The following is a 55475-nucleotide window of genomic DNA, read 5'->3' as shown; positions in this document are numbered from 1 at the left end:
GCGCCCGCGACCTCGACCATGCGGTGCTGGTGGTCGACATGCTGCGGTTCAGCAGGATCAACGAGTCCATGGGCAGCCTGGCCGGAGACGAGTTGCTGATCACTTTCGCCCGCCGGCTTATCTCGGCGCTGCGCGGCGGCGATGTGCTGGCGCGGACCGGCGGCAACGAGTTCGGAATTTTGGTTGGACTCAAGCGCGGCGTGGCCGACGCGCTGGCCGCGGCCGAACGGATCCAGCAGGTCATGGCAACGCCATTCAAGCTGAGCGAGCTGGAGATCCGGGTCGAATGCGCGATCGGCGTTGCGCTGATGCAGACCGGACAGGACGCCGAGGAGCTGTTCCGCAACGCCCAGTTCGCGGTCAAGCAGGCCAAGGCCGCTGGAAAGCCGCAAGTCTATGAGCCGCGGGAAGCAAGCGCAGCGCGCCGCCGCTTCTCAATCGAGACAGAGCTTCGCCGGGCGCTCGACAAGGATCAGCTCAGGCTATTCTATCAGCCGCTGATCAATTTGAAGTCGGGCGAGGTCGCCGGCTTCGAGGCGCTGGCGCGCTGGACTCATGAGGACCGCGGCGAGATCAGCCCGACGGAGTTCATCCCCGTCGCCGAAGAGAGCGGCCTGATCCTGCAGCTTGGCCGCTGGGCAATGGACAGGGCCGCTCAAACCGTGGCGGAATGGGACAGGCAGGCGGGTGAGCCGCTGCCGGTTTATGTTGGCGTCAACCTGTCCGCCATCCAGGTCGCGCGCGACAATATCGCCGAAGTGGTCGAAAGCGCGCTGAGGTCCACGGGTCTTGCGGGCAATCGGCTTACGCTGGAGCTGACGGAAAGCTCGATCGTCCAGGATCCGGGCCGGGCGATGCGGGTGTTCGAAGCACTAAAGGCGCTCGATGCGACGGTAGCGATGGACGATTTCGGCACCGGCTATTCGAGCCTCGCCTATCTTCAAAGGTTGCCGATCGACGTCCTCAAGATCGACAAGAGCTTTGTCACCGGCATGATGCGCGACCCGGATGCAGTCGCGATTGTGCGTGCCGTGCTCAGCCTGGCCGATGCGCTGGGCATGTCGACCACCGCCGAGGGTGTTGAGACGGTCGAGCTGGCAACGACGCTGGCGACGCTCGGCTGCGCGTCCGGCCAGGGTTACTATTTCGCAAGGCCGCTCGAGGCCGACGCCGCGCTCGAATATTGGAAGGGCCGACGCAAGAAATCAGCGCCAATCGGCCCCGCTATGTCATAATTTTACCGCGCCGATATTTTGACTAGTTAATAGCCTATGTTAACGTAATTCGAGGTTGCGTTTAGCGGGGGCCCTGATGAGAGAGCCAGGACAAATCAAGCGGTCGCCGCGGGTCGACACTCGGTTCAACGCCACGTTGATCGACGGCGATGGCAGCAAATACCATGTGGTCGTCACGGACATCAGCCGCGAAGGATGCAGGCTCGAATCCGAAGAGTTGCTCAAGATCGGCGAAAATGTGCAGATCGAGGTGCCCAAATACGGCTTGTATCCGGCTCAAATCCGGTGGGCGCTAGGCAATGAGGCCGGTGCCGTCTTCCTCGAACCGGTATTCCTGCCCTAGGCCAGCGCTTCGGCGACCAGCAGTTCAAATTCCTTGCCCTTGGGAAAGCCAGCCGCTTCCCATGCGTCCTCGATCCGCCGGAGTGTGCGGGCTACGTCCGGCCCCTCGGCGACCCCGCGGGCAATCAGATCGCCGCCGCCAATCGGCATCCGTGGCGCCTTCCATCCGATCATGGCCGCGGCATCTTCCGCTTGGCCGGCCAGCAACAGCCGATCGATCGCGCCGTCAGTTCCAATTCGATAGGCCAGTGCGCGAGGACCCTTGCCAAGCGAGCGTTCAGCCGCGCTCGCCAAGCGCTTCTTCGCCTTGTTTGAAAGCTTCAGGCGCGCGGCGACATTCTCGGCAACGCCGGGGTCAGGCGGCAGGAGGGCGGCCAGGCGACGCAAGGAATCGGGAGCGATATGGGCCGCCAGCTCGGTCGCGACCAGCGATTCCAACCTCGAAACCTGTTCGATTTCCGGCAAAGCCGGGGTGAAAATTCCGCGATCGTGCATCAGCCGGACTGTCGTCGTCGGATCGTCGAGGGCGAGTAGCTTCAACAGCTCGTCGGCGATGCGCTCACGCGATAGCGCCATCAGGTCGTTGGCTCTGGCGACACAAGATTCGAGCGCATGGGGATCGGGATCGCCATGTCCGTAGCGGGCATGAAAGCGGAAGTAGCGGAGGATGCGCAAATGATCCTCGGCGATGCGCTGCAGCGGCTCGCCAATGAAGCGAACGGTGCGCGACTTTAGATCTTCGAGCCCTCCGAAGAAGTCGAACAGTTCGCCGGAGTATGGATCGGCGTAGAGCGCGTTGATGGTAAAGTCGCGGCGCCCCGCGTCCTTCTGCCAGTCGTCGGTGAAGGCGACCGTCGCCCTGCGGCCGTCGGTTGAAACGTCAGATCGTAACGTCGTCACTTCGACCACGGTACCCGACGAAACGGCGGTAATTGTGCCATGGTCGATGCCGGTCGGTACGGCCTTGATGCCCTTGGATTCGAGGCGGGCGATAACGTCGGCGGGGATCAGGGTCGTCGCGAGGTCCAGATCCTCGTGCGGGACGTCGAGCAGCAAATCACGCACTGCGCCGCCGACGAACCGCGTGGTGCCTTGCTTCGCATCGAGCGCCTTCAACAGCCGCCGGATGCCTTGGCGCTTTAGAAAGACCTCCGGGTCCAGGTTCATGCGATCCGCCGGGCGAGGTTGACCAACATGGCTGCGGTTGCGCCCCAGATCCGGCGATCGTTCCAGTCGATCTGGTAGTAATGGCGGGTGCGGCCACGAAACTCTGCGCTCATTCGCCGCTGGTTGGCGGGATCGAGCACAAATGCAAGCGGCGCCTCGAACCAGCCTGCGACTTCTGCCGGATTGGGCGTGAGGTTAAGGTCGGGAGGAACCAGTCCGACAACCGGCGTCACGCAATAGCCGGTGACCGTTCGGTAAGGATCGGCTTCGCCAAACAGGGTCACCTGGCCAGGTTCGAGCCCAAGCTCCTCGTGTGCCTCGCGGAGTGCTGCCTGGACTGGTGTTTCGCCGGCATCGATGCGGCCGCCAGGAAAGGCGACCTGGCCGGCATGAGTGCGCAAATCGTCACGCCGGGTTGTGAGGATCAATCCCGGTTCCGGCCGGTCGGTGATCGCGACCAGCACGGCGGCCGGATTTGGTTCGTCCTCCTCGCCTTCGATAATGTCGCCGGGCAGCAGGTCGTGCGGCGGGTCCGCGGCAAGCGAACGGGCGATTCGGTCGATCAGCCGGTTGCTCATGACGTTAGCGGGAAGAAAGCGGAATCGGACCAGACGCCAGGCGGATCATTGCCTTCGGCCAGGGCGATCTCCGCCAATTCATAATAAAGCGGACGCGCCAGCTCCGCCTCGAGCCCAAAGCGCACGGCGACGCGCGGCGAGGGACCGTCGGCCGTGGCGACGAGGTTGAGCGGATGGTCGGGTCCGACGATCAATGCATCGCCGCTATCGAGCGTCAGCCCGATCCGCCGCTGATCGCCGGTTCCGGACATTGTCATCTGAGTGGCCCGGAAGGCAGTTGCATCGACATCGATCGCCAGCTTCTCAACCGGCGTCACCAGCACATGGCTTCCGTCGGGCTCGCGCCGAAGCACGGTCGCGAACAGGCGAACCATTGCCGGCCGTTCGATTGGCGAGCCGCGATAATACCAGGTTCCATCGCGGGCGATCCGCATGTCGCTATTGCCGCAATGGGAGGGGTTCCAGAGGTCTACGGGCGGCGGGCCGCCGCGGTCCCCAATGGCTGCCGCAAGATCCTTGAGGCTCATCCCCTGGGCTTCAAGCGGGTCGCGGCGTTCGGGCATATGCCGTCATTGCGAGGAACGGAGTGACGAAGCAATCCATGATGAGAAGCTGGATTGCTTCGCTCCGCCTGCAATGACAGATGCAGGTTCATGTCCAGGATCGAACGAACGGCAATCGTCACGGGCGGGGGCAAGCGGGTCGGCGACGCCATCGTCCGCGCGCTGCTTGCGGACGGCTGGACCGTCATCGCCCATGTCCATCACGACGGAGACCCGGTCGCTGACGGGGCGATCAAGGCAGTTGCCGACCTGGCCGAGTCCGACTGTGCGAGCAAAATATTCGCCGCCGCGAAGGGCGCACCGCCAGTAAGCCTGCTCGTCAACAATGCGGCCCGCTTCGCCTTCGACGGATTCGGATCGCTGAGCACGGCGGAGTTCGACGCCCAAATGGCCGTCAATGCGCGCGCGCCAATGCTGCTGATCGACGAACTGGCTCGGGGGCATGAAGCGGGGGAGGCGCTCGTCGTCAACCTGCTGGACGCCAAACTAGGCGCGCCCAACGCGGATTTCTTGAGTTACACATTATCCAAATATGCGCTGGCTGGCCTGACCGAAGTGGCGGCGCGGGCGCTGGCCGGACGTGGCATCCGGGTCAATGCCATCGCTCCTGCGCTGATGCTTCCCTCGGGAAAGCAGGATGCCGCGAACTTCGCGACGGTCCATAACCTTAACCCGCTGGCCCGCGGGATCGAGGTCGATGATGTCGTTGCCGCCTTGCGCTTCCTGATTGATTCAGGTGGCATGACCGGCCAGACGCTGGTCATCGATGGTGGACAGCGCTTCATGGCGCTTCCGCGCGACGTGCAGTTCCTGGAGAATCGATGACCGACGAAGCAGTCAAACTTCAGGGAATGATCCCGTCCCATCTCAAGATTCGGCAAAGCCGGATCCTGCTCGATTCGCTCGAGGTGATGACCGATATTGGCTTTCACGAGTTCGAGGTCGGAGTGCCGCAGCGCCTTCTGATCACGGTCGAACTATGGCTGGAAGACGTCGAGCCTCCCGCCGATGATGATCACCAATCCGCATGGAATTATGATTATCTGCGGACCGAGGTCATCCGGATTGCCAAGGAGCGGCGCTATAATCTGCAGGAAACGCTGGTGCATGCCATCTTCGACCGCGTCGCTGCCTATCGCGGCGTAAGGGCCCTACGGATCAAGAGCGTCAAGCCGGACATTTACGAGGATGCTCAAGGAGTGGGAGTGGAAATAGCTTCTTTCCCTCAAGAAGCCTCCAATCCGTAGCGGAAAGTCCGCCGGGGCGCCTCGATTTCGCGCGCTCCTTGCCGCAATCGGAACAAAATTCGTTGCACCACCATTATCGCTTCATTAAGGGTGGCCCGTATCTGCCAATGATATGTTAGTACATTGGTAGTTTCACGACAGCTCGGGTAGCGTTCAACACGCAGTCTCCGGGAAGTCGTGAATTCGACTATCGAGGAGATTTGCGGCTTAATGTCCTACGCAAGACGCAACCAGATGAGCTCCAACCGCACCGCGGCGATCATCATCGTGGCGCTCATCCACATTGCCCTTGGCTACGCATTGGTGACTGGCCTGGCCTATAACGTCATCAAGAAAGCGGCTGAGGACCTCAAGACATTTGACGTGGAGGAAGAGCCGCCGCCCCCGCCGGAGGAGCCGCCGCCCCCGCCCGACCAGAATACGCCGCCGCCGCCGCAGATCGTGGCGCCGCCGTCGATCATCAAGATCGACTCGCCGGCCCCCGCGTTGGTCACCACGCCGAACATCAGCCCGGTGGTAATCACTCCGCGGGCCGAAGCGCCGACGACCAAATCGTGCCCGGGCGGCATGACGGTCGCCATCGCACAGGCCTGCCCGCCGGTCATTTCGCAGGCGGCGAAGGCCAAGGGCAACCTGCCTTCGCTATTTTCGACCGATGATTATCCGCAGTCCGCTATCCGTAACGAAGAACAGGGGACGACCGCCGTTCGCCTGAGCATCGGGCCGGACGGACGCGTTGCCGACTGCACGGTGACTTCGTCGTCGGGCTCGTCCTCGCTGGACTCCGCGACCTGCAACATCATCAAGCGGCGGGCGCGTTACTCGCCGGCCAAGGATAGCTCGGGCAATCCGACGACCGGCAGTGATACCACCCGGATTCGCTGGGTGCTACCCGAAGAATAAATTCATCGACTGAACAAAACCCAAGAATTCAACACAGGAAAGTTAAACATATGGCAGCTCCCACTCTCTTGCTCGCTGCGGCTGCGGCCCCCGCCCCCGCCGGTGATAATCCTTACGGCCTGCTGCAGGCCCTGCAGGAAGGCGGCCTGATTTCGTGGACCGTTTTCATCATCCTGGTCGCGATGTCGATTTTCAGCTTCTACATCCTCTTCACCAAGCTGCTTCAGCAGCAGAAGATCATGAGCCAGGCCAACAAGGTCCGCGCCAGCTTCTGGAACTCGTCGAACCTGCGTGAGGCGGCCAATAAGCTTGAGCAGCGGAGCGCCTATCGCGCGATCGTCGAGGACGCCCTCATCGCGCAGGACCAGCACAGCAAGCTGACCGACCCGATCGACCAGCATGACTGGATGGCCAACTCGCTGACCCGCTCGCAGGGTGCGATCACCAATCGCCTCGGTGAAGGCCTCGCCTTCCTCGCCACCGTCGGTTCGACCGCGCCGTTCATCGGCCTGTTCGGTACCGTCATCGGCATCTACCGCGCGCTGATCAAGATCGGTGCGTCGGGCCAGGCATCGATTTCGACCGTCGCCGGCCCGGTCGGCGAAGCGCTGATCATGACCGCTCTCGGCCTGGTCGTCGCGGTTCCCGCGGTGCTCGCCTACAACTGGCTGATCCGCCGCAACAAGTCGATCTCGGAAGACCTTGCCGCCTTCACCAACGACGTCCACGGCTACATCATGTCGAACGGCGCGGTGAAGCCGGTGTTGGCAACCCCGAAGCAGCCCGCCCAGGCCGCGAAGCCGGCCCCGGCTGCGCCGACGGCGCGCTAAGCGGACCGTTTCCCGGGCCGGCGGCGATCGCGGCCGGCCCGGAGTGAGTTGAACGAAAAGGAATCGCGCCACATGGCAATGCAAGTTGGCGAACACGACTCGGGCGAAGACGTCCCCATGTCGGATATCAACACCACGCCGCTCGTCGACGTGATGTTGGTTCTGCTGATCATCTTCCTGATTACGGTTCCGGTGGTGATCCAGTCGGTGCCGATCACTCTGCCCGAAGTTCGCAACGAGCCGACCGAAACCAAGCCGGAGAATGTTTCTCTGACAGTGCGTGGCGGACCTGGCGGATCGTGCGAAGTCTATTGGAACCTGACGCGGGTCACCAATGAGGAGCTGCTGGACCGCGCCGTCAAGGCTCTGGAAGAGCAGATCAAGCGGGTCGGCGGTGTCGAGAACATCAACGAAGAAAACATGCCGGAAGTGCATATCCGCGGCGACATCAATACGCCGTACAAATGCATTGGCGGCACTGTGTTCGCGATGCAGCGCGCCGGCTTCCAGCGCGTCGGTTTCATCTCGCAGCCGCCCCCCGGCGGACATGTCGAGCGACTGTAAGTTAAGGAGCTAGCCAACCATGGCGATGCAAACCACTGGCTCGAACGAATCTGGCGAGCCGATGATGGATATCAACACGACGCCGCTCATCGACGTCATGCTGGTGCTACTCATCATGTTCATCATTACCATCCCGCCGCAGAGCCACGCGGTGAAGCTGGACTTGCCGCAAAACCAGAGCGACCAGCCGCCGCCGCCGATCGACCCGGTCAAGAACAAGGTCGTCGTGACCGCGGCCGGCGCGGTGTTGTGGAACGGTTCTCCGGTGAACCTGACGCAATTGCGCCAGTTCCTGGACGTCACCCAGCAGATGGATCCAATTCCCGAGCTTCACCTCCAGCCCGAGCCGGATGCGCGCTACGAGCTGGTCGACGAGGTGCTGGCGGTGACCAAGCAGGCCAAGGTCAGCAAGATGGGCTTCGTCGGCAACGAAGCCTATATGACGGTCTTCTAGGTCTTAAACGACCTCGAACGAATGAGGGCGGTCCCGCTGGGGCCGCCCTTTTCTTGTCGGGCTCCGAGACTTTCTAAAATTCCTCGTAACCGCTTTTCAACAGGTCGGACCCTAGGCCTTCGCGAATGGACATCATCGCCGCTCACCGCCAGGGACTGATCGAGCAGCTCGACGAAGAAGTAACGGCGCTGGCCGGGCGGCCGGCCGATCACGCGCAACGAGCGATCATGTTGCATCACCTGTTCGATCATTCGCGTGGAAACCACCTCTGGGCGCTGGCCGAGGCACGCCGTGCGTTGCGCATCGCGGCAGGCATCGCCGTTTTGCGACGGCGGCTCGATCGTTGGGGTTGGGCTACTTTTCGCAGGGCCGAAGCCGAGGCCGCAATCGAGCATCTGGCTGATGCAATGGGTGAGGCCGCGAGATTGCGCGCCATCGCCGCCTATCTGGCCTATCGAACGACGGCCACGCAGGCATTGCGCGAAGACGTCGCGACCCGTCTTGATCCGGTCATGGTCGAGCTGCTTGAACGCTGTCATGCCGCTCGCCGGGCCGGGTCAGCGCTGCCTCTCGAAGAGCAACTGGCGTTGGCTGACCAGGCCGAAGAACTGGCGAATGCCGCGGTCGATCATGTCCAGCTCGCGACGGCGTGGGCTGCGATCGGCGCAACCGGCCTCTGTCGCGCGGCCAATCGGCTGCTCGGCGACAAGGCATTGGCCAGGCAGGCGGCGAGGGATCGACGGCGGGGCGCGGCGCCGGTCGAGCGCGATCTCAGGACTGACGCCGCGCTGCCAGCGTCGTTCACGGCAAACCCCGCGCAGCATTTCTACGCGCTGCAACAATATTTGCGCCAGCGCCGCCGCCAGCAATGGCGCGAGGCGTGCGATCGGGAACCGGACGCGTTTGAACTCGCTGCCTGATGGGGATTGCGTTTCCCGAAGGCTATTGCTGATCACCCGAAGGTGAAGGCGTAGGCCTCGGCGCCGGGATCGAGAAATTCGATCGTGAACAGCCGCTCGCGGCTTGGATCCTTCTGACGCACAAGCTGGTAGAGCCGCTGGCCCGCGACCTGCCCATTGCCGGACGCATCGATATCCATGCCATGATCATTGCCCGGAGCCTGGCCGTCGATGGTCACGCGAAAACGAACCGGCTTGCCCGAGCTGCTACCCAGTACAAGGTGCAGGTCGCGAGCCTTGAAGCGGAACGCGATCTGCGCGCCCGGCGCCGCGGCAACCGCACGCTGGCGCTCAACTGTCCAGCGGCCGGCCAGCCCCCAATCGTTGAGCGAGAAATTGCCGGGCAGTCGATAGTCGCTGGTGCCATCGCGCAAGCCGCCGGGGGAGGTGAAGGATTTGGCGCGGGCGCTGCCGACGTAAGTTTCCGGGCTGCGGATCGCGGCAAAATCCGCAGCGGCGGACGCACCGGCCGCACTGGCCTTCGATACATCGCCTAGCCTGGCGCCCTTTTCGGCCAGCAGCGCTCGAATGGCCGCTTCGGTTTCGTCGGTCCGGCCTTCGCCAAAATGGTGGTAGCGAATTCGTCCCTGGGCATCGGCAAGGTAGTGGGCGGGCCAGTAGCGATTGTCGAACGCGCGCCAGATGGCGAGGTTGTTGTCGAGCGCGACCGGATAGCGAATTCTGAAATCGGCGACTGCCCCGCGGACGTTTGCGGGCTCCCGCTCGAACGCGAACTCCGGAGCGTGCACACCGATTACGACCAGGCCCTGGTCCTTGTACCGGTCGTACCAGGCGTTGGTGAAAGGCACCGAGCGGATGCAGTTGATGCAGCTATAGGTCCAGAAGTCGACCAGCACGACCTTGCCCTTGAGCTGCTCGCGGGTCAGCGGCGGCGAATTGAGCCACTGAACGGCGCCGTCGAGCGGGGGCAGGGCGCCCTCGACCGGAAGCATGCCGCCGGTCCGCGTCGTCAGCTCTTCGCCCTCCATCCCAAGCAGCCCTGCGAGACGATGTTCGAAGCCGAAGGTCTGGGCCGTCGAGAGGCGCGAAAGGACGCGCGTATCGAGGCCCAGCGCAATGACCGTAACACCGGCAAGGATCAGGACGCCTAGCGCTTTGCGGACGCCTTCGCCGGCACCGATCGAGCGTTTCATCGCGGCGAACAGCTTGCCGCCAATCAGGAGGGCCCCGGCCAGGCTGGTGGCGGCGCCGAGCGCATAGGCAAGCAGCAGTCCGGCGGTGGTGGCGCTCGCGCCCGAAAGGGCCGCACCGGTAAGAATGATCCCAAGGATTGGACCGGCGCATGGCGCCCAGAGCAGGCCGGTAGCTACGCCAAGCAGCAGCGAGCCGCCGATGCGATCCTCGCTGCCCTTCCTCGACAGCCTGTCGCCAAGCCTGACCAAGGGCTGCATTGCGCGGTCGGAGAGGTGCGGGAAGATCAGCAGCAGGGCGAAGGCGCCAAGCAGGACGACCGCGATCCATCGCCCGGCGCTGTTGGCTGCGACCGCCCAACCGCCGCCGACGGCGGCCAGAGTGGCTACGCCAGCGAAGGTAATCGCCATTCCCGCAAGCAACGGCAGGCCATTGCGCAGGAACGGACGGTCGGCTCGCGCGAACACGAACGGCAGCACCGGCAGGATGCAGGGACTGAGGATGGTCAGGATGCCGCCCAAATAGGCGAGAAGGAAGAGAAGCATCAGGCGGGCTTGAACGTCAGTGACAGGCCATTGATGCAGTGGCGTTTGCCGGTTGGCGGCGGGCCGTCATCGAACACATGGCCGAGATGCCCTCCGCAGCGGCGGCAATGCTCTTCGGTCCGGACCATGCCCAAAGTTGAATCCCGGCGGTAAGCGACGGAGTTCGGCAGCGCTTTCCAGAAGCTCGGCCAGCCAGTGCCGCTGTCGAACTTGGCCGCTGAGCTGAACAATGGCAGCGCGCAGCCGGCGCAGGCGAACAGTCCCTTGCGATGCTCATCCAGCAACGGGCTGGTAAAGGGGCGTTCCGTCCCTTCCTCGCGCAGGATTCCGAAGCGGGCCGGCCCAAGGCGCCGCTGCCAATCGGCGGGGCTGTGCTGCACCTCGAAGCTAGCGGCCTCGGCTGGGGATCCGCTGCCGAATGAATAGGCAAGCGGGCCGGCGACAGCGGTCGTGCCGACTAGGCCGAGAAACAGGCGGCGATCGTTATCCATGTCGCTACCTATATAGATGGGCAGATGAATAGCCGCTGCCAAGTCGGCATGACGTCGATGCCGGGCGGTTATGGCCGCAACGGGTGGAGAGCGGACCTTACCGCCCGATCAATCCATCCAGCAATTTGTCGATGCGCGCATCGAGCATCGACCTGGCGTGGCCATAGTCGTTCAGCATCGACGGCAGGTCACTCCAATCCTTGAATCGGCGTGGATGATATTCACTAGGAAGCTTGTCGAAGGCGACGACAAGATCCGCGGCAGCAATGTCACTTGGTTGAAGCTTCGTCAGCGGCTCAGAAGCCGGATCGATTCCTTCTTGTGCCAGGCGGTGGAGTAATTCTGGCGGCAAATGTTCTTCAGGCGTAATCCCACGCGCACTGACCGCAATCGCTATTCGACGTTCAGCCGCGCGGCGTTTCAATAGTTCACGCGCAATCGGACTTTTGACGGTGCCGAACTGACAAACGAAAAGGATGCGAGGTGAGCGACCGTGCGCGGCACCTTTTGCAATCTGCGGCAAGAGCGCGACAGAAATCGCTCCCACCAACAGAAATCGCCTATCCATCGAGATCATGTCGGGACGGGTTACGCCTGGAGCAGCGACCGTGTCCAGTTGCGGTATCGCCCAAATGGAAAAGTCCGCAATGGGTGGAAAGCGGACGCTTCAGTGATGTGGAGCCGCATAAGTAGCGGGATTGGGAGCAAGGCCCACCTGCTCCCCAAACTGCGAATTGGGAAGGAGGCTGAAGCCTCCCGAGATATTCACGGCAATCGCCCAGGCTAGAAAGAAAAGGTCCAGTCCACGGGAACGGCTGAACGTCAGACCCGCAAGGGCAAGGAGGTAGCTCGGAAAATAATAGTAGAACCACCAGTCGTTCCAAGCAGGATCTGCCAGAGTAAGCATCCCGCCCGTGGCTACCAGGTTCACAAACAGCATCACGGCTGCGACTACCCTCTTTCGTGACCAATAGTGCTCGTCGAGATGGGTCCTCTTGCGATTAGTCCGCGGGAAGACAAGCGAAGCCGCGACGAAGTAGAGCATGGCCAAGAAAACACCGGAGAATACCGATGGCCAGCTGACTGTGAGCACACTCCTTGCCGCCCAGATCCACAACCAGAAGCCTGTAACATCCGTCAGCAAGAGGAGCGCTAGCGCAGGCGTCAGGATTCCAAGCGGCGTTTCATGATTGGAATCGATTGCATCGGCGAATCGAATGGACAGCTCGGCCACGATGAGCCCAAACAGCAGGCCGAACAGCGCGAAAAGAAACTCGAAGTCGGTCATGAAACTCCGGCGAGAGTCAAAATGAGCAAGTGGAAACGCAATCTGCCCAAGCCCGATGGGGAGACCGTAACATAAGAGCTAATGACCGCAATGGGTCGAAACTGGCCATTAGAAAAATCGAATATCAGGCGGCAAGCCCGTCGAATTGCAAGCGCGCCAAGCGGGCATAGAGGCCGCCCTGTGCCGTGAGGCTGGCGTGGTCGCCTTCCTCGACGATCCGGCCATGATCCATGACGATGATGCGATCGGCGGCCCTGACGGTGGCGAGGCGATGGGCGATGACGATGGTGGTGCGGTTGCCCATCAATCGGTCGAGCGCCTCCTGCACCAGCCGCTCGCTTTCGGCGTCGAGCGCGGAAGTGGCTTCATCGAGCAGGAGCAGCGGGGCGTCGCGGCGCAATAACGCGCGGGCGATCGCAATCCGCTGGCGCTGGCCGCCGGACAAGCGCGCGCCCCCTTCACCCATATAGGTGTCGAGCCCTTCGGGAAGTGCGCGGAGAAAGCTTTCGGCATTGGCATCGCGCGCTGCCTGCCAAATCTCGTCCTCGCTTGCGTCCCAATTGCCGTAGCGCAGATTATCGCGAGCGGAGGCGGCGAAGATCACGACTTCCTGCGGGACCATGGCAATCCGCTCCCGGATATCGGCCGGGTCGGCATCCTTGAGATCCACGCCGTCAAGCGACACCCGGCCCTGTTCGGGATCGTAGAAGCGCTGGGCGAGCTGGAAGATGGTGGTCTTGCCCGCGCCCGACGGGCCGACCACCGCCAGCCGCTCGTTGGGGCGAACCTCAAGGTTGAAGCCGGCAAGCGCGGAGGTGTCCTTGCGGGTCGGATAGTGGAAGCTGACGTTATCGAACTTGAGCCGGCCTTCGGCGGGCTTGGGCAGGGCGACCGGATTGGCCGGCGCGCGGATCGTCGTCTCCGCGGTCAGCAATTCATTGAGCCGCTCCGACGCGCCCGCCGCACGCAGCAGGTCGCCATAGACCTCGCTGAGCGCGCCGAACGCTCCGGCAAGAAGCCCGCCGTAGAGCACGAAGGCGGCAATGGTGCCGCCGGTCATTTGACCCGACGCGACGTCGACCGCGCCTTGCCAGATCACCCAGGTGATGGAGGTGAACACCAGCGAGATGATCAGGAAGGTCATCAGCGCGCGCAGGCCGATGCGCTTCCTGGCGGTGGCGAACACGGCTTCGGTAGCGCTGGTGAAGCGCTCGGTCTCGCGGTCCTGCTGGTTGAAGGCCTGGACGATCTTCATCGCGCCGAGCACCTCGCTGGTGACGGTGCCGACATCGGCGATGCGATCCTGGCTGCGCTTGGAGATGGCGCGGACACGCCGGCCAAGGAAGGTCAGCGGCAGGACGATGACGGCAATTCCCACAAGCATCATCGCGGCCAGCTTGGGCGCCAGCACGAACAGGATTACCGTGCAGGCGATGCCCATCACTACATTGCGCAGTGCGACCGAAACGGTCGTCCCGACCACTTGTTCGATGATCGTCGTATCGACCGTGATCCGGCTGGTTATCTCGGCCGGGCGGTTTTCCTCGAAGAAGCCGGGGGCCAGGCGCAACAGGTTGCGATGAACGGCCAGGCGGATATCGGCGACGACGCGCTCGCCGAGCCAGCTGACGAAGTAAAAGCGCACCGCGGTGGCGAGCGCCATGACCAACACCAGCATCAACAGATATTGGAACCAGCGAGCGATATCCCCGCTACCCGAGAAGCCGCGGTCGATGATCAGCTTGAAGGCGAACGGGACACCCGATGTCGCCGCGGCCGCGATCAGCAGGGCGACCGCCGCGCCGGCGATATGTCCCGGATAATGGCTGGCAAAGCGCCAAACCATGTTGAGGTCGGAAACGGACTTGCCCTTGGGGCGGTCGTGGGCGGTAGCCATGGGCAGCGTTGCTAGCAGTGTGTCTGCTTTGCCTCAATTGCCGCATTGCGAGGGTGCGGCGCAGCAATTTGCTTGCCGTAGGGGCAATCCGGCCCCACATTCCGATTTAACGTGTTCCATTTTCCCAGGACATTTTGATGCTCTATGACGCCTATGAGGTGCAGCGCTCGCTACTGACCAGCGCGAGCAAGTTGGCAGGCCTCGGCGCCGGATGGCTCAACAACCCGACAAATCCGTTCGGATATTCCTCGATGGGCCCGCTGGTTGCAGCGGGCCTTGAAGTATTCGCCCATGCCTCGGCGCCCCGCGGCAAGCCGGAATTCGGGATCGCGGAGATCGAGGTCGGCAAGAAACTGGTTCGTGTCGACGAGGATATCGAGCTTCGCAAACCGTTCGGGCAGCTGAAGCATTTCCGCAAGGTCGACCATGATGCCGGAGAGCCGCTGCTGATCGTGGCGCCGATGTCGGGCCACTATGCGACGCTGCTGCGCGGGACGGTCGCGCGGATGCTGCCCAGGCACGATGTGTTTATCACCGACTGGCGCGACGCCAAGCTCGTGCCAGTCAGCGAAGGCATTTTCGATCTCGACGACTACATCGACTATCTGATTGAATTTTCACAGGCGATCTACGACCGGACCGGCAAACGGCCGCATATGCTGGCGGTGTGCCAGCCCTCGGTTCCCGCTTATGCCGCAACCGCGATCATGAATGCCGGCAAGCATCCGGCAAGACCGCAAACCCTGACCATGATGGGCGGGCCGGTCGATACCCGCAAGGCGCCGACCGCGGTCAATACGCTGGCGACCCAGCGGCCGCATGCCTGGTTCCAGCAGAATGTCATTGCCACCGTGCCGATGATCTATCCGGGCCATGGCCGCAAGGTTTATCCGGGCTTCCTGCAGCTGGCCGGGTTCATGACCATGAACCTGGGGTCGCACCTCGTCAGCCATTGGGAGATGTTCAAGCATCTGGTGGTCGGCGACGACGAAAGCGCAGATGCGACGCGGGCGTTCTACGACGAATATCTGTCGGTGTGCGACATGACGTCGGAATTCTACCTGCAGACGGTCGATGTCGTGTTCCAGCGCCACCTGCTGCCCAAGGGCGAGCTCGAGCATCGCGGCAAGAAGGTCGATCCCAAGGCGATCAAGGATACGCCCTTGCTGGCGATCGAGGGCGAACGCGACGATATTTCCGGCATCGGCCAGACCAAGGCGGCGCTTGACCTTGCGTCGTCGCTACCCGCGGCGAAGAAGCAATATCTGCTCGCCAAGGACGTTGGCCATTACGGCATCTTCAACGGCCGCAAATGGCGCGAGCAGATCGCGCCGGTGGTCGAGAAGTTCATCGCCTCGAATAGTTGACTGTCATCCCGGGCCTGACCCGGGATCTGCTTTTTCTTCCCCAACCTAAGGCAGGCAGACCCCGGCTCAAGGCCGGGGTGACGAGTGGCGTCGCCTAAATCCGTTCCATCTTCAGCCATCGCGGATCGCCCATCCATGCGCGGCTGAGTGCGGCGCGGGCCGCGGCCGCCTGCGCCGGTCGCCCTTGCGCACGCTCGGCTAGCGACAGGCCGTAAAGCGCCCAGCCATTGTTCGGATATTTGGCAAGCGCGGCGGTGAATGCCTGCCGGGCCTCGTCATATTTGCCGGCACGGTAAAGCGCGGCACCCAGCGACTGGTTGACCGGATAATACCACCACGGCGGTTCCATGTACGGTATGCGGTTTTCGATCGCGAGCGCTGCCCGGAAATGCTCGACTGCCTGGTTATGGCGACCACGGAAGCCGGCCTGTTTGCCAAGCGCGACATGTTCCGCCAGCGCCAGCAAGTCGGTCGCGGGCATGCCCTGGTCGACCATGGGCTGGAGAAGCCCGGAGCCTTGGATGCGCTTCAGCTCGGTCAATTCGGCGTCGAAGCCTTGGCTGTTGTTCTGCTGGGCGTAGGCAACCGCCCGGACATAATGGCGAATACCCTGGACATAATGAAGCCGGGGATCGGGCTCCGGCAGCGCCAGCACCTCCTTGGGCGAAGCGAATTGCAGCGTCGCGAAATAGGGCGCGGCATTGATCGCCTGGACCCAGGCGAGCTGGGAGGCGGTGCCGGCATCGACGATCGATCCCAGCCGCTTGGCCTCGCTGATGGCGGTCGGCAGGTCGCCGCCCATCTGCGCCGAGGTGACGATGAAATGAACGTTGTGCGGATAATAGCCGTAGCGGACGAATCCCTTGTCGCCCGATTCCTTGATGTAGGCCTCGTCCTTGTGGGCGGCGTCGATGTTGACGCGAATCGAATCCTTCCAGCGCCCGAGCCGGTAATAGATGTGAGCCGGCATGTGGACGAGGTGACCGGCATCCCTGGACAGCAAGGTGAGGCGATCCGCAGCAGCCTCAGCGCGCTTCGGATTCGGGCCGTTCTCCATCAAGTGAATGTAGAGGTGCGGGGCTTGCGGGTGGTCGGGATTGCGGGCCAATACCGTCTCGACCAGGCGGATCGCCTCGCCGAGGCGCGGCTTGGCGCTTTGCTTGTCGGGCTCCCAATAGTCCCACGGCAGCGTATCCATCGCCGCCTCGGCCGCGAGCAGCGAAATATCGTCATGCTGTGGATAATAGCGCGCGACGGTCAGCATCGCGTCAGCATAAGCGCCGTCGAGGTCGGCGCGTTTGGCGTTGGGGTCGGCCGAATAGCGCTTGGCCAGCGCCAGGATCAGCGCCCGTTCGGGCGGCGTGACCTTGGTCGCGCGCGCCTGTGCTTCGGCAATCGACTTCAGGGCCAGTCCGTTGGCGTCCGGCGTCAGCGGAGCATTGATATTCGGGCCATAGGCGAGGGATTCGCCCCACCAGCACATGGCGCAATCGGGATCGAGCCGCTGTGCTTCCTTGAACGAAGCAATCGCGGCGGCGTGGTTGAAGCCATAGGCGAAGGCCATGCCTTGGTCGAAGTAGCGCTGCGCTTCGGGGCTGGTCGTGCTTACCGGGAAATGGACCTTGCCGAGGCCGTCATAGAGTCGGATGGGCGCAGGCGACTGGGCGGCCTGGACCAGCGCGGCCGACATGGCCAGCCGGTCGCGCATCGACGGACCTCTGCCGCCGCCGCAAAGTGCGGCCATATTGGCCGAAGGATCGAGCAGGGCCAGTTGCTGGGCACTGAATTCCAGTGGAGCGCTGACGCCGAGCAATGTCGTGGACGCCAGCGCCAATGACAGTCGCACACCGTGATCCATTGCCGCCCTCCCGCTGAGTCGTAATGGCGCATCGTTTAGCAAATTACGCGGGAGAGACGAACCTAGCAGGGCCGCGCGTCGGAGGGGTTGGGATCATGCCGCATCCATCGGCCAGTCAAACCGAAAAAGGCGGCGATCCCGCCCACAGCGGCGACAATGGCCATGACGACCAGCGCCTTGGAGAACGGCGCCAGCAATGCATCGCCTTGCTGCATCAGCACGGCACCCATCAAAGCGACGACGATCAGCCCGCCAAGCCGCGCCACCGCGCTGTTGAAACCGGAAGCCATGCCGGTCTGGTGCCGGTCGACCGCGGCCAGCACCGTGCTGGTAAGCGGCGCAACCGCAAGGGTCATGCCGATCGACATCACGAGGATCGCCGGGAAGGCATGTGTCCAATAGGCCTGGCTGGAGGCAATTCGGGTGGCAAGCATAAGGCCGGCGCCAACTACGATCGGGCCGACGGTGAGAGGAATGCGCGGCCCGACCCGAACCGACAGCTTGCCCATCAGCGGCGACAGGCCGCCCAGCAGAATCGACAGGGGAAGCAGGGAAAGGCCGGCCTGGACCGGCGAATAGTCGCCGGCCTCGATCAGCACATAGGGGATCAGCAGCATCGCGCCGCCGAACGCACCGTAGAGCAGGAAGGTCATTAGATTGAGCGAGGAGAAGCAGCGATTCTCGAACAGCGACAGCGGCACCATTGCCTTGCCCTTGAGATGCCGCTCCCAAAGCACAAATCCCAGCAGCAGCGTCGCCCCGGCGACAAGCGTGATGGTTGCGACCTGGGTCAGCTTGAACGTCTGGGACCAAAGGGTCAGCCCATAGGTGGCGGCGCCGAGGCCAAGAGTCGCCAATGCGGCGCCGACGAGGTCGAGCCGGGCTTTCTCGGGCTCCTTGACCTCTTCGACCCTGGTCAGCGCAACGGTGATCGCCGCGGCGACGAACGGCAGGTTGATGTAGAAGATGCTCGGCCAGCCCGCATTCTGGACCAGCCATCCGCCGATCAGCGGCGCGATGGCGGCGGAGATCGCTCCGGCCGCCGCCCAGGTGCCGATCGCCCGGCCGCGGTCCTCGCCTTCATAGGCACCGTTAAGCAGGGCGAGGCTATTGGGCAGCAACAGTCCGGCACCAATACCCTGCAGCGCGCGTCCAGCCAGCAAGGGCTCAAGCGCGCCGCTGACCGCGCAAGCCAGCGAGCCAAGCCCAAACAAGGCGGTGCCGATCACCAGCCATCGCCTTCGCCCCTGATGATCGCCGAGCGCGCCTCCGAGCAGGATCAGCGCGGCGAGCGGCAGCGTGTAGATGTTGACGACCCACTGGACTTCGGCGGCGCCTGCTTGTGTCCCGGCGCGGATCGCGGGAAGCGCGACGTTGAGGATCGAACCGTCGATGAAGCTGAGTGAGCTGGCGGCAACCGACATCACCAGGGTCCAGCGCGGGTGTTGCCGCCTACCGGACGCGCGATTCACGCCGCTGGGGTCCGGGGCGGGCTCACCCGGTCGATCAGTCGCGCCAATGCGCGGCGGGCTGCAAATACCAGCCAGATCGACAACAGCACCAGGCCAAGCGCGATCAGCGCGGCGGCGATCGGGTTGGCGATGGCCAGCGCCAGCAGACCGCCGGTGGCGACATCCTCCCCGGTCGAGACCAATATGTTGGAGAATGGCTCGGGGCTGGCGTTGACCAGCGTGCGGGCGCCGGCCTTGCCGGCATGGGCCATCAATGCCGCCCCGCCGCCAAGCAGGAAGCTTCCGATCTGCCAGGCGGGGTCGGCGCTGTCGATGATGGCAAGGCTGAGGAGCGCTCCGCCCAAGGGACGGATGAACGAATGAATGGCGTCCCAGGCGCTGTCGACCCAGGCTATCTTGTCGGCAAAGAATTCGCAAAAGGTGCCGAGGGCGGCGATGCCGAGCACCCAATTATTGGCCAGCACGTCGAGCATCTTCAGCTGTTCGGGCAGGGCGACCCAGCCGAACTTCATGCCGAGCCCGGTGATCAAAGTGACAAGATACAGCCGCCAGCCGGCCAGCAGGCTGGTCGAGGCAGCGAGGGCGACGAGTTCGACGGGGGTCACATGGATAGGCTGTCAGAAACAGCCAATCCTGACAACCATGCCATTCGTCCTGAGCGTAGGCAGCTAGGCCGAAGTCGAAGGGCTTTGGCGCTGCGCCCTTCGACTACGCGCTCCGCGCTCCGCTCAGGACGAACGATTGAGGATTTTCGGCGCTACAGGACCTCGAACAGCCCAGCAGCGCCCATGCCGCCGCCGATGCACATGGTGGCGACGACATATTTGGCGCCGCGGCGCTTGCCTTCGATCAACGCATGGCCCGTCAGGCGCGCGCCTGACATGCCGTAGGGGTGGCCGATCGAGATCGCGCCGCCATTGACGTTGAGCAACTCATTGGGGATGCCAAGCTTGTCGCGGCAGTAGAGCACCTGCACCGCGAACGCCTCGTTCAGTTCCCACAGGCCGATATCGTCCATCTTGAGGCCGAAGCGCTGCAGCAGTTTCGGCACGGCGAACACCGGACCGATGCCCATTTCGTCGGGCTCGGTGCCGGCGACGGCCATGCCGATGTAGCGGCCCAGAGGCTCCAGTCCGCGTTTCTCGGCAAGCGCGCCGTCCATGATGACGCAGGCGGACGAGCCGTCGCTCAGCTGGCTGGCGTTGCCGGCGGTGATCGACGTGCCGGGGCCCAACACAGGCTGCAGGGAGGAAAGGCCTTCAAGCGTGGTCTCGGGTCGGTTTCCCTCATCCTTGTCGACGGTGACTTCCTTGAACAAGACTTCGCCGGTTTCCTTGTCCTTGATCCCCATGCTGGTGGTGACCGGCACGATTTCGGCCGACAGGCGGCCCTCGGCCTGGGCGGCGGCGGTCCGCAGCTGCGATTGCAGCGCATATTCGTCCTGCGCCTCGCGGCTGATGCCGTAGCGCTGGGCGACCGTCTCGGCGGTGCCGAGCATCGGCATATAAACGTCCTTGTGCATTGCAATCAGAGAGGGGTCGCCGCTGATCCGCATTTCGGGCGTCTGGACCAGGCTGATCGAATCCTGGCCGCCGGCGGCGACGATATCCATCCTGTCGACGACCACCTGCTTGGCGGCGGTGGCGATCGCCATCAGCCCCGACGCGCATTGGCGGTCGATGGTCTGGGCGGAAACGGTGACCGGGCAGCCGGCGCGAAGCGCGACCTGGCGGCCAATGTTGCCACCCTGGGTGCCCTGGGTCAGCACGCAGCCCCAGACCACATCGTCGATTTCGCCGGCCTCGATGCCCGCTCGCTCGATCGCGGGCGCTAGCGACAGCGAGCCGAGCGTGGCGCCGGCGGTGGCGTTGAACGCACCCTTGTAGGCGCGGCCGATGGGGGTGCGGGCAGTGGAGACGATGACGGCGTCGCGGACGGACATTGGAATTCTCCTAGGTGAAGATGAGGCCAAGCCATTGGGCGGTGAGGGCGGGCTTCTCCTCGCCCTCGATCTCGACCGTGACGGTCTGGCGAATGAGTAACTGCCCGGGGGCTTTCTCGTCGACCCCGTCCAGCGTGAAATGGCCACGTACGCGCTTGCCCGCCTTGACCGGGGCGATGAAGCGGACGCGGTCGAGGCCGTAATTCAATGCCATGCGCGTGGTGTCGGGGACCAGCATGGCATCGGCCGCCATTCGGCTCAGCAGCGACAGGTTGAGGAAACCGTGGGCGATGGTTCCGCCGAACCCGGCCGCGGCGGCGGCGACCGGATCGACATGGATGAACTGATGGTCCTCGGTCGCATCGGCAAAGGCGCTGATGCGGTCTTGCGTAACTTCGATCCAGTCGGAAGTGCCGACCTGCTGGCCGACTTTGGCGCGGATATCGTCAAGAGCGGCGACGGGCATAGGCATCCGCTTAGGCCCGGCCCAACGATGCTGGCAAGAGCGTCGAAATTGACGCTACGGCAAGCTTATTTCGGTGGCTGCGCCCAAGGCATGACCAGCTTGCCATCAGGCGCGGCTGTGTAGGTCGTCTGCGTCGGATAGGCGAAATCGATCTTTTCCCTGGCGAAGGCGCGAGCCATGCCGACGATGATGTCCGCCTTGTGGTGGGCGAGCGTGTCGGGGCTGATCGTCCGGTCGTCGTAAACCAGCTCGCAGTCGATCGAGCTTGGAGCGAAGGCGGTCGGGATGCAGCGGACCAGCTTGGCGGTCTTCACTGCCTTGATCACGGCTTCGGCAATCGCCGGCAGCTTCTCCAGCGTTTCGGCCGACGTCTGGTAGGTCAGGCTGAAGGTCAGCGACACTCGTCTGACCTTGGCCTCCGCGAGATTGCGGACTTCCTGCTCCAGCAGCTTGGTATTGGCCATGATCACCTGCTCGCCGGAAATGCTGCGCAGGCGCGTGGTCTTGAGGCCGATACGCTCTACGGTCCCGACCGTGACGTCAGTGCCGCTACCGTAACGGATCGTGTCGCCGCGCCGGAACGGGCGGTCGAACACGATCGAAAGAGCCGCGAACAGGTCAGAGAAGATGCCCTGCGCGGCGAGGCCGATCGCAATGCCGCCGATGCCCAGGCCCGCCACCAGCGCGGTGACGTTGACGCCCAGATTATCGAGGATGACCACCAACGCGATGGCGAACACCACGACGTTCACCAGCACGCGGATCAGGGCCATCGCGTTGCCGAGCGTGGATGCCCCGGGATCCTCGCCGACCCTGCTGCGGATAACGCCGACGATGATCTCGCGCGCCCAGATCGCCGCCTGCAGCGAGGCTGCAACGAGGAAGAACATGTCGGCGAGGTGCGCCAGCTTGGCCGGGATGGCGGCGTAGCTGACGACGATGTCGATTGCCGCGGCAACCATGAAGAAGACGCTGGTCCTGGCAAGCACCCGTCCGATGATCCCGCGCCAGCCCCACTCGGCCGGTTCGTTCGCCAGCAGGCGGTGGCCAATCCAGCGCATGGCCAGCATGACGGCGACGATTGCCGCGGCAATCATCGCGCCGATCGCCAGCCGGTCGAGATTGGCAAGGATCCAGTCGAACAGGCTGTCGATTTTCTGCGGGCTCGGGACTTTCAGCTGCTTCATGACCGCGCTTGTGGCGAGGGCGAGGGCAAGGTTCAAGCCGCTGCCTTCCTTCGCCGGCGCGGCTTCTTCTTGAGGAAGGCCAGGAACGCGGTCTCCGCGCCGGTCAGCCGACGGCGGGGAGACGGGCGGGTCATGCCGTGGAGCGGATCGCGAGGATCTTCCTGGAGAGCATCAATCAGCCTGGGATGAACATAGCTCTTGCGGCTGATGGCAGGCGTGTTGCCGAGAGCTTCGGCAACCGGTTCGAGCGCCGTTTTCAGGCTGAGGCGCTTTTCCTCATCCTTGCGCAGCAGCTGGTCGAAGAAGATGACGCTGGCTCCCCAGGTTCGGAAATGCTTGGCGGTGAAGTCGCCGCCGGTCGTCTCACGGATATAGGCATTGACGTCCGCCGAAGTGACGGGCTGAGGCTCGCCGTCGCCGTTCACATATTGGAACAGCATCTGGCCGGGAAGGTCCTGGCACTTGCTGACGACGCGCTTCAAATTGCGGTCGGTGATCGTGGCTTCGTGAATGATGCCGTGCTTGCCGGTGAAGCGCATCTTCAGCTTGCCACCGGCGCGGCGCAGGTGGCGCGTACGCAGCGTCGTCGCGCCGAAGCTCTTGTTGTCGCGGGCATATTCCTCGTTGCCGACCCGCATTTGCTCCCGGTCGAGCAGGCGCACAACCGCTGCCAGCACCGTATCGCGCTCAAGCTTGCGTTTCCCGAGGTCGCGCTCGACCCGGGCTCGAAGTTTGGGGAGCGCCGCGCCGAACTCTAGGCAGCCTTCATATTTCGACGTGTCGCGCTTGAGCCGATAATCGGGATGATAGCGGTATTGTTTGCGGCCGCGGGCATCGCGCCCGGTGGCCTGCAGGTGCCCGTTGGCATCCTTGCAATACCAGGCGTCGGTATAGGCCGGCGGCAGAGCGATCTTATTCAGGCGGTCGATCTCGTCACGGTTGGTGATCCGCTTGCCATGTTCGTCGAAATAGGCCCAGAATCGGCCCTTCTGTTGACGGCTGTAGCCCGGCTCGTTGTCGGAGCTATGACGCAACATGCTTTTGGCGACCTCCATCGTTGGTCGAGCCATAAAGGAGCAAGGGCGTCGCGGTTCCCGTTTCGCCGGCCCAAGGAGATGAATATGCCGCCAATCGGCGAAGCCCATGTGCTGATCATGGCCACTAACCGGTTCGAGGAGAGCGAACTGTTCGGGCCGCGCGAGATTTTGCTCGGCAAGGGCGCCAAGGTGACGCTCGCCTCACTCAGCCTGGATGAGATTATGGGAACGGTGCATGACGAGCCGGGCAAGTCGATAAAGCCCGACCTGTTGATCAAGGACGCGACTGCCGCGGACTATGACGCGCTGCTGTTACCAGGTGGCGTAAGCAACCCGGACCAGTTGCGTACCCACGAAGATGCGATCGGGCTGATCCGGGAATTCGCCAATACCGACAAACCGGTCGCCGCCATCTGCCACGGGCCCTGGCTGCTGGTCGAAGCGAATCTGCTGTGCGGTCGGCAGGCGACCAGCTGGCCGTCGATCCGAACCGATCTCAAGAACGCCGGGGCCGAGGTGGTCGACGAGGAAGCGGTGACAGACGGAAATATCATCACCAGCCGCAAGCCCGACGATGTGCCGGCCTTTACCGCTGCGTTGATCGCGGCGATTGAGGCGAGGGCCTAAGCCGAGCGCCTAAACGGCTTGGCAATCAATTGGCGCTATGTTGGTGCAATGACCTGGGCCGGAAAACCGCATCCTGTCGAAGCTGTGGCAGAATGGGCCGCACCGTTGATTCTCGCCTGCGCCGCGGCCTGGTCGGCCGCGCTCGCTGGACTGCCACTGGTGGCCAAAGTGGGGTGCGGGGTGATCGGTCTGGCAGCCGGGTTCGTCGCAATGCGGATGGCGGGCGTCGCGCCCGTCGCGGACGGAACAGAATTCGACGCGGTCGAATTTGAGTTCTCCGACGACGATGACGTGCTGCTGCTTGAAGATCGGCTGATCGAGCCGGACGCAGATTCCCGGGTCGTGCAATTATTTGCGCGGGCGGAGCCCACGCCCGGCGAACTGGTGCTCAAAATTTCGGATTATTTGAACGAACAGGGCAGGCCGGCGGGGGCGGAGCTTTCCGCGGTCGATCAGCAAGTCGACGCCAGCGCTGCACTTCATGCCGCGCTCGCCAATATCCGCGCTAATTTGCGCTAGTCATTCGATTGCCTCGTCAGATTGCCCCCCGGACAGTCCTCTACTCGGCAATGGTGAGCGCCTCTATGAAGAGGCTGACGGATGAGTCGCTGTTCCGCCTTGGCGGCCGCTCCAGCCCGATGTCGGCGACAAGCTGGCCCGGTATGGCGAACTCCGCTTCATTGAGGCCCCTGGTTAAGCGCTCACAGATTAGGTCGGCGTCCGGCCCAGCTACCCGCAGCTCGATTTCGTGCCGTTCTCCAATAAAGGTTAGGGAATGCCAATCAGTGGACCGGCATTCAGTAAGCAAAATCCTATCTCGCTTGATGCCGGCCTTGGCCAGCAAGGCGCGCAATAGCCCGGCCGCAGCAGGCGAAAGGGCCAGTTTCATCATTGGCCGGTCTCCAGGAAGGCAAGGATCCGAGCGACCGTTCGCGGCCGCGGCTCTCGCCCCCTGCGCAAATCGAATACGAACCGAGGGTCGCCCATTGCCTCGCGGCCGAAGCGGGCCGCTGGCGTGTTGCTGATCTTTAGATATTTCTCCACGTGTCGAAGCAAATGCACGGCTGTTTGTCCCCAACGTTCGGCGAATCGGCGGCTGCTTCAATTCCAATGAGTTTCCTACTTGTCTAGGAATTTTCCTATGGTTAATCTGACCGCATGAACTCTACCCCTCGGCAGGTGCTGGAACGGCTTTGTGCGGAGCGGGGAGATAATTTCGCCTCGCTGTCGCGCATGATCGGGCGCAATGCGGCATATGTTCAGCAATATCTGCGCAAGGGCACTCCGAAGCAGCTCGGAGAAAATGAGCGCAGGATGCTGGCGCGTCATTTCCGGATTCCCGAGTCGATGCTGGGTGGCCCTTCGGCCGATCCCGCGGCGGAATTTGGCGAGCTCGTTCCAGTCCCGCGCACCGCGGTAAGGACGTCGACTGGCCCTGGCGCACTCTCCGGCGAGGAAAGCGTGCGGCCCTATTTCGCCTTTGATCCGCGCTGGCTGAAGTCGATGACCCGATCTTTGGCGGACAGCCTGTCGGTGATTCGCATCGAGGGCGATTCAATGGCGCCGACACTGAATGATGGCGACGATATTTTGGTCGATCTCGCCGATGGGCCGGACCGGCTGCGCGATGGTATTTATGTGCTGCGCGTCGACGGGGCACTGCTGGTCAAGCGGCTGGCGATCCACCCTGTGGGCCGCCGTCTTACGGTCCAGTCCGATAATCCGGCCTATATCGATCTTCCGGATTGCGGGCTGGATGAGATCGACTGCATCGGCCGCGTAATCTGGGCGGCGCGCAGGGTCGCATGACCTTCGATATCAATTCCGCCGGCGGTCGATAAGCCACACCAGCAGCGCCAGGATTATCCCGGCGCCGAACCCAAGCAGCACTCCCAGCATCGGCTCACCGGCGTTGATGCCATAGGTGGCGCCGATGAGCAGGCCGAGGAACAGGAAGATTCCGCCGGCGGCGGTCGAGCGACGGTTCATGGCCAAGCGAATGGCAGATTGCCTCAATCGAAGCCAGATGTTCGCAATCTCGTCATGCCCCCCGGCATGACGGCTCGCAAACATGGTTGACGTTTCGTTGACCTTGTCTGTGCGCCGAACCGCAAGGTAGCGTGAGCTAAATCGGGGCCATGGAGATGCCCTACATACATGGCCGAGCCGCGCTGGCCGATGCCGCGCTTCTGCTGGAAACCTATGGCGATGATGCCGGGTTTGAAGCAGCGGCGAGGGCCGAGCATAGCCGCGACCAGGGCAATGTCCTCCGCTTCTGCCATTGGCGCCAGATCGAACGGGTGATCGTCACTCTGTCCGACCAGGAAGTTCGCGGCACCGTCCATTAAGTTTTAGTGAGAAAGCCGGAGCGCGCGACAGGCGCGCTAGCCCGCGTGCGCGCGGGAGGTGGCGTCGTTCTTCCTCCATGCTAGGCTGATCCTCGATGGGTGAGCGTCGCGCCGGGCTAGGAACAGGGTTCCATTGGCTTGCGGGCTGTGCCGGGCTGGCGCTCGGCGCTGCCCCGCTCTGTGCCCAAACCGCTCCACCAGTCACCGATCCGGCAGAGCTCGACCCTTCGGCCCCGCTCGATTCCATGCCCGACCTGGGTGTGGAATGGCCAGACCTCAATCAACCCGACCCGGTTTTACCGCCTGAGGTGGAAGGCGTCGCGCCCGAGGCCGCGGCGGAAGCGACCGAGCAGGCGGCCGAAGGTGTCGAGGATGCCTCGGCCACACGCAACTATCGCTGGTCGATCGAAGGCATCGAGGGGCTTGAAGCGACGGATGAGATCAGGGCCGGATTCGACGCACGCTCGACCCTTAAGGCCGATCGCAAGCACAGGGCCAACGCAGCGCAGATCGACCGGCGAGCCAGGGCCGACGCCGAGCTGCTGGCCGAACTGCTTCGTAGCCAAGGCTATTATGACGCGACGGTCGAGCCGCAAATCAACACCGCCAATGGCGCACTGGCCATCATTCTGTCAGCCGTCGCCGGCCAGCAGTATCACTTCGAGAGCGTTGAACTGCCCGGGATCGAGGCGGCGGCAGGGAACGAGGCGGCGGGATTGAGAGACGCCTTCGCGGTCAAGGCCGGCGATCCGGTCGTTGCGCAGAAAGTGATTGCCGCTGGCGTCGCGCTTCAGGTCGCGCTGGGCGAACGCGGGTTCGCGACCGCCAAGGTTGGCGAGCAAGACATAATGGTCGACCATGAGGCGCAGACCGCACGATTGGTGCTTCCGGTAATCCCGGGACCGGTGGCGAAATTCGGCAGCATCACCGTATCCGGTCAGCCGCCCTTTTCCCCGCGGCATGTTCAGCAGATTGCACGGTTCAAGCCGGGGGACCGGTTCGAGGCCGACGAAGTCGCCGACTTGAGGCGGGCCCTGATCGCCACCGGCCTGGTGGCGTCGGTCGAAGTCACGCAGATTCCGCGTGACGATGGCCGAATCATCGACCTTGCGGTCAAGCTTGACCCGGCACCGATGCGGACCATCGCCGGCGAAGCGGGCTATGGCACGGGCGAAGGGCTTCGCGGAGAAGCGAGCTGGCAGCACCGCAATTTCTTCAATCCAGAGGGGGCGCTGACGGTTCGCGGGGTTGCGGGTACGCAGGAGCAATTGGGAGCGGTCTCGGTCCGCCGCAGCAATTGGCTGCGGCGCGATCAGGTGCTCAATGCCCAGATCCTGGCCAGTCACGTCGATCGCGACGCGTTCGAAGCGCGTACCCTTTCTCTGTCAGGCGGGTTCGAGCGGCAAAGCAATTTCATCTGGCAGAAGAAGTGGACCTGGAGCCTTGGCGCCGAGCTGGTCGCCTCGGACGAGCGAGACACGATCGAAGCGACTGGCGAACCACGGCGGCGAACATTCTTCATCGGCGCGATCCCGGGCAGCCTTGGCTATGACGCCACCGACGACCTGCTCGATCCGACCAAGGGATTCCGCCTGCTGGGCCGTTTGAGCCCGGAGATCAGCTTTCAGGGTGGCACATTCCCCTACGCCCGGGTTCAGCTAGACAGCAGTGCCTATCATAAGCTGTCGAGCCGGATCGTGGCTGCCGGGCGAGTGCGCGTCGGTACCATTGTCGGCGCGAGCCGGGACGATATCGCGCCGTCGCGGCGATTTTATTCGGGCGGCGGGGGTTCGGTGCGGGGCTACGGCTACCAGCGGCTCGGGCCACGCGATATCGATGGCGATCCCATCGGCGGGCGCAGCCTGGCAGAGTTCAGTCTTGAAGCCCGCATTCGATTGAAGGCGTTCGGCGGCAATTTCGGAATCGTGCCGTTTATCGACGGCGGTACTCTGTCGACCAACGCAATGCCCAAGTTCGGCGACTGGCAGATCGGCGTCGGGCTAGGCGCCCGTTACTATTCCAGCTTCGGACCGATCCGCATCGACGTCGGCACCCCGCTCAACCGCAAATCCGGCGACGGCTCGATCGCAGTCGTTGTCGGACTGGGTCAGGCATTCTGATGGTCGAGGCCGCGATCACCCCTGGCGAGGCGGGAGGCGCTCCCTTCGTTGCTTCCGCTCGCCGCCATTGGGCGCGGCGCCTGGCGATTGAATTGGCGGTGTTGCTGCTGGTTCTGATGGCATTGGCGTTCGGGGGGTTGATCCTGCTCGACACCGCTCCGGGCCATCGGTTCATCGTCGATCGGATCGGCCAGGTCGAAACCGCGACCGGGCTTCGGATCCGTGTCGCGCGGATCGAGGGATCGATCTATGGCGTGGCGCGCCTGAAGGGCGTCGCCGTCAGCGATCCGGACGGAGTGTTCGCGACCAGCCCGGAAATCATGGTCGACTGGGCACCCGGAGCCTGGCTGTACAACAGCCTGCATATCGACCGTCTGGAATCCCCGCTGGTGCGTGTCCAGCGCTTACCCAAGCTCCGGAAGACCGGCCGCAAGGGGCCGTTGCTGCCCAAATTCGACATCCATATCGGCAGTCTCACGATCGACCGGCTTGAACTGGCGCGCGAAGTAAGCGGTGCAGCCAGGGCCGGAAGCCTGTCGGGTGAAGCCGACATTCGCGCCGGCAGGGCAATGATCGGCCTCAAGCTCGGAATGCTCGACGGCGACAAGCTGATCGCTTTGCTCGATGCCGAGCCTGATCGGGATCGGTTCGATCTCGACGTCCGTGCAATTGCGCCGGGCGACGGGCTGATCCCGGCTTTGGTCGGGTTGAAACGGCCGATCGACCTGACAATTTCTGGCGACGGCAGCTGGACCAAATGGCGAGGCTCGGCACATTTGCTGGTCGAGCGGCGCGACACGGCCAAGCTAATATTGGGCGTGGACAGCGGCCGTTACCGCCTGACCGGCAACCTGGCGCTGTCGCCATTTCTCAAAGGCAAGCTTCAGCGGCTGACAGCGCCGGTGGTGAAGGTCAGCGGCGATGCGACGTTCGAGCAGCGGATCCTCGACGGCAAGCTGACCATGACGTCGCCGTCTCTGAGGGCGGCAGCCGCCGGCAAGCTGGACTTCGCCCAAGGCCGCTACGATGAGGTTGCGATCGGCATCGACCTGCTGCGCCCGCCGGCGCTGTTCCCCAACATGACCGGCCGCAACGTGCGGATGGTGTGGACGCTCGACGGTCCAAGGGCCAGCGCCGACTATGCCTACCGCCTGACCAGCCCTCAGGTCGCCTTCGACAGGACCGGCTTTGTCGACGTTCGCGCCGAAGGTCGTGGCAAGCTGTCGCCCTGGCCGATGCGGGTGCCGCTGCTGCTAAAGGCGCGGGCGATTACCGGAGTGGGCGATATCGCAGGCGGGATATTGGCCAACCTTAGCCTGCAGGGATTTCTGGCGATCACTCCGCAGTTCGCCCGGGGCGAAAAGCTCAAGCTTTCCAGCGCCAAGGTCAACGGCACGCTTTCGCTGTTGATCGACCTTAAGACCGGCCGGTTCGACATCGCCATATCCGGCGGGATGAAGCGCTACCTGATTCCAGGCCTTGGCGTCGTCGATGTGGAAACGCAGCTCCAGGTTGTGCCGGGCCCGGGAGGCAAGGGATCCAGGGTGCTCGGCAAGGCGCAGGCCTGGGTCCGCCGGCTCGATAACAGCTTTTTTGCCTCCCTGACCGGAGGTCTGCCGCGCCTGACCACGGACCTTGAACGCGGCAATGATGGCATTGTGCACCTAACCAACCTGCAGCTTTATTCCCCCAAGCTGCGGCTGTCAGGGGCGGGCATTCGCCGCAAGGACGGCACCTTCCTGATCGAGGCGCGCGGGACTCAGGCGCAATATGGGCCGCTCCGGCTGCGGCTCGACGGTCGTATCGAGCGGCCCAAGGTGGAGCTGTTCCTGGAGCGTCCCAATGACGTGCTGGGCATCCGTGACATGCGGCTGTTCCTCGATCCGACCGTACAGGGCTTTGCCTATCGGGCGGAAGGCCAATCCCGGCTCGGCCCCTTCACCTCCAACGGCGATATCCTGCTGCCCCGGGGCGAGAAGACGACGATCGCCATTGCGGCGCTGAATGTCGCCGGCTCCACTGCGACCGGATCGCTCAGGGCCGATCCCGGAGGATTCACCGGCCAGCTCCGGCTTGCAAACGGGCCAATTAATGGGACGCTCGATTTCGCGCCGGTCAACGACGATCAGCGGATCGAAGCTCACCTCGCGGCCAACGGCCTCAACCTCGCCGGCCCGCCGGCCTTGAGTGTCCGTACCGGACGGGTCGACGGGACGATCATCCTTGCTGAGGAGCAGACGACGCTCGACGGCGTCGTTACCGCGCGCGGGCTCTCAACCAGTGGCGTTTCGCTGGCGCGGGTCTCGGCGAATGCGCATCTGGTCAATGGTACGGGCCAGGTGCGTGCCGCGGTTTCGGGAATGCGCGGTAGCGCATTCCAACTCGTCGCCTTGGCCAATGTCACACCGGACAGGGTCAGCGTTACCGGCCGTGGCGAACTGGATCGCAAGCCATTGACGCTGGAAAGCCCGGCGGTTTTGACCAGGGTCGCTGGCGGATGGGAGGTCGCACCGACGCGCGTACGCTTTGGTGGCGGCCTCGGAACGCTTTCCGGCCGGACCGGCGATCAGCCGCAGTTCCGCGCCGACATCCAGGCTCTGCCGTTGCAATTGCTCGATGTCGTCTGGCCCAAGGCGGAGCTGGGGGGAATTGCCAGCGGCCGTGTCGAATATAGCTGGGCAGGTCAGCCCTCGGGCAGCGCCAATTTGCGGGTGCGCGGACTTAGCCGGGCCGGATTGGTGCTGACCTCAAAACCGATCGATGTGGGCGTCAACGCGGTGCTGGGTCAGGGCCGGGCGGCGTTGCGCGCGGTCGCGGTCAGCGACGGGAAGGCAATCGGCCGGGCGCAGGCCCGGTTCGCGCCTTTGGGTCGCGGCCCGATCGTCGCCGAACTGATGAATGCGCCGATGTTGCTGCAGATGCGCTATGCGGGCCCCGCTGACACGCTGTGGCGTCTGTCGGGCGTCGAGGTTTTCGACCTGTCGGGCCCGATCGCGATCGGCGCCGATATCGGCGGGCGGCTGGTCGAACCGCAGATTCGCGGCTCGCTCAAGGCCGACGGCGCGAGAATCGAAAGCGCCGTCACCGGTATGGTGGTCGAGCGAGTCCATGCACAGGGCCGGTTCGCCGGGCCGAGGCTGGTCCTGTCCGGAATTACCGGATCCACTCCCGGCGGCGGCACGATCAGCGGCAGCGGCACGGTCGATTTTTCGGGCGGCAAGACCGGACTGGACCTCAAGTTCGACGCGGCGAGAGCCCGCTTGCTCGACCGCGATGATTTGGCCGCAACGGTAACCGGACCGCTGGCGATCAAGTCGGGCGGCGAAGGTGGAACGATCAGCGGCAAGCTGCACCTCGATAGCGGGCGCTTCACCCTCGGCAGGGCGAGCGCGGCGGCATCGGTGCCGCAATTGGTGGTTCGAAATGTCGGACAGGATGCCGATGAGGTTATCGAACTGCGGCAGCTCCAGCCGTGGAAGCTCGATGTCGATGTGGCCGGCGGCGAGCTTAATGTGCGCGGACTTGGCATCGATAGCAGATGGACGACCGACCTTAGCGTCAAAGGCACAGTCGATGCGCCGCGGTTGACCGGGCGAGCGGACCTGATCCGGGGCGACTATGAATTTGCCGGACGTAATTTCCGGCTTGATCGCGGCGCGATCCGGTTCCGTGGAGAGAGTCCTCCCGACCCATTCCTCGACATCAGGGCAGCGGCCCAGATCCAGGGATTGGACGCCAGTATCCTGGTCGGTGGGACCGGGCTGAAGCCTGAAATCACCTTCGCCTCCGTACCTCAGTTGCCGCAGGACGAACTGCTTTCGCGGCTGTTGTTTGGGACGTCGATCACCAACCTGTCGGCGCCGGAGGCACTTCAATTGGCAACTGCCGTGGCGGCGCTCCGCTCTGGGTCCGGCACACTGGACCCGATCAACGCGCTTCGCCGGGCCGTCGGGCTGGACCGGTTGCGGATTCTTCCGGCCGACGTCGCAACCGGACAGAAGACTGCCGTGTCGGCGGGCAAGTACCTTACCCGGAAACTTTTCGTGGAAGTGATCACGGATGGTCAGGGTTATTCGGCGACGCGGGCGGAATATCAGGTCACGCGTTGGCTCTCGATCCTGTCGTCGGTCTCGACGATTGGCCGAACCAGTGCCAACGTGCGTGTCAGCAAGGATTATTGAGGGGGAAGCCGGTGAAGAACTGGAACGTTCGCAAGTCGATTGTCGCTCGTGAGGACATGCCGGAGCATCACCGGCTGGCGCAGACATTGTCCTGGCCGCACCTCGTCGCGCTAGGGGTCGGCGCCATCGTCGGAACCGGCATTCTCACGTTGATTGGTGTTGGCGCGGGCAAGGCCGGGCCGGCCGTGATCCTGTCATTCGCCATCGCCGGCGTGATCTGCGCCTGCGCGGCGCTGGCCTATGCCGAAGTTGCGACGATGATCCCGGCGTCGGGGTCGGCTTATACTTATTCCTATGTTGTCTTTGGCGAGCTTATCGCCTGGATGATCGGGGTTGCCCTGATCCTTGAATATACATTGGTGGTGAGCGCGGTCGCGGTCGGCTGGTCCGGCTACGCCGCGCCGCTGCTGCATGAGTATCTCAACTATCCAATGAGCCTGGCGCAGGGGCCGGAGCTTGGCGGGATCATCAATATCCCGGCGATCTTCATCATCGTGGTCGTCGCGGGCCTGCTGATCGCCGGAACACGCGAGAGCGCGACGCTCAACGCGATATTGGTGGTGATCAAATTGCTGGCGCTGGCCTTGTTCCTGGTGGTGGCATTCGGCGTGTTCAATTCCGCGCATTTCGAGCCGTTCATGGCCCAAGGCTTCGCCAAGCACACGGTAATAGGCGCCGATGGAAAGGCGACCGAAGTCGGCGTGATGGCGGCCGCAGCCATTATCTTTTTTGCTTTCTACGGCTTCGACGCAATTGCCACCGCGGCCGAGGAAGCGAAGAATCCCGGCCGGGATCTGGCAATCGGCATTGTCGGATCAATGGCGGTTTGCGTGCTTATCTACATGGCGATCGCGGCGGCCGCGATCGGCGCGGTTCCCTACACCGGCTTCGCCAATAGTCCGGAGCCATTGGCGCTCATTTTGCGCGAAATCGGGCAGCCTTGGGCGGCCAAGATCCTTGCAGTCTCGGCCGTAGTCGCTTTGCCGACCGTCATCCTTGCCTTCTTCTATGGACAGAGCCGCATCTTCTTCACCATCGCCCGCGATGGACTTCTGCCGAGCAGTCTGGCCCGGGTTTCCAGCCGCGGCTCGCCGGTGCGCATCACCGTCTTCACCGCGGTCGTCACCTCGGCTTTTGCCGGCATTATCCCGCTCGATAGGATTGCAGCCTTGGCCAACGCGGGGACACTCGCAGCTTTCACGGCGGTTTGCGCCGCGATGCTGGTACTCCGCCGCCGCGAGCCTGATCGCGAACGCAAATTCAGGACGCCCCTGCCATGGGTCGTCGGCCTGGGCGGCATTTTGGGCTGCGTTTATCTGTTTCTCAACCTGCCATGGCAGACCCAGAAGTTCTTCGTGATCGCCCAGATTATCGGGCTGCTGATCTATATGGCGTACAGCGGACGCCTTGCCGAGAAGGCGAGGGGAGCGGCGGCTTGATTGGCCTTGCCTTATTGGCGGCAGCAGCCAGTCCGTTGACGCTTAGCTGGGAAGGTAAGGCCGAAGTCTATCCACCCGGCCAAGTCCTCAAGATCGCGGTACGGTCGAGCATCGACCGCGACGGCAAAGTGGTGAGCGAGAGCTGGCCGGTTGATCTCGGCGAAGCCAAAGGGCTTCGGCGAATGACGCTTTCCTCGACCGGTGGGACGATCGAGCGGGGCGGTCAGGCGCAGCCGATGCCCAAGGAAATGTGGGATGAGGAGCGGGCCCAGTTCGGCTTCTACCAGCAGCTTCAGGTTGCAGCCGAACAGTTGCCGCGGCATTTGGCGGAAGGCGTCAATCTGTTCAGCGTGCCGGGCCCGGTTGCGACCTGGTTCCGGATTGGACCGGACGGCCAATTGAGCGGCGCCGTAAACGAGGTTCCCGCAGAGGGCGGCAGGGCGTGGCAGGAATTCCGTTTCGATGGCCTACTCAATTCGAACGGGGCGGTGTTTCCCGGGCAATTGCGGATGACTCGAAACGGGGAGCGCTATTTCTTGCTCGAAGTGACCAAGTTCGATGCCCGCTAGCCAGGAGCGTAACAGCCGCCTGAAAAACATCGTTGGCGGGTCGGCCGGCAATCTGGTCGAATGGTTCGACTGGTACGTCTATTCTGCTTTCGCGCTTTACTTCGCATCCAGCTTTTTTCCCAAGGGCGACCAGACGGCGCAGCTGCTCCAGACCGCGGCAATATTTGCCGTAGGCTTCGTGATGAGGCCGGTCGGCGCCTGGCTGATGGGAATCTACGCCGATCACAAGGGCCGCAAGGCCGGTCTGACCCTTTCGGTCAGCCTGATGTGTCTCGGATCGCTGATGATCGCGGTCGCGCCGACCCATGCCCAGGCGGGAATCCTGTCGCCGGCAATCCTGCTTGTAGCGCGGATCGTCCAGGGGCTGAGCCTTGGCGGCGAATATGGGTCGAGCGCGACCTACATGTCGGAGATCGCCGACCGCGAAAGACGCGGATTCTGGTCAAGCTTTCTTTATGTGACAATCATCGGCGGGCAGCTTTGCGCGCTCGCGCTGCTGGTATTCCTGCAGGCAGTGCTGGGCGAAGACGCCATGCATGCCTGGGGTTGGCGGGTCGGCTTCATCGCCGGGGCGGTGTTGGCAATTGTGGTGTTCTTCATCCGCCGTCGTCTCGACGAGACGGTCAGCTATGAAAATGTGGCTGCACAAACGGAGCGGCGGAAATCGTCAATTCGCAACCTGTTTCGCCACCATCCCCGTGAAGCCTTCCTCGTGATCGCGATCACCGCGGGGGGCACGGCGTCATTTTACGCTTACACCATCTACCTGCAGAAGTTCCTGGCCAACACCAGCGGCTTCGACAAGGCAACCGCTTCTCAACTGATGACCGTCGCCTTGGCGATCATGCTCTTGCTGCAGCCGATTGCCGGGAGGCTGTCCGACCGGCTTGGCCGGCGGCCGCTAATGATCTTCTTTGGGGTGTGCGGAACGCTTTTCACTTACCCGATTTTTGTGACGCTGGCCGATACCCACACTGTCGGGAAAGCATTCGCTCTGGTGATGGCTGCGCTGGTGATGGTCACCGGTTACACGTCGATCAACGCGATCGTAAAAGCGGAGTTGTTCCCAGCCGATATACGCGCGCTAGGGGTCGCGCTGCCCTTCGCGATTGCCAACACAATCTTTGGCGGGACGGCGGAATATATTGCTCTGTGGCTTAAGAATATCGGCCACGAGCAATGGTTTTACATATATATTTCAGGGCTTTGTGCAATCTATCTGATTGCGGTCCTGAGAATGCGTGAAACCCAGGCGACCAGCCTGATCCTGGAGGATTGATCAGCGCAATCTAGCCCGGAGGCATAGGTGAGCGGCTTAACGCTTCAGGAAACCTTCCAGGTCGTCGCGCAAGTCGTCAATCGACTGACGGTTCCAGCCCTCGGCCCATGGATTGTCCTGATCGGCCATGGCCTGAGTAGGGCCGGGGCGGGTAAGCATCGACGGGGTCACTACCGGCTTTGACTTGCCCAGTACCCGAAGATCGAACTTATCCTTGAACTTGAGCCCGATCTTGTCGCCGAAGGTCCAGCTGACCGTGGCGAAATGTTGCCCGGCATCATCCAGGTCCAGATAGATTTCAGCGCCCAGCGGATAGACGATCGGTGCTTCGATCAGGGCGCCATTCTCCGAAATGTTGCGCAGCCGAACCTTCTCGCAATCGTGGTTGTAGAAAACCTGGCCCATCCACACGAGCGGATGGCGGCGCTCGTTGCGCCGGCTGTTGGCGACCTCGTCTTCTTCATCCGGGCTTTTGGCCAAGGGCGCGGCCCTGATCGGCATATCTTCGCGCTTGGCTGTCGTAATCTTCACGTCACCGAAGCTGCGGCGAATGACATCGAGCAGCAGTTTGTCGCGTGTTTCGGCATCGCAATCGATCTTTGTTTCGTGAGCGAATTCCAGCCCGACGCGATCGTCACGCAGCCAGCGAACGGCGCATTCGATCTCCGACCCTTCGGCGAAGATCAGGTCGACGCGCTCCCACAGGCGCGGGGAAAAGTCGGCGCGGATCATGGCTCCGCCACCGGACAGGTTGATCAGGTCGGCCTGATGCTCCGAACCTTCGAACCGAACGCAGATCGTCTCTTGCTCAAGGCGGTGGCGATCGTCGTCGCGGTGGTTCTGCGAGCGCTCTTCGCCGCGCGGCACCTCGACCGTCGACAGGTCGTCCTCGACCGCGCCGCGGGTGCTCTTCTGCGGGACGACAGGGTCAACCTTGAGGCCCTTCCCGGTCAGGATGGCCTTACGGAAACTGTTCATCGAGACGACCTCACACGCCATGACGCGCGCACGATGGCCTGCAAAGGGTTACGATCCGGTAACTTTCAGGCTTCGGCCCGCATTTAATTAACGGGCCGAGTAACCGGTCCACGATGCCCCCGGCATCGCGGCTGCGGATTGCTTAAGCCGAATAATACATATCGAACTCAACCGGCGACGGCGTGGTCTCCCAACGCATGACCTCGTCCCACTTGAGTTCGATGTAGGCATCGATCTGGTCGTCACTGAACACGTCGCCCTTGGTCAGGAAGGCCCGGTCGTTGCCAAGGGCTACCAGCGCCTCGCGAAGACTGCCGCACACGGTCGGAACATTGACCAGCTCGGCCGGCGGCAGGTCGTAGAGGTTCTTGTCCATTGCTTCGCCGGGATGAATGCGGCTCTGAATACCGTCGAGACCAGCCATCAGCAGCGCTGCATAGGCAAGGTAGGGATTTGCCATTGCATCCGGGAAGCGGAACTCAACCCGCTTGGCCTTTTCTCCCGCGCCATAGGGTATCCGGCATGATGCAGAGCGGTTGCGGCTCGAATAGGCCAGCAGCACCGGCGCCTCGAAGCCCGGGACGAGCCGCTTGTAACTATTGGTCGTCGGATTGGTGAAGGCGTTCAGGGCACGGGCGTGCTTGATCACGCCGCCAATGAAATAGAGCGCCATTTCCGACAGCCCGGCATAACCGTTGCCGGCGAACAGCGGCTTGCCGCCTTTCCAGATCGACATGTGGGTGTGCATGCCGCTGCCATTATCCTGAGCAATCGGCTTGGGCATGAAGGTTGCCGTCTTGCCATAGGCGTTGGCGACCATGTGGACGACATATTTGTAGACCTGCATGCGGTCGGCAGTCTCGACCAGCTTGCCATAGGTCAGGCCGAGCTCATGCTGGGCGGCGGCCACCTCATGGTGATGCTTGTCGCAGGGCAGGCCCATTTCAATCATCGTCGAGACCATCTCGCCGCGGATATCGACGGCGCTGTCGACTGGCGCGACCGGGAAATAGCCGCCCTTGGCGCGCGGGCGATGGGCAAGGTTGCCGCCGTCATATTTGGTGGCCGTGTTTGTCGGCAGCTCGATATCGTCGATAGTAAAGCCGGAGGCGGCGTAGCCATCTTCAAAGCGGACATCGTCAAACATGAAAAACTCGGCCTCGGGACCGACAAATACAGTGTCGCCGATGCCGGTCGCCTTCAAATAGGATTCTGCCCGCGTGGCGGTGGAGCGGGGATCGCGCGCGTAAAGTTCGCCGGTCGAGGGTTCGACCACGTTGCAGACCAGGATCAGCATGGGCGTCGCCGAGAAGGGGTCGACATAGGCCGCCTCGAGGTCAGGCATCAGGATCATGTCGCTCTCGTTGATCGCCTTCCAGCCGGCGATCGACGAGCCGTCGAACATGAAGCCGTCGGTCAGCATGTCCTCGTCGATGACCGAAGCGACCATCGACAGATGCTGCCACTTGCCCTTGGGATCCGTGAAACGGAGATCGACATACTCGATCTCATTTTCTTCGATCTGCTTCAGAATTTTCGCCGCCGCATTTGCCATGATGGTCCTCGCTGGAATGTGAGAATCGCCTTGGCCCAAGCCTTGGCTATTGCCTCACCGATTCCAGCGCAGCGTGACGGAGTCACGACTGCCGTGAACTTTTCACCGGTAGGAAGCTAGAATGCCCGGCGTTGGGCGCCGACCAACATGCGCAGCAGCATGGCCACGGGCCGGGGAACTCCGACCTTGCCTTCCAGCCACAGGCTGACGGCCGAGCGGCTGACACCGATCGCATTGGCAAGATCGCTTTGAGTCCGGTAACCGAGGGCGCGCATAAGACCCTTGAGCTCATCAGGCGACATTGATGCGAGGCGGGGATCGTCCATCGTCGCCTATGCCTAGCCTAGGGAAAGGCGAAGCGGAACCGTCAGATCGCGTCCGGACCGCGGTCGCCGGTTCGGATGCGGATCGCCTGTTCGACAGGAAGCACGAAAATCTTGCCATCGCCGATCCGGCCGGTCCTTGCCGCTGCCTCGATCGCCTCGACCGTACGATCGGCAAGATCGTCCTCGACGACCACCTCGATCTTCACCTTGGGCAGGAAGTCGACGACATATTCGGCACCGCGATAAAGCTCGGTATGGCCCTTCTGGCGGCCAAAGCCCTTCACTTCAGTCACAGTGATTCCCGAAACTCCGACTTCGTGAAGCGCGTCCTTCACGTCGTCGAGCTTGAATGGCTTGATGATCGCTTCGATCTTCTTCACGGCGCCGGGATCCCTTTTGACCGGTCATCATAGGCACATGAGACGAAAAAGCGCCATGGGCTGATGCTGCGGTGCGGCGACTGCAATGTTTTGGACAAATCTCTGCCGCAATTAGAGGGCAGTTGGTCGGCGATATGAAGAAAGCGATTATTCTTTCCGCCGGCCAGGGCTCGCGTCTCGGACATCTTACGGACGACCGGCCGAAGTGCCTGATCGAGTTCAACGGCCGCACCTTGCTCGACCGTCAGCTCGATGCGTTGGCCGCCAATGGCGTCGAAGAGGCCGTCGTGGTGACCGGTTTCCGCGACGACCAGATTGAATTGGCCCTGAAGCGTCGCGGCGACATCGGACCGCGTGTGCGGACCGTCTACAACCCCTTCTACAAGGTTGCCGACAACCTGGGCTCGCTGTTCGTGGCAAAGGCCGAGATCGAAGGCGATGTACTGGTCTGGAACGGCGATACGCTGGTCAGCGAGGCGTTGATGGCGCAGGTGGTCGGCAACGGCGACCGCGAAGGCATTTGCGTCACCATCGACCGCAAGGATGGCTATGACGAGGACGATATGAAGGTCGTCGTCGACGACGCAGGCCGGCTGCACGCCATCGGCAAGCGGCTCGACCTCGATGAGGTCAATGCCGAGTCGATCGGTCTGCTGGCCTTTCGCGGGGCAGGCGCCCAGACATTCCGCCACGCCATCGAGCGTGCGATTCGCACCGCCGAAGGGACCACCATCTGGTACCTTCGCGTCATTCACCAGGTCGCTCAGGAAGCTCCGGTCTGGACGCTGGACATCAGCGGCCACGAATGGGGTGAGGTCGATTTCCCTGAGGACGTCGAGAATGCGCAGGCGCTTGTGTCTCGTTGGGACGAAGTGCGGAAGTCGAAGGCCGCTTAGGCGAGAAGCCGAGCGCAGCGCGGCGATTGCGCCGCAATCGCTAGCAGCGCGAAGAGTCGACGAGCATCGGGCGGCCTGCGCCCATAGGGCGACAGGACCGACGGCGCGAATTTACTTCGCGCCGGATTCCATGTTTTGCTGCCTCGGTCCGGCGGCGCGAGGCGCCGGCGGACTTGTGCTCGATGGTTCAGGCGTAGGGCGGACGATCCAGCCCTTTCGGGCTCTTCGTGAAAATCTCGCACCCGGTTTCGGTGATCCCGATCGAATGTTCGAACTGAGCCGATAGGGAGCGGTCGCGAGTCACCGCGGTCCAGCCGTCGTCGAGAAGCTTAACGTCCGGACGGCCGATATTGATCATTGGCTCGACCGTGAAGAACATCCCGGGCTTGAGTTCCGGGCCGGTGTTGGGCCGGCCGGCGTGGATCACTTCCGGGCTGTCATGGAACAGCCGGCCCAGTCCATGCCCGCAGAAATCACGGACCACGCCGTAGCGGTGCTTTTCGGCATGGACCTGGATGGCGTTAGCAACGTCACCAAGCCGGTTGCCGGGCTTGGCCTGCTCAAGTCCCAGCATCAGGCATTCGTAGGTGACATCAACCAGCTTTTTCGCCTTGATCGGCACATCGCCGACCAGGAACATGCGGCTGGTATCGCCATGCCAGCCGTCGAGAATCGGCGTCACGTCGATGTTGACGATGTCCCCGTCCTTCAAAACCTTATCGCCTGGAATGCCATGACATACGACATGGTTGATCGAGGTGCAGCAACTCTTGGTATAGCCACGATAGCCAAGCGTCGCGGGTATGCCGCCGGCTTCCAGGGTCATCCGCTGAACGATTGCGTCGATTTCTCCGGTCGTCACGCCCGGAACAACCTGCGGCACCAGCGCGTCGAGGATCTCGGCGGCCAGGCGGCCGGCGCGACGCATGCCGTCGAACCCCTCGGGCCCGTGCAGCTTGATTACATGGCTGCGCGGTTCGGCGCGATCTTCGGGGCCGACTTGGATGTATTCCGTCATGAGCCCCAGATAGGGTAGGGGCATCGAAATGTCGAATGGAGGGCGTGACTTGTCGAAGGTTTGGACAGCCGGGCTGGCGGTGATCGGCGACGAAATCCTGTCTGGCCGGACCCAGGACAAGAATATTGCCCAGGTTGCGACCTGGCTCAACGCGCAAGGCATCAGGCTGGCGGAGGTGCGGGTCGTGCCTGACGTCGAGGCTCGGATCGTCGAGGCGGTGGACGCGCTCCGCCACCGTTACGACTATTGCTTCACCACGGGCGGCATCGGACCGACCCATGACGACATCACCGTGGATGCGATCGCAAAGGCGCTAGGCGTCCCGGTCGTTATTCATCCGGCCGCGCGCGCCATCCTGGAAGGCTATTATGAAAATCGAGGCGGGCTCAACGAGGGGCGCTTGAGAATGGCGCGGGTACCCGAAGGTGCCGAGCTGATCGAAAACCAGATGTCGGGCGCGCCGGGAATCCAAATCGGCAATCTATTCCTGATGGCCGGAGTTCCGCACATCACCGCGGGAATGCTCGACGCGCTGACGGGAAAGCTGGAAGGTGGCAGACCGCTGGTTTCAGTGACTGTCGGCGCTTTCGCTCCGGAGAGCGAAGTGGCCGACATGTTGCGCATGGCCGAGCAGGCCGCTGACGGCATCTCGATCGGAAGCTACCCCTTCTTTAAAGAGGGCAGGGTCGGGTCGAACTTCGTAGTTCGATCGGAGGATGCTGACCGAGCCCAAGCGGTCGCGGACAGTCTGGCCGACCAGCTCGCCGACCTCGGCTATGAGCCGGTCGCGGGCGGGATCTAGAAGCGTTGACGCTCGACTGGCCGCGACCTAGATCGGCAGCCGCGCGGGTATGATGTAATGGTAGCCTGTCAGCTTCCCAAGCTGAACGCGCGGGTTCGATTCCCGCTACCCGCTCCAAAATCCGACCGTGCGGGGCACGGTCCGATTTTGGGGCGCGCTCGCGGAGCGAGCGGCGACTGAGCGCCCGTTAGAGCGCCCGGAGCGGCAGCGAAGGGGCGACTGAGCGCCCCTGCCGACGGCGAAATCCGCCAACTTAAGTTAGGTTCAAACGAAAGCGGCGCCGCTCCCGAAGAAGCGACGCCGCCCATTGGTCGTTAGACCGGATTAGAATTCGTAGCTGATACCCAGCTTCAGTTTCCAGACGGAGCTCGACACGTTGATGAAGTTCGCCGTGTCGTACGGACGAAGCCCGGTGGCTGCGTTGGTGACGAGGGGACTGGCGTTGGCGAAGATATACTTGCCGTTGGCGTCGACGCCGGTCGTGGTCAGCCCCGCAATCTGCTGGCGGCCGCCGAAGTCCCGGCGATGCTGATTGTTCCAGTCCTTGTTGAGCAGGTTCAGGAAGTTATCGACCATCAGATAGGCGGTGAGCTTATCCTTGATGCCGTACGGGCTTCCGAACAGCCGGCCCGGTCCAGGCAGCTCCTGCGAGAAGCGCAGATCAAGATCCTTGTACCAGTCGTTGGTGCAGGTGTTCCGCGGAATGGTGCTGCCGATATATTTCTTCGCGCACTTATGGGAGCTGGCGAAATCGACCAGCAATTGCATGTCCGAGGCGCTGATCGTCGACAATGGCGACACGTTCGGGTCGGTCAGCCCCGTCGGCAGATAGACCAGGTTGCCGTTGGTGCTGCTGCTCTGGTTGGCGTTGAACACGCCGCTGCCGGCAAAGGTCAGGCTGTAAGGACGGCCCGACCTGGCAACGAAGGTAAAGCCGAGCGACGTTGCGAGATCGTCGAAGAACTTTTCGCGGATATTGCCCGAGAAGGTGATGTTGTGACGCGTCTCGTAGAATGCCCGCGACGCATCCGGGTCCTGCCGGTCGAAGACGGAGGTCACGTTGAAGTTGGACCCCGCCGTCGAGTTGTACATGTTCCGGCGATCGTGCGCGTTGGTATAGGCGTAGCCGAAGGTGAATACGCTCGATCCGCCCGACGTCAGCAGTCCGGCATCGAAGTTCTTTTGCAGAACGAACGATGCCACATGCGTCCGGTAGCTTCCGGCGTTGGTCAGCAAATATTCGCCGCGGTTACTGAGGTTGGTTGGAAGCGCGCCGCCGAAGCAGGCATTGCTGACGTTGTCGTAGATTGGAGTGGGATTGAATTCGACCAGGGTCGCGGAGCATCCGGTCGCGAGCGGATCGATCGTCGAATAAATGGGACGCCCGTCGATCGTATAGCCGTTTAGCCCCTTCCTGGGATCGACCGCCTGGGAGAGGTCCGCGATCGTGAACGGATTCTTGTACTGGCTGTAGATGTAATCGAGGTTGACGTGCCAGCCGCGACCGAACGCGGTGTCGGCGAACTCAACGTCGGCCTGGTAGCCGATGTTGGCGCGCCAGACGGTCGACAGTTTCAAGTCCGGATCGACCGCCTGGGTGAAACCGTTGCCGGTCGCGGCCAGCGTGCTGGCATGATCGACGACGCATTGCGGGAATCCGGTGAAGTTGCCGCCGGCATCGACGACGTCGAGCGGGCCGGCAGGACAGCCAGTCGGAATACCGCCGACCGAGCCCCTGCTCACGCCTTGCCCAAAACCCATGCCATTGTTTTGGAATACGTTTCCGAACCAAACGACCGGGTCGCCACCAGAGAAGATACCCACGCCACCCTGAAGTCGGCTGTGCTTGACGACGCTGAATTCAGGCAGGTTATAGGTGAAGCCGAGACGCGGCAGGATGACCGGATCGAGATCGCTGAATCCGGTATCGTTGCCAAAGCCGTAACGATTTTCGAAGACCTCGTTGAGCCTTGGATGATCGCCCGAGTACCAATCGACGCGGATACCGCCGACCAGCTTAAGATCGTCATTCACTCGCCAATCGTCCTGGGCATAGAGCGAGTAGATGGTCCGGCTGAAGGACGCAGCGGCGTCATTGATGTCGCCGCTTTCCGTGCCGTTGATGTAGGCGCCCGCGGCAGTGCCTGGAACCGTGACAGTCGAGATTGGATTGGCGGTCGAGGTTCCGTTCGAGAGAATGCCGTTCTGAAGGTCCGCGAAGTTCCGGAAAACGAGCGTGCCGGTCGCGTTCTGGACGAACAGGTTGAACAGGTTGGCATGGTTATATTCGAAGCCCAGCTTCAGCTTGTGATCGCCGGCATCGTAATTTGCGGTCGCCTTGAACTGGTCGAGCTTGGTCTTGAGATCGTTGGCGGTGCGCGAAAAGCCGGGGCCGGCGATGATCGTCGCATCCGGGGCTGAACCTGGATTGTCGACGCCGACAACGATGCGCGTGATCGGGCTGCCCGACTGCGCTTCGCCGCCGCCGATTGGATCCTGGATGTCCTGGACGTTCGAGTGCGCGTAGCGCAGCTCGGTCGAGAAATTGTCGGTCCAGTTGGAATAGAGGCGGACCGAAGAATATTTCGAGTCGGTGCCGCTATTGAGGTAGTTGTTGAGGCCGGTGACGACACGGTCGGTCGTGTTGAAGTCATCGGTCTTGACGGTGTTTTCCTTGAGCCGCTGATGGGTCAGCTCCAGGCGGTGGTCGTCGGTAATCTGCCAGTCGACGCGTCCGAACAGCCGCTTGTTGGTGAAAGGCCGGTTGTGGACCAACGGGCCGGTGTCGACTCCGTAAATGTCGAGGATCGCCTGGGAGATTTGGTTGAACTGGGCCTCGGTGACGGCCGTAATCTCGTTGGCGTATCCCGCTCCGGCCGGACCGTCGTCCTGCGATTGGCCGGAGGTTTGCTTTTCGTAGGCGCCGAAGAAGAACAGGCGATCCTTGATGATCGGACCGCTGAAATTGACGCCCCAGCGCTTGTCGGGCTGGATCGGAGCCAGGTGAATTCCAGGCAGTTCGTCACCGCGCAGGTCGCTGTTCGAGAATTCGTAGAACCCACCGCCATGGAACCGGTTGGAACCGGATTTGGTCACGACGTTGATCGCGCAGCCGGTGAACTGGCCATATTCGACATCGAACGGAGCGAACTGGACCTGGGCCTCGCGAACCGCGTCGTAGGGAACCGGGGTCGAGCTGCGCGACGAGAAGCCGGTGTCGTTAAGGCCGTAAATGTCGCTTTGCGGAATGCCGTCGACGGTGAAGGTGTTGAAACGGTCGTTGCCGCCCAGGCACGAAATTCTGTCCGCGCCGGAACCGCCGCTGGATACGTCCTGGCGATCGAGGCTGACGCGCGGGTCCGCCTTGATGATGTCGCGAATATCGCGGTCAAAGGTCGGCGCGGCCTGCAATGCCTGGGTGTTGAACGACGTGCCGGGGCCAATCTCGAGCTGCGTGGCTTTCACCCGCGCCGCCGTGACGACGATCGTCTGCGTGTCGGCTGCTTCGGCGACCGGGCTCAGCGAAAAGGTGAGTTCAGTCGGGCCTTGAAGGGTGGTGAAAATGGTATCGACCGTCTGGCCCTGATAGCCGTCGGCCTTCGCCGTCACGGTGTATGGGCCGCCGGTCGTCAGATTCTCGGCGTTGAACAGGCCTTGTGAATCGGCACTGATGTCCCGCGACGCGCCGGTGCGGGTGTCGGTTACCGTCACCGTCGCATTGGCGACCGCCGCGCCCGACTCGTTGGTCACCTTACCCTGGATGGAGGTAGTGATTTGCTGGGCGACGGCCGACATCGGCGCGACGACGACGACGGCAGGAGCGACGAGCGCGCTCGAAGCGAGTAGGACGATTTTTTTCACGTTAGACCCCAATATTTATCTACGCACTGAATACGAATGCCGGGCAGCTAGGGGTCGAATTAGACACTTGGGTGACTAGCCGTTCAGGCCATCACCTTTTCGCCATTGCGTTGCAGAAAAACCCCACCCCATCGCTGCATCCCCAGGGTGACGCCTAAGGGCAAGAAACGGCGGATGCTACATTTTTGTGACGGCCAATAAATTGAATTTGCGGCTGGTGCGATTCGGCAACGCTTGGGGTTAATATTGGGAATCCAGCCTGCGTCCCAGGGCCACGAAGCCGTAGATAAATGGGGGCACCAGGATGATCGAAAGCACGACCTTGGCCATCATCTGGCCGAGCAGCAGCTCGCCGATCGGGAAGACGCCGTAGAAGGCGACCGAAATGAAGATCAGCGTGTCGACGATCTGGCTGAGCGCGCTGGCAACGGCCGAACGCAGCCACAGCAATTTCTCACCCTCCTGGCCCTTCAGTCGCGCAAAGATCGAGACATTGAGCAGCGTCGAAAGGCCATAGGCCAGGATCCCGCCGAGCCAGATCCGCGGAGTGCCGCCCATGATGGTTTCGAAGGCGCTCAACCTTGCCGGGTCCATGTCGTGGGCGGCGGGAAGTCCCAGCACGGCCACGCTGAGCAGCAGCGAAACGATCAGCGGCACGAAGCCGATAAGAACCAGCCGGTTGGCAGTGGCGCGGCCGTGAAGCTCGGCGACCGAGCTTGAAGTCACCACCAGCATCAGGAATGCGAAAATGCCGGCTTCGACGGCCAGCGGGCCGAGACCGACTAGCGGCCCAATTGCCGACAGCGGGCCGAGTGCGACCTGCTTGTTGCCGAGTACGCCGGCGATGCAAACCATGCCGCCGTAGAAGATGGCGAAGGCAAACAAGGAGCGAGGGATTGCAGGGGAGGTCGAGGTCGTCTGGTCGGTCATGCGTGAGGCGTAGCGCCTTTGTTGTCCGCCGCAAGTCCCTCGATTTCTTGACCGCTTCGGCGTCGCGCGGCTAGGCGCGCGCAGCGTGACCAAAGCTTCCCTCGACATTGTGGCCATGGGCGATGCCATCGTCGACGTCATCGCCAATTGCGATGAGGAGTTCATTCGCGCGCATAATTTGCCCAAGGGCTCGATGCAGCTGCTCACGCCGGCGCAGGCTGACGAGCTTTACTCGGCGATGGGAGTAGCGCGGGAAATGTCGGGCGGATCGGCCGCCAATTCGATGGCGGGCGTCGCGGCGATGGGCGGGTCGGCTGGATTCATCGGCCAGGTCGCCGAAGACCAGCTCGGCCTGATCTTCGAGCATGACATGCACGCGCTCGGTGTGCGCTTCGACACGCCGCCGTTGCTTGATGGCCCGCCGACAGGCCGCTGCCTGATCCTGGTCACGCCGGACGGCCAACGGACGATGAACACGTCGCCTGGGGCCAGCCATGAGCTGAGCACGGAAGCCTTGGACCGCCAGCTGATTGCGTCGGCTTCGATTCTGTTCCTGGAAGGCTATTTATTCGGTCCGGCGAAACCACGCGCGGCGATGATGGATGCGATCGACGTCGCTCACGGCGCCGGCCGGCAAGTCGCGTTCACACTGAGTGAAAGCGTGTGCATCGCCGGACGTAAGGAAAGCTTTTCGGAGATGATCGGCAGCGGCGGGGTCGACTTGCTGTTCTGCAACGAAGATGAGGCGCGACAGTTGACGGGCCGAACCGACCTTGAAGCGTCCCTCAATGAGTTGGCCGCGAAGGTCCCGACACTGGTCATTACCAAGGGGCCGGACGGCGCCATTGGCCTGGAGGCCGGCGAACGGGTTGCGATCCCGGCCGCCCCGGTTAGGCAAGTGGTTGATACAACTGGGGCCGGAGACCTTTTCGCTGCCGGATTTCTCGCCGCTCGGTGCAAGGGCGCAGGCTTGGAACGCTGCCTGTGGACCGGGGCGATCGCCGCCGGCGAGGTGATCCAGCACTATGGCGCTCGGCCGATCTCGGACCTGAAGGAATTGGTGAAGCTATGATCCGGAAGCTAGCGGTCTACTGCGGTTCCGCACCGGGCAGCGACCCGGCTTTCGCCGATGCCGCACGCGCGCTTGTGCGCGAAATGGCAGCGCGCGGCGTCGACATGGTTTATGGCGGCGGACGGCTGGGACTGATGGGGATCATTGCCGACGAGATGCTTGCGGCCGGCGGCAAGGTTTATGGCGTTATCCCGCAGGCCCTGGTCGATCATGAGGTGGCCCATACCGGCCTGACCGACCTCACCACCGTCGCCAACATGCATGAACGCAAGGCCAAGATGACCGAGTTGTGCGACGGGTTCGTCTGCCTTCCGGGTGGGATCGGTACGCTCGATGAGATGTTCGAGGCCTGGACCTGGAACGCACTTGGCTATCACGCCAAGCCCTTCTGCCTTTTGAACGTAAACGGATTCTGGAACGACCTAAGCGATTTCATGGACCATGTGCGCGACAGTGGCTTCCTTAGCCAGGCCCGGCGTCTGCAGATGCTGAAAGCGGAAACGCCGGCAGAAGCGCTCAACCTACTGGACGAAGCGGCGAAAAATTCGGAACAAGGCGTTACTTGGTAGGATGGCCCGGGGGAGGGGTCGCGTTACATGAACCAATTGCTTGGGCTGGCGGGGATCGCCGCTATCATTCTGATTGCCGTGCTGTTTTCGTCTAACCGCAAGGCAATCCGCCTGCGCGTCGTCGGTGCTGCCTTCGCATTACAGGCGGTCATCGCCTTCCTGGTGCTTCGAACCAGCGGCGGACGCGCGGTCATCCAGGGCATGTCGGATGGTGTCGCCAGCCTGCTCAGCTACGCCACCAAGGGCACCGAATTCCTGTTCGGCCCGACCGACGCCAACCCCCTGGCGCACACTTTTGCCATCGCCGCGCTACCGGTAATCGTCTTCTTCGCCTCCCTGGTCGCCATCCTTTATCATCTTGGCATCATGCAGCGGATCGTGCGCTGGGTCGGCGGCGCGATCGGCTGGGTGACCGGGATCAGCCGGGTCGAATCGCTTGGTTCGGCAGCCAATATATTCGTCGGCCAGTCGGAAAGCCCGTTGGTGGTCCGGCCTTATCTCGCCGCGCTGGCGCCGTCGCACCTGTTCACCCTGATGGCAGTAGGTATGGCCGGCGTCGCCGGGACAATCCTCGCAGCCTATGCCGGGCTGCTCGGCGAAAAATATCTGCCTTATCTGTTGGCCGCGGCATTCATGTCCGCTCCGGGCGGCATCCTGATGGCCAAGCTAATCATGCCGGACGAACCGGCCGATCCCGAGGAACTTGCCCTCAAAGGCGGCGCGGTCGTCGCGCCCGAGGATGAGATTGAGGTCCATACCTTCGAGGAGGGCGAGCGCCCGGCAAACATCATCATGGCCGCCGCGCAGGGCGCGCAAACCGGCGTCAAGCTGGCGGTGGCCGTCGGCGCGATGGTATTGGCGTTCGTCGCCCTGGTGGCGCTCGCCAATGGTATTCTCGGAGGTATCGGCGGCTGGTTCGGCCGGCCCGACCTGTCGTTCCAGGCAATTGTCGGCCTGCTGTTTTCGCCGGTAATGTATCTGATCGGCGTTCCGTGGAACGAGGCGGGGGTTGCCGGCGGCCTGTTCGGCACCAAGATCGTCCTGAACGAATTCGTTGCCTTCATCGACCTCGGCAATGCCGCGGGTCCCGCGGCCGCGCTCAGCGACCGTAGCCGGGCCATTGTCACCTTCGCGCTGTGCGGCTTCGCCAACTTCTCGTCGATCGCAATCCAGATGGCGGTGACCGGCAACCTCGCGCCGAACCAGCGGCCGATGATCGCCAAGCTTGGCCTGCGCGCACTGCTGGCCGGCTCGCTCGCCAATCTGATGAGCGCCGCGTTAGCCGGGCTGATGATCGGCTGATTTTTTGCTAAGAGCCTGACATGACCGACGTTTTGACCAGCGATCAGATCGCTTCCGTTTCGTTAGCCGATGCCGACGAGGACCCGCAGGGTTTCGCCAATGAGCTTGGCCGCAGTTTCGTCGACTATGGCTTCGCGGTGATACGCGACCATGGCATCCCGCAGGATCTGATCGACAGCGCGGAGCAGAAGTCGAAGTTATTCTTCGCGCTTCCCGAAGACGTGAAGCGGAAATATTTCATCGAGGGTCAGAGTGGCCAGCGCGGCTACACGCCATTCGGGATCGAGACGGCCAAAGGGCTGAAGGCACACGATCTCAAGGAATTCTGGCACGTCGGCCGCGATCTGCCAGCTGGACACAAATATGCGTCGAGCATGTTGCCCAACGTCTGGCCGTCCGAGGTGGCGGGCTTCAAAGAGACGTTCCAGGAGCTTTTTGAGGCGTTCGACCAGGCGGGCCTCAAGGTGCTGCGGGCGATTGCCCGCTTCCTGAAAGTCGACGAGGATTACTTCACGGATACGGTCAAGGACGGCAATTCCGTGATGCGGCTGCTCCATTACCCGGCGCAGACCGAGCCGACCGGCGAGCATATCCGCGCGGGGGCGCATGAAGACATCAACACCATCACGCTGCTCCTGGGGGCCGAGGAGGCCGGGCTGGAGTTGAAGACCAAGGATGGCCGTTGGATCCCGGTCATTTCACGGCCCGGCGAGCTGGTGATCAATATCGGCGACATGCTTCAGCGACTGACCAACGGCGTGCTGCGCTCTACGTCACATCGCGTCGTCAATCCGGCGCCTGACCGGGCGAGCCATGCGCGCTTTTCAATGCCTTACTTCCTCCACTTCCGCTCGGACTTCCTGATTGAAGCGCTGCCGGGCACGGTTGCGCCGGGCGAGCAGCCGAAGTGGCCGCCGATAACGGCCGACGACTATCTCCAGGAGCGGCTCCGGGAAATTAAGCTGAAGTAGCGACTACCCGGCATCCTTGAGATTGGCCGGTCCGAAGCCATGCGGGATGAGGGTCGAGATGTTGTGGTACTCGACCGTTGAGCCGTCGCCATTTGAACAGATGATCTCGATGTCGCGGCCGGACAGGCAGCTGGCCTCGTGGATTGCCTGGCGGCAGCCGCCGCATGGCGTGCAGACCAGGTCACCCGAAAGGCTGGTACCCGAACCATCGCCGCCAGCGACCGCGATCCGCGCGACATTGCCGAGACCGAAGGCAAGTTGCGCAGCGCTGAGACCGCTCTGCTCGGCACATACTCCGAGACGGTAGCAGGCATTCTCGACATTAGTGCCGGTCACCACCTGCCCGTCGACGCTCTCGATCGCGCAGCCCACCGAAAAACGAGAGTAGGGGGCATAGGCTTTAAGCGCGGCCTCGCGCGCGGCGGCGATCAGTTGTTCATCGGTCATGAGCACGGTCATGAAGCCTTCAAATTCCCTCGACAAGCCTTGGCGTCATTGCGAGGAGCGCAAGCGACGTAGCAATCCAGACTGGATTGCTTCGCATTCGCTCGCAATGACGAGGCACTGATGAAGAAGCATGCGTTTCTTGCTCTCGTTTTTTTCCTCGCTGCCTGCGCCACGACGCCGCGGCCGGCGCCGATCGCGACCGGACCGGTCGAGGTACAGATTCTCGCCATCAACGATTTCCACGGCAATCTCGAGCCGCCCAATTTGACCGTGCCCGCCGCGGATGGCGCGGTGCCGGCCGGCGGTGCAGCCTATCTCGCCAATGCTCTGAAGCAGATGCGGACGCCAAGCAGCGTCACCGTCGCGGCCGGGGACCTGATCGGCGCAAGCCCGATTACATCCGCCTTGTTCCTTGACGAGCCGACCATCAAGGCGCTGAGCATGGCCGGGCTCGATCTGGCCTCGGTCGGCAATCATGAGTTCGACAAAGGCTCGGCCGAGTTGCTCAGGATGCAAAAGGGCGGCTGCGAGAAACACACCAATCGCAAGCCCTGCGCGGTCGAACGCTTCACGGGTGCCGGCTTCCAATATCTGGCCGCCAATGTCGTGGGGCCAAATGGACAGACGCTGTTTCCGGCCACCGCGATCAAGCAGGTCGGCGGGGTCCGGATCGGCTTCATCGGCATGACGCTGAAAGAGACCAGGACGCTGGTTTCGCCATCCGGCGTGACCGGACTGAAGTTTACCGATGAGGCGGCGACCGCCAACGCGCTGGTTCCAGACCTTAAGTCAGCCGGGGCCAGCACCATCGTCCTGCTGATCCACCAGGGCGGCTCGATCACCGGCAAATATGATGACCAAAGCTGTCCGGGCCTGGCCGGGGACATTTTGCCGATCCTTGCCAGGCTCGATCCAGCCATCCAGCTGGTCGTCTCCGGGCATACCCACAATGCCTATATCTGCCGCGTTCCTATGCCGGGCGGGGGTTCGCGATTGCTGACCAGCTCGGGCAAATATGGGGCGCTGATCACGGACATCCGGTTGACCTTTGACCGGCCGGGCGGTTCGCTGACCGGCGACAAGGGCAACTTCATCATCGTCCAGGGCGAGCCGATCCAGACGGCGCGCCTGACCGCACCTCTAGTGTCGTCACATCGGCTATTTGCGGCCGATCCTGAGGTGGCCGCACTGGTCAAGCGTTACCATGATGCGGCTGCGGGCGCTGCCAACCGCCCGGTGGGACGCCTTGCGGGCGCCGTGCTTAAGGGCAGCGAAGGCATTGAGAGTCAGGCGGCCGCGTTGATCTCCGACGGTCAGCTGTTCGTCGCCCGCGACCCTGGCCGCGGCAACGCCGACTTCGCATTGATGAATAACGGCGGGGCGCGCACCGACCTGATGCCGGCCGCCGACGGCGCCGTTACCTTCGGCCAGATTTTTGCGATGCAACCCTTCGCCAACAACGTCGTGACCAAAAGCTACACGGGGGCGGAGATCAAGGCGGTGTTGGAGCAGCAGTTCGCCAGCGGGACCAACAGTGTGGCCCAGCCCAACATGTTGACGCCCTCGGCCAATTTCCGCTTCAGTTTTGACAAGTCGCGTGCCGCAGGCCAGCGGATCGTCACAATGACCCTGGACGGCAGGGCTATCGATCCGGGCAAAACCTACCGTGTTGCGGTCAACAATTTCCTCGCCTCGGGTGGGGACAATTACACGCTTCTCGCGGGCGGCAGTGAGCCGGTCGATGCCGGGCTCGATCTTGATGTGACCGAAGCCTATCTCGCTACCAATCCGCCGGTGCCGGAGCTCGGCCGGATTACCGACCTCACGCCCAAGGACTGGGTGCCTCCGAAGAGCTAGCGCAGCGGCGGCTCGTCGAAGCTGCGCAGCTTGCGGCTGTGCAGTCCGTCGCCTTCGTTGCGCAGGATGTCGAGCGTTTCGATGCCGATGCGGAGATGCTGGCTGATCGCCCGTTCGTAAAAGGCGTTGGCCTGGCCGGGCAGCTTCAGCTCACCATGAAGTGGCTTGTCCGACACGCAGAGCAGCGTGCCGTAAGGTACCCTGAAGCGATAGCCCTGGGCCGCAACCGTGGCCGATTCCATGTCGATCGCAACCGCGCGGCTCTGGTTGAACCGCAGCGCGGAGAGCGTGTAGCGAAGCTCCCAGTTGCGGTCGTCGGTGGTCACCACCGTGCCCGTGCGAAGGCGCTTCTTGACGCTGTCTTCATCCTCGCCGGTAACGGTCAGCGCCGCGTTGTAGAGCGCGGTCTGGACCTCGGCGATGGCCGGGATCGGGATTTCCACCGGCAGCAAATCATCGAGGATATGATCATCGCGCAAATAGGCATGGGCTAGGACATAATCGCCGATGGTCTGGCTTGGGCGAAGGCCACCGCAATGGCCGATCATCAACCAGGCCTCCGGCCGAAGCACCGCAATATGGTCGCAGATCGTCTTGGCGTTGGATGGCCCGACGCCGATGTTGACCAAAGTGATGCCGTCGCCCTCGGGCGTTATCAGATGGTAAGCCGGCATCTGGTGGCGCCGCCAGGCGCCGGCGGCGATCTGCTCCTCGGCGTCGGTCAGGTCGCCATGCTCGAAGCTGCCGCCCGGCACTGACAGGCTGGTGAAGCGGCTGTCCGGGTCGCGCAACGCGGCTATTGCGAAGCGGACGAACTCGTCGACGTAGCGAACGTAGTTGGTGAACAGAACGTAGCGCTGGAAATGCTCGGCCGGCGTGCCGGTGTAATGCTTCAGCCGCGCCAGGCTGAAATCGGTGCGGAGCGCATCGAACAGCGCTAGCGGGCGGGTCGGATCCAGCGCCACGTCCCAGCCGCCATCGACAACTTCGTCGCCAATGTGGACAAGGTCGGTCGACGGAAACCAGCGCGACAATTCCGCGGTCGAAATTCCCTCGAGGTTCAATTCGCCGCCATCGAGCACATAGGGATAGGGGATTTCGCTGGCCGAAGCGCCGACGCTGACCTTGATTGGGTAATCGCGGATCAGATGTTCAAGTTGCTCGCGAAGATATTCGCGAAACATGGCCGGCCGGGCGATGGACGTCGTGTAAATTCCGGGCTGGTTCAGCCGTGCAAAGGCGCGATCCGGCGTCGGCGGCGGCATTTCGGGATCATATTCGATCCGCAGTTCCGGGTAGGAAAATGCGCCATCGTCGCGCTTGGCGGGATCGGGGCGGATGCCCTTTTCGGCGTAGTCGGTGAGCGCGTCGCGAAGATTTTCAACGGAGGCGGAGTAGCGGGTTTCAAGCTCGTCGAGGATCGCCTCGATCATTTTCTGTTCTGTCATGAGTGCCCCGATTGGACTCACATTGTGGCGTTGGCAAGACAGTGGTTGAAATTATAAGCAAGCTTATTATATGCGTGCCTATGTCAAGTTCACTCAAGGAAGTGGCGTGGGAGCTCGGCGAAACCAGCCGCATGCTGCGCCGTCAGTTCAACCGCCATGCGGCCGTACATGGGGCGACAAGCGCCCAGTGGCGCGCCATGTTTAGGCTCAGCCGCGAGCCGGGAATGAAACAGGTTGAACTGGCTGACAGGCTGGACGTTGAACCGATCACGGCCGGGCGCATCGTCGATCGGCTTGAAGAGGCTGGTCTGGTCGAGCGCCGCCGTGATCCGGTCGACCGCCGCAGCTGGCGCCTGTTTCTGACCGACAAGGCCGACCCCCTAATCGAACGTTTGAAGGTCCTGGCCGAGGATTGCCTGGCCGGTGCGTTCGCGGGAATTGGCGACCAGGAAATCGCCGTTCTTCGCACGACGCTTGAGAAAATTCGCGAGAATATGGTCGCCGTCGAAAGCGCCGAAAGGAAGTCCGCGTGAACAAGATGAGCGCTGTTGCGGGGGAGACACTCACCGAGCTGAAGCCGAAGAGCCGCCGCACCCTGCTGATGTGGATTGTCCCTGCGCTGATCCTGCTCGCCGGGCTTGGCTATTGGCTGATAAGCGGCGACAGTGTGTCGACCGACAATGCCGCCGTGAAGCAGGACATTGTTTCAGTGAGCGCGCAGGTTAACGGCCCGGTTGTCGACGTCGCGGTCAAGAATGGCGTCCAGGTCAAGCGCGGTGACGTGCTGTTCCGCATCGACCCGGCGCCTTACCAAGTAGCGTTGGAGCAGGCCCAGGCGATGCTCGCCGCTGCCAGGCTGCAGACGACGCAGCTCAGAACGCAGGCGGCTGGCACCGGGGCCGATATCACCGGGGCCGAGGCGAATCTGGCGATCAAGCGAAATTCGCTGTCCCGGC

At 62.8% G+C, this 55475-nt stretch carries 55 protein-coding genes and 1 tRNA gene (2 of these 56 only partly in view); 29 read left to right on the top strand and 27 right to left on the bottom strand.

Translation table 11 applies throughout. From position 1 onward, the window contains the following. Positions 1 to 1235, top strand: the 3' portion of a protein-coding gene (locus LZ518_RS05175) for a putative bifunctional diguanylate cyclase/phosphodiesterase (RefSeq protein WP_249914948.1). 538 nt of this gene lie to the left of the window's left edge; 1235 of the gene's 1773 nt are visible here — the last part of the coding sequence; its start codon lies beyond the left edge, outside the window; it ends in the stop codon at positions 1233 to 1235. A gap of 76 nt (positions 1236 to 1311) precedes the next feature. Beyond that, the gene (locus tag LZ518_RS05170; protein ID WP_249914947.1) at positions 1312 to 1578 is read left to right on the top strand and encodes a PilZ domain-containing protein; all 267 of its coding nucleotides are present in this window, start codon (positions 1312 to 1314) and stop codon (positions 1576 to 1578) included. Here the strand turns inward: LZ518_RS05170 and LZ518_RS05165 are convergent. From LZ518_RS05165 to LZ518_RS05155, 3 genes are read right to left on the bottom strand one after another with little or no spacing between them, the layout of a single operon-like run. Further along, positions 1575 to 2744 carry a CCA tRNA nucleotidyltransferase gene (locus LZ518_RS05165; protein ID WP_249914946.1) on the bottom strand — a complete coding sequence of 390 codons (1170 nt, stop codon included), beginning with the start codon at positions 2742 to 2744 and terminating at the stop codon, positions 1575 to 1577. The two genes, LZ518_RS05170 and LZ518_RS05165, sit on opposite strands and share 4 nt — an antisense overlap. After that, complete coding sequence (locus LZ518_RS05160) at positions 2741 to 3322, bottom strand: CoA pyrophosphatase (RefSeq protein ID WP_249914945.1); 582 nt, start codon at positions 3320 to 3322, stop codon at positions 2741 to 2743. Before LZ518_RS05160 ends, LZ518_RS05165 begins: the two co-directional genes overlap by 4 nt. Further along, positions 3319 to 3885 carry a DUF1285 domain-containing protein gene (locus tag LZ518_RS05155; protein ID WP_249914944.1) on the bottom strand — a complete coding sequence of 189 codons (567 nt, stop codon included), beginning with the start codon at positions 3883 to 3885 and terminating at the stop codon, positions 3319 to 3321. The genes LZ518_RS05160 and LZ518_RS05155 overlap by 4 nt, the downstream gene beginning before the upstream one ends. Before the next feature lie 90 nt (positions 3886 to 3975). On the opposite strand from LZ518_RS05155, the gene LZ518_RS05150 reads away from it, so the two are divergent. The 7 genes from LZ518_RS05150 (at position 3976) to LZ518_RS05120 (ending at position 8803) form a co-directional block, all read left to right on the top strand. Further along, positions 3976 to 4710: an SDR family oxidoreductase gene (locus LZ518_RS05150; protein WP_249914943.1), complete on the top strand. Its 735-nt coding sequence runs from the start codon at positions 3976 to 3978 to the stop codon at positions 4708 to 4710. Next, a complete protein-coding gene (locus LZ518_RS05145; RefSeq protein WP_249914942.1) occupies positions 4707 to 5132 on the top strand; it encodes a dihydroneopterin aldolase in 426 nt (141 codons plus the stop codon). The genes LZ518_RS05150 and LZ518_RS05145 overlap by 4 nt, the downstream gene beginning before the upstream one ends. Before the next feature lie 210 nt (positions 5133 to 5342). Continuing rightward, positions 5343 to 6035 (top strand): energy transducer TonB, encoded by a 693-nt coding sequence (locus LZ518_RS05140; RefSeq protein WP_249914941.1) that lies wholly within the window; start codon positions 5343 to 5345, stop codon positions 6033 to 6035. Positions 6036 to 6085: 50 nt separating this feature from the next. Beyond that, positions 6086 to 6865, top strand: coding sequence for a MotA/TolQ/ExbB proton channel family protein (locus LZ518_RS05135; RefSeq protein WP_249914940.1), 780 nt, complete (start codon positions 6086 to 6088; stop codon positions 6863 to 6865). 72 nt (positions 6866 to 6937) lie between these two features. After that, positions 6938 to 7429, top strand: a complete 492-nt coding sequence (locus LZ518_RS05130; RefSeq protein ID WP_249914939.1) for an ExbD/TolR family protein — start codon at positions 6938 to 6940, stop codon at positions 7427 to 7429. 19 nt (positions 7430 to 7448) lie between these two features. Then, entirely contained in the window at positions 7449 to 7883 is a 435-nt protein-coding gene (locus LZ518_RS05125; protein ID WP_249914938.1) for an ExbD/TolR family protein, read from the top strand. Between the two features lie 125 nt (positions 7884 to 8008). Further along, the gene (locus LZ518_RS05120; RefSeq protein WP_249914937.1) at positions 8009 to 8803 is read left to right on the top strand and encodes a hypothetical protein; all 795 of its coding nucleotides are present in this window, start codon (positions 8009 to 8011) and stop codon (positions 8801 to 8803) included. A 32-nt stretch (positions 8804 to 8835) separates the two neighbouring features. On the opposite strand, the gene LZ518_RS05115 is transcribed toward LZ518_RS05120, so the two are convergent. The 5 genes from LZ518_RS05115 to LZ518_RS05095 all read right to left on the bottom strand — a co-directional run bounded on the left by LZ518_RS05115 (position 8836) and on the right by LZ518_RS05095 (position 14215). Further along, positions 8836 to 10539 carry a cytochrome c biogenesis protein DipZ gene (locus LZ518_RS05115; RefSeq protein ID WP_249914936.1) on the bottom strand — a complete coding sequence of 568 codons (1704 nt, stop codon included), beginning with the start codon at positions 10537 to 10539 and terminating at the stop codon, positions 8836 to 8838. Then, complete coding sequence (gene msrB / locus LZ518_RS05110) at positions 10539 to 11030, bottom strand: peptide-methionine (R)-S-oxide reductase MsrB (protein WP_249914935.1); 492 nt, start codon at positions 11028 to 11030, stop codon at positions 10539 to 10541. Before msrB ends, LZ518_RS05115 begins: the two co-directional genes overlap by 1 nt. Positions 11031 to 11127: 97 nt before the next feature. Then, a complete protein-coding gene (locus LZ518_RS05105) occupies positions 11128 to 11607 on the bottom strand; it encodes an arsenate-mycothiol transferase ArsC (protein ID WP_249914934.1) in 480 nt (159 codons plus the stop codon). A gap of 90 nt (positions 11608 to 11697) precedes the next feature. Next, positions 11698 to 12318: a hypothetical protein gene (locus LZ518_RS05100; RefSeq protein WP_249914933.1), complete on the bottom strand. Its 621-nt coding sequence runs from the start codon at positions 12316 to 12318 to the stop codon at positions 11698 to 11700. 124 nt (positions 12319 to 12442) lie between these two features. Then, positions 12443 to 14215 carry an ABC transporter transmembrane domain-containing protein gene (locus LZ518_RS05095; RefSeq protein WP_249914932.1) on the bottom strand — a complete coding sequence of 591 codons (1773 nt, stop codon included), beginning with the start codon at positions 14213 to 14215 and terminating at the stop codon, positions 12443 to 12445. A 137-nt stretch (positions 14216 to 14352) separates the two neighbouring features. On the opposite strand from LZ518_RS05095, the gene LZ518_RS05090 reads away from it, so the two are divergent. Then, the gene (locus tag LZ518_RS05090; RefSeq protein ID WP_249914931.1) at positions 14353 to 15582 is read left to right on the top strand and encodes a polyhydroxyalkanoate depolymerase; all 1230 of its coding nucleotides are present in this window, start codon (positions 14353 to 14355) and stop codon (positions 15580 to 15582) included. A 94-nt stretch (positions 15583 to 15676) separates the two neighbouring features. Here the strand turns inward: LZ518_RS05090 and LZ518_RS05085 are convergent, their stop codons facing one another. The 7 genes from LZ518_RS05085 to LZ518_RS05055 form a co-directional block, all read right to left on the bottom strand. After that, on the bottom strand, positions 15677 to 17440 hold the full coding sequence (locus LZ518_RS05085) for a tetratricopeptide repeat protein (RefSeq protein WP_249914930.1): 1764 nt from the start codon (positions 17438 to 17440) through the stop codon (positions 15677 to 15679). 62 nt (positions 17441 to 17502) lie between these two features. Further along, complete coding sequence (locus LZ518_RS05080; RefSeq protein WP_249914929.1) at positions 17503 to 18912, bottom strand: MFS transporter; 1410 nt, start codon at positions 18910 to 18912, stop codon at positions 17503 to 17505. Further along, on the bottom strand, positions 18909 to 19517 hold the full coding sequence (locus LZ518_RS05075; protein ID WP_249914928.1) for a DUF4126 domain-containing protein: 609 nt from the start codon (positions 19515 to 19517) through the stop codon (positions 18909 to 18911). Before LZ518_RS05075 ends, LZ518_RS05080 begins: the two co-directional genes overlap by 4 nt. A gap of 152 nt (positions 19518 to 19669) precedes the next feature. Next, positions 19670 to 20854: an acetyl-CoA C-acyltransferase gene (locus tag LZ518_RS05070; protein WP_249914927.1), complete on the bottom strand. Its 1185-nt coding sequence runs from the start codon at positions 20852 to 20854 to the stop codon at positions 19670 to 19672. Between the two features lie 10 nt (positions 20855 to 20864). After that, positions 20865 to 21320, bottom strand: coding sequence for a MaoC family dehydratase (locus tag LZ518_RS05065; protein WP_249914926.1), 456 nt, complete (start codon positions 21318 to 21320; stop codon positions 20865 to 20867). Between the two features lie 65 nt (positions 21321 to 21385). Further along, a complete protein-coding gene (locus tag LZ518_RS05060; protein WP_249914925.1) occupies positions 21386 to 22507 on the bottom strand; it encodes a mechanosensitive ion channel family protein in 1122 nt (373 codons plus the stop codon). 32 nt (positions 22508 to 22539) lie between these two features. Further along, positions 22540 to 23544, bottom strand: coding sequence for a DNA topoisomerase IB (locus tag LZ518_RS05055; protein WP_249914924.1), 1005 nt, complete (start codon positions 23542 to 23544; stop codon positions 22540 to 22542). A gap of 84 nt (positions 23545 to 23628) precedes the next feature. Between LZ518_RS05055 and LZ518_RS05050 the strand changes: the two genes are divergently transcribed. Together LZ518_RS05050 and LZ518_RS05045 are read left to right on the top strand one after the other, a co-directional pair. Next, positions 23629 to 24171, top strand: coding sequence for a type 1 glutamine amidotransferase domain-containing protein (locus LZ518_RS05050; protein WP_249916507.1), 543 nt, complete (start codon positions 23629 to 23631; stop codon positions 24169 to 24171). Between the two features lie 18 nt (positions 24172 to 24189). Beyond that, positions 24190 to 24690, top strand: a complete 501-nt coding sequence (locus tag LZ518_RS05045; protein ID WP_249914923.1) for a hypothetical protein — start codon at positions 24190 to 24192, stop codon at positions 24688 to 24690. A gap of 40 nt (positions 24691 to 24730) precedes the next feature. On the opposite strand, the gene LZ518_RS05040 is transcribed toward LZ518_RS05045, so the two are convergent. Continuing rightward, complete coding sequence (locus LZ518_RS05040; RefSeq protein ID WP_249914922.1) at positions 24731 to 25063, bottom strand: hypothetical protein; 333 nt, start codon at positions 25061 to 25063, stop codon at positions 24731 to 24733. Further along, positions 25060 to 25215: a hypothetical protein gene (locus tag LZ518_RS05035; protein WP_249914921.1), complete on the bottom strand. Its 156-nt coding sequence runs from the start codon at positions 25213 to 25215 to the stop codon at positions 25060 to 25062. Before LZ518_RS05035 ends, LZ518_RS05040 begins: the two co-directional genes overlap by 4 nt. A 114-nt stretch (positions 25216 to 25329) precedes the next feature. Here LZ518_RS05035 and LZ518_RS05030 point away from each other — a divergent pair, with 114 nt between their 5' ends. Next, complete coding sequence (locus tag LZ518_RS05030; RefSeq protein WP_249914920.1) at positions 25330 to 25980, top strand: S24 family peptidase; 651 nt, start codon at positions 25330 to 25332, stop codon at positions 25978 to 25980. Between the two features lie 9 nt (positions 25981 to 25989). Here LZ518_RS05030 and LZ518_RS05025 read toward each other — a convergent pair whose 3' ends face one another. Continuing rightward, positions 25990 to 26160 carry a hypothetical protein gene (locus LZ518_RS05025; RefSeq protein WP_249914919.1) on the bottom strand — a complete coding sequence of 57 codons (171 nt, stop codon included), beginning with the start codon at positions 26158 to 26160 and terminating at the stop codon, positions 25990 to 25992. Between the two features lie 155 nt (positions 26161 to 26315). Between LZ518_RS05025 and LZ518_RS05020 the strand changes: the two genes are divergently transcribed. From LZ518_RS05020 to LZ518_RS04995, 6 genes are all read left to right on the top strand, one after another. Continuing rightward, positions 26316 to 26519 carry a hypothetical protein gene (locus tag LZ518_RS05020; RefSeq protein WP_249914918.1) on the top strand — a complete coding sequence of 68 codons (204 nt, stop codon included), beginning with the start codon at positions 26316 to 26318 and terminating at the stop codon, positions 26517 to 26519. A 95-nt stretch (positions 26520 to 26614) separates the two neighbouring features. Further along, positions 26615 to 28639 carry an autotransporter assembly complex protein TamA gene (locus LZ518_RS05015; RefSeq protein WP_249914917.1) on the top strand — a complete coding sequence of 675 codons (2025 nt, stop codon included), beginning with the start codon at positions 26615 to 26617 and terminating at the stop codon, positions 28637 to 28639. After that, on the top strand, positions 28639 to 32820 hold the full coding sequence (locus LZ518_RS05010) for a translocation/assembly module TamB domain-containing protein (RefSeq protein ID WP_249914916.1): 4182 nt from the start codon (positions 28639 to 28641) through the stop codon (positions 32818 to 32820). Before LZ518_RS05015 ends, LZ518_RS05010 begins: the two co-directional genes overlap by 1 nt. Positions 32821 to 32876: 56 nt before the next feature. After that, positions 32877 to 34259: an amino acid permease gene (locus LZ518_RS05005; RefSeq protein WP_249916506.1), complete on the top strand. Its 1383-nt coding sequence runs from the start codon at positions 32877 to 32879 to the stop codon at positions 34257 to 34259. A gap of 35 nt (positions 34260 to 34294) precedes the next feature. Continuing rightward, complete coding sequence (locus LZ518_RS05000) at positions 34295 to 34828, top strand: hypothetical protein (RefSeq protein WP_249914915.1); 534 nt, start codon at positions 34295 to 34297, stop codon at positions 34826 to 34828. Continuing rightward, positions 34818 to 36107, top strand: coding sequence for an MFS transporter (locus LZ518_RS04995; protein ID WP_249914914.1), 1290 nt, complete (start codon positions 34818 to 34820; stop codon positions 36105 to 36107). Before LZ518_RS05000 ends, LZ518_RS04995 begins: the two co-directional genes overlap by 11 nt. Before the next feature lie 36 nt (positions 36108 to 36143). On the opposite strand, the gene LZ518_RS04990 is transcribed toward LZ518_RS04995, so the two are convergent. From LZ518_RS04990 to LZ518_RS04975, 4 genes are all read right to left on the bottom strand, one after another. Then, complete coding sequence (locus LZ518_RS04990) at positions 36144 to 37085, bottom strand: PilZ domain-containing protein (protein ID WP_249914913.1); 942 nt, start codon at positions 37083 to 37085, stop codon at positions 36144 to 36146. A gap of 142 nt (positions 37086 to 37227) precedes the next feature. Further along, on the bottom strand, positions 37228 to 38640 hold the full coding sequence (glnA, locus tag LZ518_RS04985) for a type I glutamate--ammonia ligase (RefSeq protein ID WP_249914912.1): 1413 nt from the start codon (positions 38638 to 38640) through the stop codon (positions 37228 to 37230). Between the two features lie 116 nt (positions 38641 to 38756). Further along, on the bottom strand, positions 38757 to 38966 hold the full coding sequence (locus tag LZ518_RS04980; RefSeq protein WP_249914911.1) for a helix-turn-helix domain-containing protein: 210 nt from the start codon (positions 38964 to 38966) through the stop codon (positions 38757 to 38759). A 41-nt stretch (positions 38967 to 39007) separates the two neighbouring features. Then, the gene (locus LZ518_RS04975) at positions 39008 to 39346 is read right to left on the bottom strand and encodes a P-II family nitrogen regulator (protein WP_249914910.1); all 339 of its coding nucleotides are present in this window, start codon (positions 39344 to 39346) and stop codon (positions 39008 to 39010) included. Between the two features lie 134 nt (positions 39347 to 39480). Between LZ518_RS04975 and LZ518_RS04970 the strand changes: the two genes are divergently transcribed. Continuing rightward, positions 39481 to 40242, top strand: a complete 762-nt coding sequence (locus LZ518_RS04970; protein WP_249914909.1) for a phosphocholine cytidylyltransferase family protein — start codon at positions 39481 to 39483, stop codon at positions 40240 to 40242. Between the two features lie 187 nt (positions 40243 to 40429). Here the strand turns inward: LZ518_RS04970 and map are convergent, their stop codons facing one another. Further along, positions 40430 to 41260: a type I methionyl aminopeptidase gene (map, locus tag LZ518_RS04965; RefSeq protein ID WP_249914908.1), complete on the bottom strand. Its 831-nt coding sequence runs from the start codon at positions 41258 to 41260 to the stop codon at positions 40430 to 40432. Positions 41261 to 41288: 28 nt separating this feature from the next. Here map and LZ518_RS04960 point away from each other — a divergent pair, with 28 nt between their 5' ends. Both LZ518_RS04960 and LZ518_RS04955 read left to right on the top strand, forming a co-directional pair. Continuing rightward, positions 41289 to 42062: a competence/damage-inducible protein A gene (locus LZ518_RS04960; RefSeq protein ID WP_249914907.1), complete on the top strand. Its 774-nt coding sequence runs from the start codon at positions 41289 to 41291 to the stop codon at positions 42060 to 42062. Positions 42063 to 42105: 43 nt separating this feature from the next. Further along, positions 42106 to 42179: transfer RNA gene (locus LZ518_RS04955), tRNA-Gly, on the top strand. Positions 42180 to 42386: 207 nt separating this feature from the next. Here LZ518_RS04955 and LZ518_RS04950 read toward each other — a convergent pair. Then, positions 42387 to 45923, bottom strand: coding sequence for a TonB-dependent receptor (locus LZ518_RS04950; RefSeq protein ID WP_249914906.1), 3537 nt, complete (start codon positions 45921 to 45923; stop codon positions 42387 to 42389). Positions 45924 to 46163: 240 nt separating this feature from the next. Beyond that, on the bottom strand, positions 46164 to 46853 hold the full coding sequence (locus tag LZ518_RS04945) for a queuosine precursor transporter (protein ID WP_249914905.1): 690 nt from the start codon (positions 46851 to 46853) through the stop codon (positions 46164 to 46166). An 85-nt stretch (positions 46854 to 46938) separates the two neighbouring features. Between LZ518_RS04945 and LZ518_RS04940 the strand changes: the two genes are divergently transcribed. The 4 genes from LZ518_RS04940 to LZ518_RS04925 are packed head-to-tail and all read left to right on the top strand — an operon-like array spanning position 46939 to position 50767. Next, positions 46939 to 47925: an adenosine kinase gene (locus tag LZ518_RS04940; RefSeq protein ID WP_249914904.1), complete on the top strand. Its 987-nt coding sequence runs from the start codon at positions 46939 to 46941 to the stop codon at positions 47923 to 47925. Continuing rightward, positions 47922 to 48494, top strand: coding sequence for an LOG family protein (locus LZ518_RS04935; protein WP_249914903.1), 573 nt, complete (start codon positions 47922 to 47924; stop codon positions 48492 to 48494). Before LZ518_RS04940 ends, LZ518_RS04935 begins: the two co-directional genes overlap by 4 nt. Before the next feature lie 27 nt (positions 48495 to 48521). Continuing rightward, positions 48522 to 49796 (top strand): NupC/NupG family nucleoside CNT transporter, encoded by a 1275-nt coding sequence (locus tag LZ518_RS04930; protein ID WP_249914902.1) that lies wholly within the window; start codon positions 48522 to 48524, stop codon positions 49794 to 49796. A gap of 20 nt (positions 49797 to 49816) precedes the next feature. Further along, positions 49817 to 50767, top strand: coding sequence for an isopenicillin N synthase family dioxygenase (locus LZ518_RS04925; protein WP_249914901.1), 951 nt, complete (start codon positions 49817 to 49819; stop codon positions 50765 to 50767). A gap of 3 nt (positions 50768 to 50770) precedes the next feature. On the opposite strand, the gene LZ518_RS04920 is transcribed toward LZ518_RS04925, so the two are convergent. After that, positions 50771 to 51214, bottom strand: a complete 444-nt coding sequence (locus LZ518_RS04920; protein WP_249914900.1) for a cytidine deaminase — start codon at positions 51212 to 51214, stop codon at positions 50771 to 50773. Between the two features lie 120 nt (positions 51215 to 51334). Between LZ518_RS04920 and LZ518_RS04915 the strand changes: the two genes are divergently transcribed. Beyond that, positions 51335 to 53071 carry a bifunctional metallophosphatase/5'-nucleotidase gene (locus LZ518_RS04915; RefSeq protein WP_249914899.1) on the top strand — a complete coding sequence of 579 codons (1737 nt, stop codon included), beginning with the start codon at positions 51335 to 51337 and terminating at the stop codon, positions 53069 to 53071. On the opposite strand, the gene LZ518_RS04910 is transcribed toward LZ518_RS04915, so the two are convergent. Beyond that, positions 53068 to 54519: an AMP nucleosidase gene (locus LZ518_RS04910; protein WP_249914898.1), complete on the bottom strand. Its 1452-nt coding sequence runs from the start codon at positions 54517 to 54519 to the stop codon at positions 53068 to 53070. The two genes, LZ518_RS04915 and LZ518_RS04910, sit on opposite strands and share 4 nt — an antisense overlap. An 80-nt stretch (positions 54520 to 54599) precedes the next feature. On the opposite strand from LZ518_RS04910, the gene LZ518_RS04905 reads away from it, so the two are divergent. Together LZ518_RS04905 and LZ518_RS04900 are read left to right on the top strand one after the other, a co-directional pair. After that, on the top strand, positions 54600 to 55052 hold the full coding sequence (locus LZ518_RS04905; protein ID WP_249914897.1) for a MarR family winged helix-turn-helix transcriptional regulator: 453 nt from the start codon (positions 54600 to 54602) through the stop codon (positions 55050 to 55052). A gap of 5 nt (positions 55053 to 55057) precedes the next feature. Continuing rightward, on the top strand, positions 55058 to 55475 hold the 5' end (the start) of the coding sequence (locus LZ518_RS04900; RefSeq protein WP_249916505.1) for an HlyD family secretion protein. The gene runs 599 nt beyond the window's last position; only the first 418 of its 1017 coding nucleotides appear in the window; its start codon is at positions 55058 to 55060; its stop codon lies beyond the right edge, outside the window.

It is taken from the genome of Sphingomonas brevis, from assembly GCF_023516505.1.
Lineage (GTDB): Bacteria > Pseudomonadota > Alphaproteobacteria > Sphingomonadales > Sphingomonadaceae > Sphingomicrobium > Sphingomicrobium breve.
The sequence above is the reverse complement of the archived record's forward strand: the minus strand, read 5'-3'. Positions and strand labels throughout refer to the sequence as shown.

Coding starts and splice junctions, on each gene's coding strand:
- LZ518_RS05170 (WP_249914947.1), top strand. CDS start 1,312: ATGAGAGAGCCAGGACAAATCAAGCGGTCGCCGCGGGTCGACACTCGG.
- LZ518_RS05165 (WP_249914946.1), bottom strand. CDS start 2,744: ATGAACCTGGACCCGGAGGTCTTTCTAAAGCGCCAAGGCATCCGGCGG.
- LZ518_RS05160 (WP_249914945.1), bottom strand. CDS start 3,322: ATGAGCAACCGGCTGATCGACCGAATCGCCCGTTCGCTTGCCGCGGAC.
- LZ518_RS05155 (WP_249914944.1), bottom strand. CDS start 3,885: ATGCCCGAACGCCGCGACCCGCTTGAAGCCCAGGGGATGAGCCTCAAG.
- LZ518_RS05150 (WP_249914943.1), top strand. CDS start 3,976: ATGTCCAGGATCGAACGAACGGCAATCGTCACGGGCGGGGGCAAGCGG.
- LZ518_RS05145 (WP_249914942.1), top strand. CDS start 4,707: ATGACCGACGAAGCAGTCAAACTTCAGGGAATGATCCCGTCCCATCTC.
- LZ518_RS05140 (WP_249914941.1), top strand. CDS start 5,343: ATGTCCTACGCAAGACGCAACCAGATGAGCTCCAACCGCACCGCGGCG.
- LZ518_RS05135 (WP_249914940.1), top strand. CDS start 6,086: ATGGCAGCTCCCACTCTCTTGCTCGCTGCGGCTGCGGCCCCCGCCCCC.
- LZ518_RS05130 (WP_249914939.1), top strand. CDS start 6,938: ATGGCAATGCAAGTTGGCGAACACGACTCGGGCGAAGACGTCCCCATG.
- LZ518_RS05125 (WP_249914938.1), top strand. CDS start 7,449: ATGGCGATGCAAACCACTGGCTCGAACGAATCTGGCGAGCCGATGATG.
- LZ518_RS05120 (WP_249914937.1), top strand. CDS start 8,009: ATGGACATCATCGCCGCTCACCGCCAGGGACTGATCGAGCAGCTCGAC.
- LZ518_RS05115 (WP_249914936.1), bottom strand. CDS start 10,539: ATGCTTCTCTTCCTTCTCGCCTATTTGGGCGGCATCCTGACCATCCTC.
- msrB (WP_249914935.1), bottom strand. CDS start 11,030: ATGGATAACGATCGCCGCCTGTTTCTCGGCCTAGTCGGCACGACCGCT.
- LZ518_RS05105 (WP_249914934.1), bottom strand. CDS start 11,607: ATGATCTCGATGGATAGGCGATTTCTGTTGGTGGGAGCGATTTCTGTC.
- LZ518_RS05100 (WP_249914933.1), bottom strand. CDS start 12,318: ATGACCGACTTCGAGTTTCTTTTCGCGCTGTTCGGCCTGCTGTTTGGG.
- LZ518_RS05095 (WP_249914932.1), bottom strand. CDS start 14,215: ATGGCTACCGCCCACGACCGCCCCAAGGGCAAGTCCGTTTCCGACCTC.
- LZ518_RS05090 (WP_249914931.1), top strand. CDS start 14,353: ATGCTCTATGACGCCTATGAGGTGCAGCGCTCGCTACTGACCAGCGCG.
- LZ518_RS05085 (WP_249914930.1), bottom strand. CDS start 17,440: ATGGATCACGGTGTGCGACTGTCATTGGCGCTGGCGTCCACGACATTG.
- LZ518_RS05070 (WP_249914927.1), bottom strand. CDS start 20,854: ATGTCCGTCCGCGACGCCGTCATCGTCTCCACTGCCCGCACCCCCATC.
- LZ518_RS05065 (WP_249914926.1), bottom strand. CDS start 21,320: ATGCCCGTCGCCGCTCTTGACGATATCCGCGCCAAAGTCGGCCAGCAG.
- LZ518_RS05060 (WP_249914925.1), bottom strand. CDS start 22,507: ATGAAGCAGCTGAAAGTCCCGAGCCCGCAGAAAATCGACAGCCTGTTC.
- LZ518_RS05055 (WP_249914924.1), bottom strand. CDS start 23,544: ATGTTGCGTCATAGCTCCGACAACGAGCCGGGCTACAGCCGTCAACAG.
- LZ518_RS05050 (WP_249916507.1), top strand. CDS start 23,629: ATGCCGCCAATCGGCGAAGCCCATGTGCTGATCATGGCCACTAACCGG.
- LZ518_RS05040 (WP_249914922.1), bottom strand. CDS start 25,063: ATGATGAAACTGGCCCTTTCGCCTGCTGCGGCCGGGCTATTGCGCGCC.
- LZ518_RS05030 (WP_249914920.1), top strand. CDS start 25,330: ATGAACTCTACCCCTCGGCAGGTGCTGGAACGGCTTTGTGCGGAGCGG.
- LZ518_RS05025 (WP_249914919.1), bottom strand. CDS start 26,160: ATGAACCGTCGCTCGACCGCCGCCGGCGGAATCTTCCTGTTCCTCGGC.
- LZ518_RS05020 (WP_249914918.1), top strand. CDS start 26,316: ATGCCCTACATACATGGCCGAGCCGCGCTGGCCGATGCCGCGCTTCTG.
- LZ518_RS05015 (WP_249914917.1), top strand. CDS start 26,615: ATGGGTGAGCGTCGCGCCGGGCTAGGAACAGGGTTCCATTGGCTTGCG.
- LZ518_RS05010 (WP_249914916.1), top strand. CDS start 28,639: ATGGTCGAGGCCGCGATCACCCCTGGCGAGGCGGGAGGCGCTCCCTTC.
- LZ518_RS05005 (WP_249916506.1), top strand. CDS start 32,877: ATGCCGGAGCATCACCGGCTGGCGCAGACATTGTCCTGGCCGCACCTC.
- LZ518_RS04995 (WP_249914914.1), top strand. CDS start 34,818: ATGCCCGCTAGCCAGGAGCGTAACAGCCGCCTGAAAAACATCGTTGGC.
- LZ518_RS04990 (WP_249914913.1), bottom strand. CDS start 37,085: ATGAACAGTTTCCGTAAGGCCATCCTGACCGGGAAGGGCCTCAAGGTT.
- glnA (WP_249914912.1), bottom strand. CDS start 38,640: ATGGCAAATGCGGCGGCGAAAATTCTGAAGCAGATCGAAGAAAATGAG.
- LZ518_RS04980 (WP_249914911.1), bottom strand. CDS start 38,966: ATGGACGATCCCCGCCTCGCATCAATGTCGCCTGATGAGCTCAAGGGT.
- LZ518_RS04970 (WP_249914909.1), top strand. CDS start 39,481: ATGAAGAAAGCGATTATTCTTTCCGCCGGCCAGGGCTCGCGTCTCGGA.
- map (WP_249914908.1), bottom strand. CDS start 41,260: ATGACGGAATACATCCAAGTCGGCCCCGAAGATCGCGCCGAACCGCGC.
- LZ518_RS04960 (WP_249914907.1), top strand. CDS start 41,289: ATGTCGAATGGAGGGCGTGACTTGTCGAAGGTTTGGACAGCCGGGCTG.
- LZ518_RS04945 (WP_249914905.1), bottom strand. CDS start 46,853: ATGACCGACCAGACGACCTCGACCTCCCCTGCAATCCCTCGCTCCTTG.
- LZ518_RS04935 (WP_249914903.1), top strand. CDS start 47,922: ATGATCCGGAAGCTAGCGGTCTACTGCGGTTCCGCACCGGGCAGCGAC.
- LZ518_RS04930 (WP_249914902.1), top strand. CDS start 48,522: ATGAACCAATTGCTTGGGCTGGCGGGGATCGCCGCTATCATTCTGATT.
- LZ518_RS04925 (WP_249914901.1), top strand. CDS start 49,817: ATGACCGACGTTTTGACCAGCGATCAGATCGCTTCCGTTTCGTTAGCC.
- LZ518_RS04920 (WP_249914900.1), bottom strand. CDS start 51,214: ATGACCGATGAACAACTGATCGCCGCCGCGCGCGAGGCCGCGCTTAAA.
- LZ518_RS04915 (WP_249914899.1), top strand. CDS start 51,335: ATGAAGAAGCATGCGTTTCTTGCTCTCGTTTTTTTCCTCGCTGCCTGC.
- LZ518_RS04910 (WP_249914898.1), bottom strand. CDS start 54,519: ATGACAGAACAGAAAATGATCGAGGCGATCCTCGACGAGCTTGAAACC.
- LZ518_RS04905 (WP_249914897.1), top strand. CDS start 54,600: ATGTCAAGTTCACTCAAGGAAGTGGCGTGGGAGCTCGGCGAAACCAGC.